Source organism: Kutzneria sp. NPDC052558, from assembly GCF_044547355.1.
Taxonomy (GTDB): domain Bacteria; phylum Actinomycetota; class Actinomycetes; order Mycobacteriales; family Pseudonocardiaceae; genus Kutzneria.
On the sequence record NZ_JBIUAG010000024.1, the window covers coordinates 112,827 to 160,319 of the forward strand.

Genomic DNA, 47,493 nt, shown 5'->3' on the forward strand with positions numbered 1-47,493 from the left:
TGCTCAAGTAACCCCCGCCCCGTCTCTCCCCCCCCCATGCCTTCATCGCTTGGAAGGGGGCCTTCCTCCACTCCGAGTGGTGGAAGGCCCCCTTCCAAGCCTCGACAGGTCGTCAGGCGGCACTGGAGGGGTGGACGGTGACGGCTGGGCGTGGTCGTGCCTTCGCAGCGGCGTATGCGGCACGCAGCTCGGCTATGACGCCCTGTGGATCGTCGCGCAGACGTGAGGGCAGGGTCTGCACCACGACGATGCCCGCACCGGCGTAACGCGTGTTGCGTGCGACGGTTCTGGCGTATCCCTTGGTGCTGAGGTGCCACTCGAATGAGTCGATCTCCCAGGCGAGCGCGACGTCGTCACACCAGGCGTCCGGCACCGCGATGAACTGACCGGAGCTGTCGAACACGGGAAGGTTCCACACTGCCATCGGCAACCCCGAGGCCTTCCAGAGTCGAAGACCGTACGCCTCAGCGACGGATCGCGCGCCGGAGTCGATCTCGCCGAGCACCCGACGCGGGAGGGCGGACCCTCGGCTGCTTCCCGAATCGAGTTCGACCATCAGGTCCTGCGGCCGGCATCGACCACGCTGCACGGCCTCGCTGAGCAATGCTCGTACCGGGTCGATCTTGCGCCAACGACGTGCGGCATCCAGTACGGCTCGGTCCAGTGGAGCCAATGGCACGCCGTTGCGTCGAATCGACTCAGGCATGTGGATCGTTCGTTCGACGCGCACGAAGCCCGCGCTACGGATTTGTCTGCCGTGCGGCACTAGGAGGTGGATCAAGGGATCTGGTGGAAGGTTGGCGAGTCCGTATCGCAGTGCGGCCTCGGTTCCGGTGACGATGGCGTCCGGTCCGCCGTGCAGCAAGGCCGCTTCGACCTGTTGTTGCCTCGTCGGCTCGCCGTTCGACAGTAGGACGATGCCAGGCAGCAACCACCGCCAGGGGCCACCGGGTTGACATCGTTTGTACGAGGTCGACTCAGGTACGCCCAGCCGGTGGAGCCTACGCACCTTGATGACGCCCCGATGGCTCTCTTTGACCAACTTGTCAGCATGGGCTGACCAGCATGTTCTATCCATACGCCCATGCTGCCGCAGCAACCTGGCAATCCCGGCCGATGAGCTTGGAAGGGGGCTTTCCTCCACTTGGAGTGGAGGAAAGCCCCCTTCCAAGCGTCAAGGGGTGGCGGGGGTGGGGGTTAGCGGTTGGAGGAGGTGCGGACGAAGGCGGCGATGTCGGCGGACTGTTGGAGGCGGCTGGGTTCGTGGATGTACATCATGTGGCCGGCCTCGTAGTAGGCGAGGTCGATGTTGGCGCGGAGCTCGTCGGGGATGGCGAGGTGGGCGACGACGTGGTCGCTGCCGGCGAAGGGGGTGGCGCCGTCGTGGTAGCCGGCGGCGATGTGCACGCGGAGGTGGGGGTTGGTGCGCATTGCGGCGGCGAGCTTGTCGGCCACGGTGACGTGGGAGTTCTCGAAGTCCTTGTAGGACCAGGGGCGAACCCGGTCGGAGAGGACCTCGTAGGGCAGCTCGTTGCGGTAGTTGAGTTCCCCGTGCAGGTAGTGGTTCAGCGCGGAGGCGTACGGGCCGGTGATGGCGCTGATGGACGGGTCGTGGCTGAAGCGCTCACGCCCGTAGTCGGCCTCCCAGCCGGTGAAGCGGCCGTCGATGCGGCCGACGGTGAGGCGGCGCGAGCGCAGGAGCTCGGTGAAGAAGCGGATGTGCTCGATGCGCAGGTTGACCCGGTCGACGTAGTCGGGGGACAGGCCGGTGATGGCGGCGAGTCGGTCCACAGTGGACTGACGGTCTTCCGGAGACAGGCGGCTGCCCTGCACGAGAGCCCAGAGGTAGTCCCGGTTGGCGAACTCCACGGCCTCGGCGACCACGTCGGACAGGGCGCGGTCGCCGTGCAGGCCGTGGTAGTGGGCGATGGCGGCGTAGGTCGGCACGAACAGCGCGTACGGGAGTTCGTTGCCCTCGCTGAAGTCCAGGGCGTTGAAGTCCATCGCGGTGGAGATGAGGATCAGTCCGTTGAGGTACATGCCGTACTTGGACTGCAGCCGTTCGGCGATGGCCGCGCCACGGGTGGTGCCGTAGGACTCGCCGGCGATGAACTTGGGCGACATCCAGCGGTCGTGGCGCGAGGTCCACAGCCGGATGACCTCGCTGATGTACTCGATGTCGGCGGCGAAGCCGTGGAACTCCTCGGGCTTGCCGCCCTTGACGGCCCGCGAGTAGCCGGTGGACACCGGGTCGATGAACACGAGGTCGCTGTCGGCCAGCAGCGTCTCGGCGTTGTCGACGAGCGCGTACGGCGGGGGCGTCAGGTCGCCGACATCGCCGCTGACGACCCGGCGGGGCCCGAACAGCCCCAGGTGCAGCCAGACGCTGGCCGAGCCCGGCCCGCCGTTGAACGCGAAGGTCACGGGGCGCTGGCCGGGATCGGCGTCGTCGAGGGTGTACGCGGTGAGGAACACCTCGGCCTTGGCCACGTTGCCGTCGAAGGCCCCGTCGGTGTGCTTCTCCTGCCGCAGCACGATCCGCCCGGCGGTCGCGGTGTAGGCCAGCTCCCGGCCGCCGACGGTGATCGAGTGCTGGCTGGTGACCAGGTCGTCGGTGGGCTCTTCGCTGGGCTTCTGCTCGTCGTTGGCTGCCATGGGTGAAACCCTAACCATCGTGGATCTACAGGATCTGGACAACGCGGTGATCACTTGTCGACGGTGTCCGCGGCTGGTGGCCTGGCGGGAGGCGGCGGCGACGCAGAGCCGGGCCCGAAAAGAGCAGTACTGGGCCAGGCCGGTGCCGGGGTTCGGCCCGGCGGACGCGCGGATCATGGTGGTCGGGCTGGCGCCGGCGGCGCACGGCTCGAACCGGACCGGGCGCATGTTCACCGGCGACCGCAGCGGCGACTTCCTCTTCGAGGCGCTGCACGCGGTGGGGCTGGCCTCGCAGGCGCACGCGGTGTCCCGCGCGGACGGCATGCGGTTGATCGACACGAGGATGGCGGCCCCGGTGCGGTGCGCGCCGCCGGAGAACAAGCCGACGCCGCAGGAGCGGGACACCTGCCGGCCCTGGCTGGCGACGGAGTTGGAGCTGCTGCGGCCCACACTGCGAGCGGTGGTCGTGCTCGGGGCGTTCGGCTGGCAGGCGCTGTTGCCGGTGTTGAGCGCGGCGGGTTGGCAGGTGCCGAAGCCGCGGCCGGTGTTCGGGCACGGTGTGGAGATCACGCTGCCGGCGGCGGACGGCGGCCCGGCGCTCACGCTGCTGGGCTGCTATCACGTGTCGCCGCACAACACCTTCACCGGTCGGTTGACCCAGGCGATGCTGCGCGACGTGTTTCGCCGGGCCCAGGAGTTCGCCGGTGACCGAAAGTGACGGTAAGGTGCGCCGATCCTGCCCCTTTCGGTCGGTGAACCGATTCGGCCAACCGGGATGAACCAGTCAAGTCGGACCGGCTGGCAACGGTCAGTGATCATGGTCACCAGGGATCGCCGTCACATCGGGCCGGTTGTGGGCAGCGGCCCGGGGCGGCGGGTGCGACCATTACGCGTATGGCGGCAGTGAAGTCGGAACCCGCGAGGATCCTGATCGTCGGCGGTGGCTACGTCGGCATGTACACCGCGTTGGGCCTGCAGAAGAAACTGAGGTCCCGGGAGGCGTCGGTCACGGTTGTCGACCCGCAGCCGCACATGACCTACCAGCCCTTCCTGCCCGAGGCCGCGGCCGGCTCGATCGAGCCGCGCCACGTGGTCGTGCCGCTGCGCCGGGTGCTGCGCAAGTGCCACGTGCTCACCGGCCGGGTCACCAAGATCAGCAACGCGAACAAGGTCGCGACCGTCGAGATGACCGACGGCCACGTCGAGGAGATCGGCTACGACGTGCTGGTCGTGGCCCTCGGCTCGGTCGCCCGCACGCTGCCGATCCCCGGCCTTGCCGAGCGCGGCATCGCCTTCAAGACCATCGGCGAGGCCATCTACCTGCGCAACCACGTGCTGTCGCGGCTGGACCTGGCCTCCACCACCGACGACCCGGAGATCCGCAAGAAGCTGCTCACGTTCACCGTGATCGGCGGCGGCTACGCCGGCATCGAGGCGCTGGCCGAGCTGGAGGACATGGCCCGCTACGCGCTGCGCTACTACGAGAACCTGGACCCGGCCGACATGCGCTGGGTGCTGGTCGAGGCCACCGGCCGGATCATGCCCGAGGTCCGCGAGAGCCTGGGCGTCTACACGGTCAAGCAGCTGGAGGCCCGCGGCATCGAGGTCTACCTCGACACCCGGATCAAGACCATGGAGGACGGCCACGTCGTCCTCGACGACGGCACCGAGTACGACGGCGACACCATCATCTGGACCGCCGGCGTGAAGGCCAACCCGGTGCTGGCCGAGACCGACCTGCCGCTGGACCAGCGCGGCCGGGTGATCTGCACGGCCACCATGCAGGTGCAGGGCCTGGACAACGTCTGGTCGGCCGGCGACAACGCCGCCGTGCCGGACCTGTCCAAGACCGACGTCGACCCGGCCGCCACGTGCAGCCCGTCGGCCCAGCACGCGGTGCGGCAGGCCGCGCAGCTGTCCAAGAACATCGTGTCGGTGCTGCGTGGCCGCAAGCCGAAGCCGTACCTGCACAAGTACGTCGGTTCGGTGGCCAGCCTGGGCCTCTACAAGGGCGTGGCCGACGTCTACGGGGTCAAGGCCAAGGGCTTCGTCGCCTGGGGCATGCACCGCGCCTACCACGTGTCCCGGATGCCCACGTTCAACCGCAAGGTGCGGGTGGCCTTCGACTGGCTGGGCTCGTGGCTGCTCAAGCGCGAGGTGGTGTCGCTGGGTCAGATCAACGACCCTAGGGCCGAGTTCGACCGGGTTACGAAGAGCTGAGAATCTCCTCTTCGGCACACGACACGCCGGGCTTGATCCGCCGAATGGGCTATGATCGGTGTCAGTCGTCTTGACATTGCGTTAGGCGGGTCCCGAAACTACCCGGGGCGGATCGCCTGAACGTGTGATGCGCCTTCGGGGAAAGAGGTGACCGCGATGTCGATGGAGGACCTGGCCGCGCAACTGCGCAGCGGCGAGATCGAGGACCAGGCGCTCGCGGAGTTCGCTGCCGAGTACGCACGCGCGGAGCGGATCTCCCGCAGCAAGAAGGACGACTGAGCATGATCGGCGCTGGGCGGGCCCAGTCGGACGGCCCGCCCCAGCCGATGCTCCCCGCCCGTCCGACTCCGCTGCTCCTTCAGGGCCAGGACTACGTCTTCCGCGCGCCCAGCGGCTGTTACGACTTCCAGGAGCAGATCCACCGCCTCGAGATGGTCGAGGACAGCGGCGAGCCCTCGCCCTGCGTGCTGGTGCTGGCCCGATCGGCCGACATGGAGATGAACGAGCTGTCCATCGCCCTGGCCGAGCGGGGCATCCGGATGGCCCGCATCGACGTGGACCGCTGCCTCGACCTGGCGTTGACGATCTACACCGACACCCCGCTGCTGGAGCTCGACCGCTGGCTGCTGCGCCCCCTGCTGGTCTGGCGGCGCCATTTCGAGCTGGCGGCCATGCCGGTGGACCCGCGGACCATCAGCGGCGCCTACGCGCTGGACCAGTGGTCGACCGTGGCCGGCTGGCTCACCGAGCGCACCGAGTGGGCCCACGTGAACCCGGCCAGGGCCACCGGGCACCTCAACCGGCTCACCCAGCTCGCCGATGCCGCCGCTTTCGGGCTGAGGACGCCCAGGACGGCCGTGACGACCCAACCCGGGCGGAGCAGGCCCGGCGGCGGGCAGTGCATCGTCAAGACGTCCGGGCGGCACCTCGTCGAGCCGCGGCCCGGCGTGCAGCACGGGCTGTTCCCCCGGCCGCTGGACACCGCCCGGGCCGGGGACGTGCCCGAGGCCGCGCCGGTGATCGTGCAGCAGTACCTGGCCGCCGACACCGAGCTGCGGATCTTCGTGGTCGGCGAGCGGCTGATCGGCTTCCAGGTGGACAAGTACGACCCGGCCCAGCTGTGGGTCGACCCCGACAACGTCTCGGTCAAGCCCACCGAGGTGCCGTGCGCGCTGGCCGACCGGCTGCGGGCGCTGGCCCGGCACTGGCGGCTCCAGGTCGCCGCCTTCGACCTGCTGGTCGTCGATGGTGAGCACGTCTTCCTTGAGGTCAACGTCAACTGCGACTGGCGCTGGTTCGAGCACCGCGCCGGCAGCACCGACGTGTCCGACGCCGTGCACGAGTGGGTGGCCGTGCGTTTCGGCGAGCTGCTCGCCGCCGATCGGGGCCGTTGAGTGACGTGCTCGTACCCCCACCGGATGCCCGAACGATCCGCCGGCCGGGCGAACAGGGTCTCAATTGGCTGTAAGTACCTGACCTTGGGCAGTCGGACGGCTTAGGCTCCCCAGGCCCCCGTAGCCCAATCAGGCAGAGGCAGGCCCCTTAAAAGGGTCAGAGTGTCGGTTCGAGTCCGATCGGGGGCACTCAGCGTCACCAGGTCGAACCGCCCCTCGACCAGCGTTAACCCGGTCGAGGGACGATCAACCCCAGTCCAGTGATGTCCGGCCCTGTCCGGCCGACTCCGGCTGTTCTTGCCCTATTTCTGCCCCAAGGCAGGGCGCTCACCCGCCCCGCAGGGCCGCCGTGATGCGCTGCCGGGCGATCACCTCCTGACCTTCAAGCTGTGTGGCGTAGATCTCGTTCAGCACGGTGAGGCTGTGTCCGGCCCATGCAGCCACCGTCGTCGGCGGTGTGCCGCTGGTGATCCAGAAACTCACCGCAGCGTGGCGGAGGTCGTATGGCCTGTCCGCCAGCGGCGACTCGTAGACGCTGTCAACGAAGACCGCCCGACGCGTTTGGTCCCAGACGCGGCAGTACGTGCTCTCCGAGAGTTGGCCGCCCCGCCAGCCGTAGAACAGCCGTCCTGTGCCGTCGGTGCCGAACCATGCGATGTGGGCGCACAGCATGAACGCCAGCGGCGGCGGGACCGGAACGGGCCTCACCTCCCCGACTTCCCGCCCCTTGAGCGGACTTGACTCCTCTCGTCTCAGACCGGAGTTGCTCCACGCCTGACCGGGCGACGGCGCGCTTGCGGCCACATGCATCGCTCCCCATGCCTCGTCCGGGGCCTTCCACCATGGAACGTTCGGATCCCACAATTGCCAAGGCAAGGTCAGATCCTGTTCCCGCAAGTTGGCCGCTTCCTCCGGTCGTAGAGCCGAGAAGTACATCGAACCGAAAAACGCTTCAAGCATGGGGCCGCTTGACCCATGATTCGGAACTTCTATGAGGAGTGTGCGTGCCTGCACGGTGCTGACAACACGTCGAGAGTCCAATCGACGGCTCTTGCGCGACGCCTTTCGCTTCGTTCCTTTCGTGGGGTTGGCGTCTAGGATGTGCGGCACTGCCGAGTGGGCAGGCAAAGCGTTGCCGACAAGCCAGCAATGGGAGAAAGTGGCGCGCGGAACCCGTGGGGTGGTCTATCCCTGGGGGGATCAGCCCACTCCGGCAAAGTGCAACGTCAGGGAGAATGGGATCGGCAGCACCACGCCCGGCGACCGCTACCAGAGAGGTATCAGCCCGTACGGCGCATACGACATGTGCGGCAACGTGTGGGAGTGGTGTTCCTCCGAGTCCACGCCGGGTAGGCGCGAACTCAAGGGCGGGACGTGGACAAGCCCGTTCAGCAGGGCAACGCCATCCTCCTTCAACGATGCGGCCGAGTCGATGTGCGATGACGACACGGGCTTCCGCTGTGTCACGCCGGCCGAGAGCTTGGAAAAGCTGCTGGGCCTCTAAAGAGAAGCGTGCTCGTGTATCCGGGCCATGCACGCCGGGCACCGGGGCCAATGTGACCGACGCCGGACCGTCGCTAGCCCGCACAGTCCGAAACGGACAGTGCGGCCGTCCGCGAGTGTCACCGCTGGGATGTCCACTGGAACCGCGTGCCGCCACTCGAACCATTGCCCTGGCAACCAGGAGTAGCGCTCCACTCACCGGGGCTGGGGGACGTTCGCGTCCGGAGTCACCGGCAACCCCACGTCGATGGCCGTCAGAGGGGCGCCCGGTTGCCCCGGACGCGGCACTAGTGCGATGGCCGTCACCACCTCGGCGACCGTGCCCTCCCGCTGCCACGTGACCGGCCCTTCGATCATCGACCGCACCGCGTGCGCATCATTCGGACCGAATATCCACATCACGTCCATCCAAGCCGGCGAGACCTGCCGGTACCCGCACAACCCGACCTCCCCCAAATCGCCCTCGCCGGTGCCGCGCTGCCATCGCCAGCCGTCCAGGTGGCGGAGGTCAGCCAGCTCCGGCCACAGCACGATCGCCAGCTCAAGCGCAGCCATGCGGTCGCCTCCTTCGGGCGTCGGGGAGTCCCGACGCTAGGGCGGGCCGGTGTTCCTCGGGAAGGAAGTTGCGAAATGTTGCGAGCCTTACCCAGGTGGGCCGATCGACGTCGGCAAGCTGGTGACAGCCGTTGACGTGGGGTGATTGGCGGGGAGAGCATGTCACTGCAACACCTCGCAACGTGGGTGACACGGGAGGCACGCAATGCAGCTGACGTTGGTCGTACGAGACCCTGACTCCAACCCAACCGGATCGCCCACCCTTTACCGGACCGATCGTGGGTCATGGGTCGTGCAGGGCTGGGTAGTGGATGATCCGGGTGCCCTGGCGGCAATGGATATCCCTGCCGGGGAGACCTGTGTGGAAATTCCCGACCGGATGATCCCGTTTTTCCAGCAGAACGGCCAGTGAAGGGGTGGCTTCGATCACCGACCGGGAGTTCGATGAGCTGCTGGCTTCGGGATTCGTCAGGGAGGCTGTTCACCTCGAAACCAGGGATGCCTACGGCACCGCGGTTGAGCTGCCACACATGGCGCAGTGGGTCGCAGGCGAGCCGGACGATCTTGCGTGGTTGGACGGTTGGTGCGATCAACTGAAGCTGCATGTTGCGGCTGGGCGGTCGGTGCGGCGGGTTCGCATCGTGTCGGAACCGTTGAGCGACTATCAGCGCTGGTCGTACAGCATTGCAAGCCCAATGGTCAATGCCGGGGAAGACATACGTTGGATACCGCGCAAAGGTGTTTCATCTATTGGACTGCCAGGCAACGACTACTACCTGTTTGACGAGCGCCTAGTCGTGTTTCTTCACTACGCCGGTAATGGGCTTGGAATCGACAAAACTGCGTCAACCGATCCGGCTGATATTCTGCTATGTAGAATGGCATTTGAGACCGTGTGGCCTCTGGCAATTCCTCACTATGAGTACACGCCCATCGTCTGACGCTGCAAAAGCGGCGCAGGCGGCACTCGGGGCGCGGCTGCGGGACCTGCGTAAAGACGCGGGACACACCGGCCGCGCCCTTGCTGTGCTCACTGGGCAGCACTATACTCGCGTCTCCAAAATCGAAAACGGCATCCAACCGCCCACTGATAGCGATATTCGGGCTTGGTGTGTTGCATGCGGAGCTGAAGGGCAAGTTCCGGACCTGATAGCCAGCTTGCGGGCCGTTGAGTCGGCGTACGTCGAGTTTCGTCGACAGGCTCGGTCTGGCATGAAACGTGTGCTTGGGGCGCATACGCTCGCCACTTATAGGCGTACCCGCCTGTTTCGAATCTATGAACACAACGCTGTGCCTGGCTTGTTTCAGACCGCGGACTACTGTGCCGCCATGCTCCGCAGGTGGATCGACTTCCTTGACATCGTTGATGACCTGGATGAAGCGGTCGCTGTGCGAATGGAGCGACAGCGCATTCTTTACCGTGGAGACAAGAGGTTTATTGCGATCATGGAGGAACAGGCGCTGCGGACATGGTTTGGCACAGCTGAAATTCAGGCCGGTCAGCTCGATCGACTCTTGGCGCTATCGACGCTTCCTAACGTTGTTGTGGGCATCGTGCCAATGATGACCCTTCGGGTAGGTCCTGTACCGTCGGGTGGGTTCTGGATTTTCGACGATAAACGAGTCGCGCTCGAAACGCCAACGGCGAGTATTGATGTCACTCAACCCGGCGAACGTCGTCTGTATGAGACCTTGTTTGAGGAGGTGAGGAAATCGGCCGTGTTCGGCGCTGCTGCGCGAAGAATTATTACCCGCACCTTGGCGAAAATTGACGATCTAATGACCGGCGGGGCTGACGTGTAATGGGGCTAGAACCAGCTAGAGTCTCGTTTGATGCCATCTGGGCGAACTTGTTCTGTGTAGCCATTTTCGAATTGAACGATAATTGAATCGGACAGCAGGCCTCGCTCCATGCTGACGATCTCACCGCTAGTGCCAGCGGGTACGGCTCCGCCGAGGATGCCGCCGAGGTTGCGCCGCGCACTGACGGAATCGCCCTCGCTGTAATCCCCAAAGGTGGCAGAGACTCTGTTGTCAACGTCCGAGCCGACGTTAGACGTCGGCCCCTTGTCTGAAGTGCGATCTCCTGGCCGGAACGGCACGAACGCCGCCAGCTCGTCGGGATCCGCCTGAACGTCCTCCCACTGATGATGGCTGCCTGACTCCGGTCGCGACATGTTGCACCACACCCTTCATGCTCAACTGACCTTGCTTCAGTCTCGTCCTTGACCGCCGGCTTCGTCGCCGAAACTGGCAGACGTGTCAGGGTGGGAGCGCCCAGGCCGACGCCTTGGTGTGTCGGCACCCCCGCCGATGCCTGGGCAGACTTCCCTTCGTTGCAGGTCAGGGGGAAATATAGAACGTATGGTCGGTGAGGATCTGTCTGGGCGGACGAAACAGGGGTGGCCGATTGCCTCACCATGGCGTCCTGCGTGGGTCAACCTGCCAGCGTTGTTCCCGATGTCGGAGGGCGTGGTTGCGAGAGTGGCTGACGGGGGTCGCCGTCGACCGGGAGGTCGTCGGCGTCGTTCGGCGATGGCTCTCCGAGCGGATGGCGGTCTGTGGTTCGCTCAGTGCAACTACCGGCACCCGTGCCTCGATGGTCGACCCGACGGCGAGGCGGCTGTTGATCAGTGGGCGCCCGCTACTGCCCTTCGACCTCGAACCGAGCAGTCGACCGCGGTTGGTGACGAGTAGGGCGACGTTTCCTCTCAGGCCCCCAATTCAGTGTTCATGAACAGCAAGCTCAGACCAAGGTGTCGATGGTGGCACCGTCGCCGATCCCCTCGGGACGGATTTCGTAAAGGTCAGGTTCGATCTCGATGGAGTAGATGCGAATTCGCTCAACCCATTGATCTGGCCAGCGTGTTTCGCTTGACCAGCGCAAGCCGTCAAGACGGATTCCGTGTAGATTTGCTTGCCTGAGATCGGCGTTGGTCATGTTGGTGAGCGCATCGCTTAGACGATTGCAACCGAGAGTCAATTCGAGATGAAATTCTTGACGATCATCGAGATTGTTGGCGAGGTCGCGGATGCGATTGCGATCGAACTCGATGGCGCGGGCAAGGGTGTAAGTGAGATTGCGATTGAACGCTCGGTAGGGGCTGAGGGGGTGGTCAAATATATTCACGTACGCGTGGACAAAATCGAGATTGGGGTTGCTAAGGGCGCTGTGTGTGAGATTGAGATTGAGGTCATAAGCGTTTGCGAGGTCGACGATTAGGTCGTTAGTGAGGATGCTTGCGTGAGCAAGGAATCGATTGAGGGTGCTGGCGGATTCGGGGGTTGGGGGATTTCTGTGTCCGATTACGCGGTTGAGGGTGAGGGAATGCGCCAGGACGTCAACGAGAGCGAGGTCAAGGTTGAGGTCGAGAGCGTGGGCGAGGGTGCGGGCGAGGGGACGCACGGGGTTGAAGGGATCGAAGGTGAGGTCGAGGGTGAGGTCGCTAGCTAGATCGATGTCACGGTCGAGGTCGATGTCATGGTCGAGGTTGAGGTCGATGTGGCTGGCAACCTCGCGTGCTCGTGAGAGGACGCGCGTCAGCTCATGTGCGCGGATGCGTGCGAGTTTGGGTCCGAATCTGGAATCGAGGTCGCGGTCACCTGTGAGGTCCCCAAGGAGGTCGTAGGCACGGAAGGTCAACTGCGCTGTAGATCGGAGCGCCGCTAGGTCCTTCATTGAAAACCAAGCCCGCACCACGAGCCGCTCGTAGGGCAGTAGGGTGGCGAAAGTAGCGGCGAACTCATTCAGTGCACTGCCAGTATCTTTCCTGGGTGTATCGCTCAGCGAGTCGTGGATGTGCTGGCGGCCAGTATGCAGGCGGATCCATTGGTCCAACAGGTCGTCGTCGGCCTGGGTGGTTGTGGGGCGTGAATTGTGTTCGTCTGTGTCGGTGCCGGGTGTGAAGGCGGGGGTGGAGCCCGCGAGCGCGGCAATTAGCCGCCTTCCGAACGTGACAGCCTCGGTGATCGTTCGCGTCGTAAAGGCGGGGGTGGAGCCGGACAGCGCCGACAGGAGCCGCCGGCCGATGCTGTCACGAGGCATCGTCTGCACCTCCGTCGAGTTGCGGCCGACCGTCACCGTCGTCGGCCGGAAGGAGCGTCTCCACGTACTTTGCCACCTTCTTGACAACGACCGGCGCGGCAGCGCCCATTCCGAAGGCGATGAAGTCATTGGCGACGATCCCCGTGGTAGACACGGCAGCGGTGGTGGCCGAGGCGATGCTGAGCTGGATGATGATCGACGCTGCGTAGACGCCCCCGCCTGGTCCCTTCGGGCGAGCCCACGGCCACCCCTTGACCCGCCGGGAAGCCTCCAGGAAGACAACGCCGATATTCGACGCGGCGCCGACTAGCCCCCACAAGGCGTACTGCCACATGCGGTGAAGGTACGCGAGTGAGTCTGCACACATACTTGGGCCCGGCGGCTGGGAGCGGTGGTAGACGACCGCGGCCAACTACTCCCTGGAGACGGTGTTGATGCCTCGTGAGGAGTAGAGCGGGAGCGACAGGACGCCGCCTTGCCCTATTCCTGCCTTGCGGGACCGGCCGGTGGTGCGGTGCGGCGGATTCCGCAGGTCACAGGCTTGTACTCGCTGTCTAGGCAGGCCCCTTAAAAGGGTCAGAGTGTCGGTTCGAGTCCGATCGGGGGCACTCAGAGTGATGACAACGCTGACAGAGCGCCGGCCGTCATCCGATGGTGGGTAGTTCACGGTCCGCCGAGTGACCAGGCTCGGCGGCTGCCGCGGGCCAGCGCGCGGGCCCGGCGGACCAGGTCGTCGATGACCGCGGCGTCGGCCGAGGGCGGGGTGCCGGTGGTCGGGTCGCAGCAGCTGGGCTTGGTGCGGCGGGTGTTGTCGGTGGGCCAGGTGCCGGCCAGCTGGTAGAGGGCGTCGTAGACGTTGCGGCCGGGATCGGTCTGCTCGTGCGGGCCGACCAGCACGACCCAGGCCCGGCCGGCGCCCTCGAAGGCGACCACGACGCGGTCGTTGTCCCGCAGGTGGCGCACGCACAGCCGGGGCAGCGGGGAGGGTCCGGTGACGCGGTAGCCCAGGGCGGCGCAGCCGCGGTGGGCGAGCTCGTCCAGGAAGGACTCGTAGGCCTTGCGGGCCGGTCCGCGCAGCAGCGCGGCCTGCGCCGAGGCGACGCGGGTCTCGACTACTTCGATCACTCAGGGATCGTCGTCCCCGGGCGCACGACCGTTCCCTCGCCCAGCACCACCTGGTCCAGGCTCTCGGCCAGGTCCTCGCGTTCCAGCAGGGCCTGGTCGGACAGCCGGCGGTGCACCTCGTCGAGCAGCCCGCGGTTGCGGCCGATGCGGCGGATCTCGCGGACCAGGTGCATCACCTCGTGCACCCGGCGCGGCTCCAGCCGCATGGTCGGCTCCTGCTCGCTGACCAGCAGCACGCCCTCGCTGGCCCAGGCGCGTACCGTCTTCTCGGTCAGTTCCAGCAGGTCGGCGGCGACCACCGGGCGGATCGGCAGGGCGCTGTCGAGCAGGTTGTCGGCCACGTCGTACAGCTTGCTGCGGGCGGGGGCGCCGCTGGGCAGCGTGCCGGCGACCTCCTCGATCGCCTCGACGTTGGCCAGCAGCCGCTCGGTCTGCTCTTTCTCGGCGGCCACCGACATGACTACCTCCCCGGGTCTACTACCGATTATGGGCGCTGTTTTCGGTAGTCGCAAGTGTGATTCACGTGAAACGTCAAGCGGACGCGCCGGTGAGCGCCAGGTTTCGCTCGGGACGGTGACGGGCGTCACGGAGTTGGGACCGGTCTGATGTAGGTTCGTCTCCCTGCTCCCGTAGAGATGACGCGATGCCCAGTCCCGAGTTCGAGGCGCTGCTCACGGCCATCCGCGCCAGCCCCCGGCCGGAGCCGGCGGCCGGCGCCGACGGCGTGCGCCAGGCCCGCGAGTCGATGGACCTCGCGCTGGGCGCCATTCCGCTGGCCGACGGCGTGCTGAGCGGCGAGACCGACGCCGGCGGCTGTCCGGCGGTGTGGGTGCGGCCGCAGGGCGGCGCGATGGACCGGGTGCTGCTCTACCTGCACGGCGGCGGCTACCGGGCCGGCTCGGCCCGGGCGTTCCGCGGCTTCGCCTCGCAGTTCGCGGCGGTGATGGGCATGCCGGCGCTGCTGCCGGACTACCGGCTGGCCCCGGAGCACCGGTTCCCGGCGGCGGTGGAGGACGTGCTGACCGCGTACCGGTGGCTACTGGACGAGGTCGGCTACTCGCCGGGGCGGGTGGTGCTGCTCGGCGACACCGCCGGCGGCGGCCTGGTGGTCGCGACCATGCTGGCCGCCCGTGGCCTGGGCTTACCGCAGCCGGCCGCCGGGGCCTGCCTGAGCCCGCTGTTCGACCTGACCGCGAGCGGCGAGTCCTACGACAAGTTCGCCGAGGACGACCCGATCTACAGCCGTGCGCAAGCGCTTGCGGCGGCGGCCGACTACCTGGGCGAGGCCAACCCCCGCGAGCCGCTGGCCTCACCCCTGTTCGCCGACCTGTCCGGCCTGGCCCCGCTCATGGTGCACGCCGCCGACCGAGAGGTCCTGGTGGACGACGCCCGTGCCCTGGTCGCCGGCGTGCTGGCCGCGGGCGGCCGCGCCAACCTGGAGGTCTGGCCCGACCTGATGCACTTCTGGCACCTGTTCGTGCCCGACGTCCCCGAATCCACCGCCGCCGTCCTCGGCGTCGCCGAGTTCCTCCTGACCTACATCGGCGCCTGACCGCCCCTGTCTTTTCGCCACATGTGGCCCTGGGGTGCGAATGTGGTCCACATGTGGCGTTCGCTGGGGGCTAGGGGTCGTCGTTGAGGCGGGCGTCCTCGAGGTCGAGGGTGCGTTGCAGGCGGCGGCGGGTGCTGTCGTCGATGTCGCCGTCGTCGAAGAGCCTGGTCAGCTCGGCCATCTCGACCGCCAGCACCTCGCGGCGCACCTTCTTGTAGACGGCGGCGGAGGACGAGCCGGGGGGCTCCTCCTCGGCGTCGCCGTGGTCGATCCGGGCCAGCAGGGCCTGGCGGAGGCGGTCGAGCACGGCGCGCGGCGCGGCGTCGAGGTCGTAGAGCTGTTCCAGGTGGGCCAAGCCGGCCTCGGCCAGGCGGACGTTGGCCAGGTCCTGCTCGCGGCGGGCATCGGCCGGCGTGCGGGCGATGCCGGCCCGTTTGACCAGCGGCGCGAGCGTGAAACCCTGGGCCACCAGGGTGATCACGATGACCGTGGTGGCCAGCGCCAGCACGAGGTCACGCTGCGGCACCGGTTCGCCGGTGTCGGTGAACAGGGGAATGGACAGCACGGCGGCCAGCGGCACCACGCCCCGGGCCCCGGCCCAGGAGACCACTGTGGATGTTCGCCAGTTGAGTCGACGGTTGCCCCGCCGCAACTGCATGATCCAGCCCAGCGGGAACACCCACAGGAACCGGATCACGATCAGCGCCGCGGTGATCACCAGCGCCTGCCACGGCCACCCCGGATCGGAGCCGGCCAGCCCACGCACCAGGTAGGGCAACTGGAGGCCGATCAGCCCGAACACCGCGCTCTCCAGGATGAAGATCACCGTGCCGTACACCGCGTCGATCTGGAGCCGGATATGCGCGGTGGTGATCTTCGGCGTCTGCGCGCCGAGCACCACGCTGCACACCACCACCGCCGTCACGCCCGAGCCGCCCAACGTCTCCGCCAGCACGTAGGCGGAATACGGGCTGACCAGCGCGATCACCGTCTCCAGCACCGGATCCACGGTCCGCCGCCGGATCAGCCAGATGCCGCCGGCCACCACCAGCCCGACGATCAGGCCGCCGCCGGCCAGCAGCAGGAACTCACCGCCCACCGACGTCAGCGACAGCGCCCCGCCGGCCAGCGCCGCCGACACGGCCAGCCGGAACAGCACCAGGCTCGTCGCGTCGTTGAACAGGCTTTCCGCCTGCACCAGCACCTGGATCCGCGGCGGCAGCGAGAGTCTTCGCCCCAGCGCGCTGACCGCCACCGGGTCCGTGCTCGCCAGCACCGCCCCCAAGACGAACGCCATGCTCGCCGGCAACGGCGCGACCAGCGCCGCCACCAGGCCCACCGCCGCCGCCGAGGCCAGCACCAGACCCACCGCCAGCACCGTCACCGGCCGCCACACCGCGCGCAGGTCCCGCCAGGGCATCTCCTCGCCCGCCGCGTAGATCAGCGGCGGCAGCACCACCAGGCTCACCAGCTCCGGCGTCGCCCGGATCTCCGGCACCCCCGGGAACAGGCCCACCACCACGCCCGCCACCACCAGCAGCGAGGGCGCGGGAATGCTCAGCCGCCGGGCGAAGGTAGCGACCACCGTCGCCAGCACCACCAGCAGCAGCACCGTTTCCACGCTCTGCATCGCTGGCACCTTTCGCCGGGGGTCCACGAAACTCGCCGACCAGACTTCCCGGCACACCGGTCCAGACCCTACCTGCCACGCCACCCGAACGAGTGGATCAGGCGGTCACCCGTTCAAATACGTCAGCACCGCCAGCACCCGGCGGTTGTCGTCCTCGTGCTGGTGCAGGTTCAGCTTGGTGAAGATGTTGTTGGTGTGCTTGCCCACGGCCTTCTCGGTGACGAACAGACGGGCGGCGATGGCGGCGTTGGACCGGCCCTCGGCCATCAGACCGAGCACCTCCTTCTCCCGCGGCGTGAGCGTGGCCAGCGGGGCGTCGCGCTCACGGCTGGACAGCAGCTGGGCCACCACCTCGGGGTCCATCGCCGTGCCGCCGTCGGCCACCCGGCGCACGGCGTCCACGAACTGCTTCACGTCGGAGATGCGGTCCTTGAGCAGGTAGCCGACGCCGCCGCTGCGATCGGACAGCAGCTCGCGGGCGTACAGCTGCTCGACGTACTGGGACAGCACCAGCACCGGCAGCCCCGGGATGTCCCGCCGGGCCTGGATCGCCGCCCGCACCCCCTCGTCGGTGAACGTCGGCGGCAGCCGCACGTCGACCACGGCCACGTCCGGCTTGTGCTCGGTGAGCGCGGCCGACAGCTCCGGCCCCGATTCCACGGCCGCGACCACCTCGAAGCCATGAGCCTGCAACAACCGGATCATGCCGTCCCGGAGCAGCAGCAGGTCTTCCGCGATGACTACACGCACACGGAAAGCTAACCACACCACACTGTCGGCAGCGGGTGGATTGCCGCTGGGACAATGGGACAACCCTCAGAGAGTGATCACGGCGCCGTCCGGCACGACCTCGACGCCGGCGGCGGCGATCTCGGCCGACTCGGGGGAGGCCGGGTCGAGCAGGGGATTGGTGTTGTTGAGGTGGGTGTAGATCCGGCGCACGGCCGGGAATCGGCGCAGCTCAGGCAGGCTGCCGCCGTCGCCGAGGACGGGGAGGTGGCCCATGGCGGACTGGCCCTTGGAGTGGCCGGTGCGCTCGCCCATCTCGTCGGGGGAGGCGAAGGTGCCGTCGAGCAGGAGACAGTCGACACCGGCCAGCAGGGCCTCGAACTCCGGGGTCCACGCGGCCAGGCACGGGGCGTAGAGCAGGGTGCCGCCGGTGACGGGGTCGTGGACGCGGTAGGCGACGACCCAGGGTCCGGGCCGCTCGTCGGTGTACTTGGGGCGTTTGACGCCGAGGGCGTGGGCGGTGGCGACGAGCCCGCCGGTGAGCGGGAACGGCTGCTCGGGAACGGCCTCGTGCCAGGACCAGCCGGCGTACTTGTCGAGCACGGGCCCGAGGCCGAGGTCGGCGCGCAGGGCGGCGAGGGCGTTGGCCGGGGCGTGCAGGGCCTGGCCGCCGCCCTCACGAAGGGAGAAGACGCCGAGGGAGTGGTCGAGCTCGGCGGAGGTGAGCAGGACGCCGCGAAGCGGGGTGTCACGCCGGCCGGGGCCGGGAGTGAACTCGGGGGCGTCGACCAGCTGCGTCCGGATGTCGGGGGAGGCGTTGAGCAGCCACCAGTCCACGCCGTTGCCGCTGACGGCCAGGCAGTCCTGGGTTCTGGACGGCAGCAAACCCTTGCGGGCCAAGGAACACGGCGGGCAGGCGCAGTTCCACTGAGGGAAGCCGCCGCCGGCGGCGGTGCCGAGCACGACAACCTTCACACGGACCGCCGCATGGCGAAGGCCGGCCGCTGCACCGTGATCTCGGTGGCCAGGATGTCCTGCACCAGGCCATGATCCGGCGAGAGCGTGCACACGGGGTCGGTGGCGGCGGCGTCGCCGGTGAGCTGGAAGGCCTGGCACCGGCAGCCGCCGAAGTCGAGCTCCTTGCGCGGGCAGCTCCGGCACGGCTCGCGCATCCACTCCGTGCCACGGAAGGCGTTGAACGTCTCGGACCCGTACCAGATCTCGGAAAGGGAGGACCGTAGGACGTTCTGCACCGGCAGCGAGGTGATCACGCTGGCGGCCGGGCAGGGCAGCACATCGCCGTTGGGGGCGACGGTCAGCTGCACCGCGCCCCAGCCGTACATGCAGGGCTTGGGGTTGGCCTCGTGGTAGTCGGCGATGACGTAGACGATCTCCATCCGGTCGCCCAGCCGCTGCTTCGCCTGCTGCACAACGGGTCCGGCGGCGGCAAGCTGCTCCCGGGTGGGCAGCAGGGCGGCCCGGTTGCGCAGCGCCCAGCCGTAGTACTGGGTGTTGGCCAGCTCCAGCCGGTCCGCGCCCATCTGCTCGGCCAGCTCGATGATGCCGCCGATATGGTCGAGATTGGCCTTGTGCAGCACGGCGTTCACGGTCAGCGGCAGCTCGGCGTCCTTGATCAGCGCGGCGGCGGCCAGCTTGCGGTCGAAGCCCTTGACGCCGGCGATCAGGTTGGCGTTGCGGGGATCCGCGTCCTGCACGGACAGCTGGACGTGATCCAGGCCCAGCGACACCAGCTCGTCCAGGCGTTCCCTGGTCAACCCCAGGCCGCTGGTGACCAGATTGGTGTAGCAGCCCAGGCCGCTGGCGTGGGCCAGCAGCACGGGCAGATCGGGCCGGGCCAGCGGCTCGCCGCCGGACAGGTGTATCTGCAACACGCCGAGCTCTCGACCCTCGTCGAAAACCCGTTGCCACGTCGAGGTTTCCAGCTCGTCGGCCCGCTGGACCAGCTCGACCGGGTTGGAGCAGTACGGGCAGTGCAGCGGGCACCGGTGCGTCAGTTCGGCCAGCAGTCCCATCGGCGCGTCAGTCAACGTCCACCACCCGTCGGGCCACGAGCCGGTCCACCAGCTCGATCACGTCGTCGGCCTGCACGCCGTCGAACTCGTCGGCCAGGGCCAGGGCGATGTCGCCGACGCTGGCAGTGCCGTCGCAGCGGGACACCACGGCGGCGGCGGTCTCGTTCAACAGCAGCACACCCTCGGGGAACAGCACGACATCGCTGTCCCGGGTCCTGTCGTAGGTGTACCGCACGCCGCGGCGCACCCGGGGCACGGACTCCAGCGAGGTCATGAGTGGTAGTCCACGGCGTCCAGGATCGCTTGCAGCACATCGCATTTGAACGCCAGGGCGGCCACGCAGGCCTCCTGCTGCTCGCGGGTGCGCGCGTGCTCCACAACGATGTCCAAAGTGGACTTTCCCTCGCCGGCGATCACGGTCAGCCGGGACACGAAGTAGGCGAAGCCCTCCTCGCCGATCCACGGGTAGCGCTCCCGCATGTCGGCCAGCCGCCGCTTCATCAGCCCGGGCGAGAACATCTCGGTCAGCCCGGAGGCGATCGACTCCACCCACGGCCTGGTGCGGGCGAAGTTGACGTAGGCGTCGACCGCGAACCGCACGCCCGGCAGCACATGCCGCTCGTCGAGCACCTCGGCCCGGTCCAGGCCGACGGCCTCGGCCATGCGCAGCCAGTTCTCCGCGCCGCCCTCGCCGTCCCGGGCGCCGTCGTGGTAGACGATGCGCTCCATCCACTGCCGCCGGACCTGCGGCAGTGGACAGTTGGCCAGGATGGCGGCGTCCTTCTGGGGCAGGCAACGCTGGTAGTACCAGCGGTTGGCCGCCCACCGCTGGAGCTCATCGCGGCTCAGCTCGCCGGCGTGCAGCCGCAGGTGGAACGGGTGGTCGTGCCAGTAGCGCGGGGACAGCGCCCGCAGCTCGGCGATGAAGTCCTCGGCCGCCAGCATGATCGACTCCTCGATGGGCGTGTTGGAAGGCGGCATTCCTGCACTCGGAGTGGAGGAATGCCGCCTTCCAAACAGGACTGCTTGACAGGTCAGGCCCGCGCGGAGTAGGCCGTGACCTCCAGCGGCGTGTCGTACTGGTTGAAGTCCGGCTTCACCCAGGTGCGGCGGGCGGACTTGCGGACGGCCTTCTCGGCGCGCTTGACGGTCTTCGGTGCGGACATCGCTCACTCCTTCAACGACATCTGGTGGGCAAGGCCGCGGCGGAACTCCACAGTAAGCCCTTTCTACGGCCCGCGGCTAGACACCTTCCGACCGCCGGCGCACCTCCTTCGTGGGATTGACGGCCTAGTTGTGGGCCGCCGGCAGCGTGCGCAGCGCGTCCAGAGTGGCCGGATCCTGCAGCTGCATCCACTGGATCACCTGCGTGTAGGTGGCGCACACCGTCTCCGGCTTGCCGCAGGTCTCGCCCATGAACTGCTCCACCGCGCCGGAGAAGGCGTTGCCGGCCCACTCGTTGAAGTGGTTGGCGATCACCAGCGGCGCCCGGTTGCCGTTGAACACGCTCTGGTACACCGACCGATAGGTGTCCAGCACGATCGGCTGGAACTCCGGCCCGCGCGCGTCGTCGCCCTCCTTGGCCCCGTCCAGCAGGTACCAGAAGTTGAAGTCCATCATCACCACGTTCTTGTCCAGCGCCGGCACCCGCACCTCCGGCAGCGGGAACTCCCACAGCCCGCGGTCCACCGTCGGCCAGGTCACGCCGAAGGAGACATGGCTGGTGTCATAGACAAAACCGTGCGCCCTGATCGACGGGAACAGTTGGTCCCAGTTGCCCTCCAGGCACGGCGTGCGGCCACCCTTGATCATGTCGGGGGTGATCTTCAGGCCCTTGCCGTCGATGTCCTTGAGAAACGAGAAGAACTGGTCCAGCTCGGAGTTCCAGGCGGCGGTCGACCAGAAGCCGACGCTCGGCTCGGCCCCCTGGCAGAAGTGCCCGTTGTAGTGGGTGCCGAACTCCATGCCGTCGACCAGCGCCCGGTTCAGGTAGTCGACGCGGAGCTTGATGTCGGCGTCGGTGCCGCCGAAGCCGATCTCGCTGGCCCCCTTCGGGTGGCCCGGACCGGTGTAGGAGTTCTTCTCGCTGTCCGGGATCAGGTACGGCCCGGACAGCATCGCCGTGACCTTGGCCCCGGTCCGCTCGGCGATCGGCAGCACCCGGTCCCAGTGCTCCTTGGACACGCCGCCGTCGAAGGAGAACAGAATGAACTGCGGCGGCTTCTCGCCGGCCTTGAGCTTGTGCATCCACGCCGGCTGCGCGCCGGTGGGCGCGGGCACCGTCGGCGTCGGGCCGGCGGCCGGGGTGGCCTGGCCCGCGGGCGTGATCGGCCCGGGGTTGGTGGTGGTCGTGGGTCCCGCCTGTGGTGTCGTCCCGCCCGTTCCCCGCCCCATCACGATCACGACCACCACGGCCAGCGTCAACGCCACCGCGGTGGTCAGCCAACCCCACCTCTGCCTGAGCCCCATGGTGGTTGAGACGACGCAGGGCCCGGTCGGGTTGTCAGGACACGGGGTGCGCGATCACCACCCGGTTCTGGTCGTAGCCCAGGGCCCCGCCGACCCACTTGCCGCCGCAAGTGACCAGCACCAGCCGGTGCGGGCCGGTCTGCCCGAACAGTTCGTCCGCGTGCTGCGGCAGATTGTCCTTGTCCACGGTCAGGACCTGGTCGACGACGAACTTCAGCTGCTGGCCGTGCTCGTCGACGACGGTGACGGTCTGCCCGGCCTGCGCGCCCCAGAGCTCGGCGAACGGGCCGGCGACGCCCTCCCAGTTGATGTGCCCGGCGATCAGCGTCGCCCCGGCGTTGCCGTTCAGGGCCGCGCCCCACAGCGCGGCCTTGGTCACACCGTTGGGAATCTGCAGCGTCCCGTCGCCGGCCACGCCGCTGCGTACCAGCGACGACCGGCCGCCCTTGGGTAACAGGACGGTGTTCGGGGCGGGCGGCTGCGGCGCCTGCTGGCTCGACGGCGGCGGTGGCGGGACCGCGGTCGTCGAGGTGGCGCCGGTGTCCGGCACGGCGACCGGGGCCGGGCCGGCCTGCGGGTCGACCGTCTGGCTGTGGCCGACCGCCAGCGGCGAGCCCGACACCGACTGGGGCTGGCCCAGCAGCGTCGCCCCGGCAGCCACCACGATCATCGTCAGCCCGACCGCGCCGCTGACGGCGGTGCCGGCAGCGGCGGTCGGGTTCCGGTAGCGGGACCGGCCGGCGGCCGGAAACCCGCCGGCCGAGACCGGCCAGCGGGCTTTCGGCGCCCGGTGCTTAGCCACGCGTGGCGTGCCGACGCCGGCGCAGCATCAGGCCGACGCCGCCCAGTGCGATCACCACGAGGCCGCCGACCGCGCCCAGCGCGGCCGGGTCGAGCGTGGTGACGGTGGCCGCGTCCGCGACCATCGGCGAGCCACCGGCCGGGATCTTGACCGGCACGGTCGGCGTGTTCGGCGTGTTGGCCACCTTCAAGGCCAGCGTCTGACCGGCCTGCACGGTGCCGCAGACGTTCGGCGGCGACGAGGCGTTGAAGTTCTGGTCATAGCCGGCCGGGGCGGCCACCTCGATCAGGCAGATGTCCTGAGGCGTCTTCAGGTTGTCCACAGTGGCCGTTCCGTCGGCCCCGGTGGTGACCACCACCGGCTTGCCGTCGGCGCCGTTGAGCGGGCTGCCGTCCTGCTTGATCGCCGAGGCGGTCTTGTCGCCGGCGGTGATCCGCAGCTGCGCATTCGCGATGCCGGCGCCGGTCTTGCTGTCCACCTTGGTCACCTTGACCGTGCCCGGCGCGGTGACGGCCGTGGTCTTCGCGGTGCCGCTCAACGCCTTCTCGCCGCCGGTGGAGACGATCCACTGGAGGTTGCCGCCGGTGTTCACCGGGGCCTGCACGACCGGCTGATCGGCCGGGGCGCTGAGGTCGACCTTGATCGTCGGGTTGGGACCGGTCGGCGTGACGTCGACCACCAGCGGGCTGCCGTCGGCCGGCGTGGTCACGGTGTCCTTCTCGACCGTGCCGTCGGAGACGGTCAGCTTCACCGGCACACCGGTGACCAGCTTGTCGGTGCCGGCGTGCGTGACCTTGACCGTCCACTTGTCCGCGGTGCCGATGATCTGGGCCGCGGTCGGCGCGACGACGGAGACATCCCAGGGACCCTGGTTGGCCGTGGCGTCAGCCTCTTCCTTGGCCACGGCGGCGTATGCGCCGGGGAACTGCGCCTGGAGCTTCGCCAGGTGGCCCGCGGTGTCGTAGCCGATGTGGTTGAAGTCGTTGGCCGGGTCGAGCCTCGGGTCCTTCGCGGGCACGCCCGAGGTGTAGCTGTGCAACAGGTGCGCCAGCGCCGCCGCCTGATCCGGGTCGGTGGTGTCCGCGTAACGCAGCAGCAGGTACGAGATCTTCGCGGCGACATCGGGGGCCAGTGCGTTGCCCCACTTGTCCTTGAGCACGTCGCCGGGCTTGTACGGGGTGTCGCTGTCGGGCGCGTTGAGCGCGAAGCGGACGCAGTAGACCTGCTTGCCGCCCACGACGTACGAGCCCAGCCAGTCGGACGTGTCCGGGTTGTGCAGATACGGCTGGGCCGGAGTGACGGCGTGGCCGTAGCCGGTGGTCGGTGCGGCTGATGCGACGACCGGCGCGGCGAGCATCGCCGCTCCCGCCAACATCGTGATCCCGGTCACCCCAGCGACCAGTTTGCTCAGTCCCATAACGGTCCTGCGCTCCCTCATGGGCGCCGTGCCGCTTCCCCGCGGCGCGGCGCCCCTCGTTTAGGTCGGACGTGTGCATGGCGACGGTCCGGGGCTCGTTCCCCCGACGGAACGAGAAGGCCGTGGTAGCCGCCCTGCGAGCCTGGCTGGCGCGCGGGCGGCGGGCAAGCCGCCAGCGGGAGGATGTCCGAGCGCACTCTGAGTGTCAATACAGTGTGAAGTAGTTGATCGCTACGCCGAACGGATCAGTGCACGTTCGTCCCTCTTGGTAAAGTGACCTTTGCCTCGTGGGGAACTGATCGACCACGGTTACCGTTGTACGAGCTGTAGGCGCCACACGTTCCAGGAGGACCAGGTGCGCACATCGAGCAACCCGGCGTTCCGCGCGCTGTCCGGCAGGGGTCAGGGCCAGGGCGGCTACGCGAACTTCGGGTACCAGGGGCAGCAGCCGACCGGGTACGGCTACCCGGCCGCGCCGCCCACCGCCGCCGACCGGCCGATGACCATCGACGACGTGGTCACCAAGACCGCGATCACGCTCGGCACCACCGTCGTCGTCGGCGGCCTGACCGCCGCCGTCGGCCTGCCGCCCGCCTTCGCGTTCGTCGGCATGATCGTCGGCTTGGTGCTGGCGCTGATCATCACCTTCCGGCAGTCGACCAACCCGGCGCTCGTCATCGGCTACGCCGTGGCCGAGGGTGTGTTCCTCGGCACCGTCACCAAGCTCATCGACTACCTGGTGCCGGGCGTGGCTGTGCAGGCCATCATCAGCACCATGGTCGTGTTCGCCACCATGCTGGTGGTGTACAAGACCGGCGCGGTCAAGGTGACGCCGCGCGTGACCAAGTGGATCATCGGCGCCACCATGGGCGCGGCCGCCCTGATGGTGCTCAACCTGCTGATGTCGTTCTTCGGCCTCAACCTCGGGGTCCGCGGCAACGGCACGCTGGCGATCGTGGTCAGCCTGGTGTTCATCGGCATCGCCGCGTTCAACCTGCTGCTGGACTTCGACCAGGCCGACCGGGCCATCCGCGCCGGCGCCCCGGCCAGGTTCGCCTGGTACATCGCCTTCGGCCTGATGGTCACCCTGGTCTGGCTGTACATCGAGATCCTGAACCTGCTGGCCCAGTTGCAACGCAATTAGTCAACGACGCTTGTCAGGAGCGCCGGCATCCGTGAGGATGTCGGCGCTTTCTGTTGTAACGGGTCGATTTCTCGTCCTGCTGAACCCGAACCGCCGAGGCGGCGTAGTCGCTACCGGTGGAGTGGGCTCTCGTGGAGGAGTGGACCCGTGACCGACAGACCGATGCGCTGGAAGACGATCAGACCGACCTTTACGCTGCCGCAGCTGAAGAAGCTGACCGTGCGCAGCCGGCTCGCCCTCGGCGTGCCGGTGTTGGGGGTGTTCGCGGCCGCCGTGGCCGTGGTGGCATCAGTTGCCGTGCAAGGTGATCCGCAGCTGGCCGCCAACCAGGCCGACATCGCCAACCCGGACTGCGTCCTGCAGGTGCCGGCCAACCCGTTGTCGGCCAAGGGCTTGGCCACGCCCTACCAGCTGAGCGCGACCAAGGGACACTGCCATGAGACCAACGCCGACCAGTCGGCGTTCGTGCAGGCGACGATCCTGGACCCGGCCACCGGCGCGCTGTCGGTGTACGACCCGTTGGTGATCGACAAGGGCAGCCGGCCGGCGATCGCGCCGACCCCGCCCACGCTGCCCCGCGGCGCGGTCGTCGGCATCTGGTTCGGCTTCAACGGCGACAACCTCACGCTGCGCGGCGACACCGGCACGTGCGTGAACGGCGACCACAACTCCGTGTTCGGGCAGTACGCCTACTGCAACGCCCAACCGTTCTTCGCCGCCGCCGACAACGCGATCGCCGGCAAGAAGCTGGTCATCCCGCCGCTGGGCACCGGCAAGGACGGCCGGCCGTGCATGACCACCCGTGACTTCGGCCTGGTCGACCAGGACCAGAGCGACAACGTCACCACGACCTACCTCCAGGCCCGGGACGGCCGCGTCGCCCAGGACACGCCGGCCAACGAGACCCGGCTGGGCACCGGGAACCGGCTCACCAACGGCAGCGACAACGTGCTGCTGGACGCCTTCGTCGACCCGGCGCTGGGCTGCACGCCGTTCACCGCGCGGGATCTGGCCAGCGGCAAGCAGGTCACGTCGCTGGCCCTGGACGAGCTCCATGCCGCCGCGCGGCAGAAGCCGCCGATCGCCCTCGTGCCGACCAACGACCCGATGGCCATGGACGGCGCCCGGACCTCCGTCGCCAAGACCAATCTCTACCGCGTCGGCGTGAACATGCCGCAGATCAACACCCGGACCGAGACCCCGCAGGCCTACTGCCGTTCCCTGTTCACCACCGGCCTCCAGCGCACCAGGCTGGATGCCCGCTTCACCAAGGCCGCCCCGTCGCCGGAGCCGGCCGCCGCGAGCAACCTGTTCGCGTTCCTGGCCCAACGGCTGGCCGGCTCGTTCGACAACCTCGGATGCGGCAAGCTGTTGCACACCGCCGATCCCGTGCACCTGAAGACGAACAAGGCCGGCGTCGTGGTCGACGCCGGCCTGTGAACGTCAGATCTGGGGGATCAGCTCAGGCGCTCCAGCACCATCGCCATGCCCTGGCCGCCGCCGACGCACATCGTCTCCAGGCCGAACTGCTTGTCGTGGAACTGGAGCGAGTTGATCAGCGTGGTGGCGATGCGGGCGCCGGTCATGCCGAACGGGTGGCCGACGGCGATCGCGCCGCCGTTGACGTTCAGCTTCTCCAGCGGGATGCCCAGGTCCTTGTAGGACGGGATGACCTGGGCCGCGAAGGCCTCGTTGATCTCGACCAGGTCGATGTCCGAAATGGACAGTCCGGCCTTGGCCAGCGCCTTCTTCGACGCCTCGACCGGGCCGAGGCCCATGATCTCCGGGGACAGGCCGGACACGCCGGTGGACACGATCCGGGCCAGCGGGGTGAGGCCGAGCTCCTTGGCCTTGGTGTCACTCATGACCACCAGCGCCGCCGCGCCGTCGTTGAGGGGGCAGCAGTTGCCGGCGGTGACCCGGCCGTCCGGGCGGAAGACCGGCTTGAGCGTGGCCGTCTTCTCCAGCGTGATGCCTGGCCGGGGGCCGTCGTCGGCCGAGACCACCGTGCCGTCCGGCAGGGTCACCGGGGTGATCTCCCGCTGCCAGAAGCCGTCGGCGATGGCCTTCTCGGCCAGGTTCTGCGAGCGGACGCCGAACTCGTCCATCTCCTCGCGGCTGACGTCCTTGGCCAGCGCCAGGTTCTCCGCGGTCTGGCCCATCGCGATGTAGACGTCGGGGATGTTGCCGTCGCCCCGCGGGTCGTGCCACTCGCCGCCGCTGTGCTCCGCCGTGGCCACCGTCCGCGCCTCGGCGTCGCCGAAGATCGGGTTCTTGGTGTCGGGCAGGCCGTCCGAGCTGCCCTTGGCGAACCGGGAGACCGTCTCCACGCCGGCGGAGATGAAGACATCACCCTCGCCCGCCTTGATCGCGTGGAAGGCCATCCGGGTGGACTGGAGGCTGGAGGCGCAGTAGCGGGTCACCGTGCAGCCGGGCAGGTGGTCGAAGCCCAGCAGCACCGACACCACCCGGCCGATGTTGTACCCCTGCTCGCCGCCGGGCAGGCCGCACCCCATGATCAGATCGTCGATCTGCGTCGGGTCCAGGGCCGGCACCTTGTCCAGCGCCGCCCGCACCATCTGCACCGCCAGGTCGTCCGGGCGGATGGACACCAGCGATCCCTTGCCGGCCCGGCCGATCGGCGAGCGGGCTGCGGAGACGATCACGGCCTCGGGCATCGCGAAACTCCTTCGGTTCGCTACTCATTGGTAACCAGCGGAGTCTAGCGACCGGACCCACCCCGTGACTGTGGTGGAGCTCTCCTCGATCGATGGAGCACGGACGTTCGGGGTCCGGCATGCCGCTGGTCCGTGGGTGTGGTTCGGGTGCCCGCGCCGCACGGTTGCCGGGGGTTTGCTTTGTGGGTGGGGGTTTTGTTCGGTTGGAGATGGGGTGGGGCGGTTGGTTGGTGACTCCGGGTGGATTTTGTGTGGAGTCCTCTGGGCGATGGCGTATCAAGGCGCTATCGGGCAGGCTCCGCCTGCCTCGATACGCAAGAAGCTTATGCCATCGCCCCCCTCCACACAAAATCCACCCTCCGATTGTCGAAGCGGAAAGTCTGCGTGGCCGACTGCTTTCCCGGGTTGCCGGCTTTGTGTTGCCGGAGGGGGTGTTTCGGTTCGCTGTGGAATTGTCAAAGAACAGGTGCGGTAGGCGGTATTCGAGGCGGGTTGTGGTCAGTACTGGTGGGGCTGGGTGATGTAATGCCGACCCTGCGGAGTGACCCAATGCAAGGTCCCGTCGTCGTCGAGGGTGACGGTGTGGTCGCCGTGCTTGATGTGGTGGTGGTGTTGACAGTAGCCCTTGAGCTGGTCCGGATTCGTCTTGCCTTTCGGCCACGGGACGGTGTGGTCGATTTCCTGGATCGGGTTGACACAGCCGGGGGCGCAGCAGGTGCCGCCGTCACGGAGCTTGGTGAACTCCCGACACCGGGCTGGGGGCTTGTAGAGGTGGGTGGCCATCGCAGCGGCCCGCTGGTACTCATCGAGCAGGACCCCGCGCCACGGGCCGAGCATCGCGAGCTCGCGGGCGGAGTCGGCGCTGATCGGGCCGTAGCCATCGAGCAGGCCCGGGTCCTCGGTCAAGCCCATCAACGTCTCCATCGAGAGGGTGACGTGGACCTGGACCTTGCGGTCGATGCCGTACCCGAGGAACCGGTCCAGGAAGGCGTCCACCCGCTTCTGGTCGGTGGTGCGGCAGTCCTTGCACAACGCACGGGCGTCGGCGGTGGCGATGTCGTAGCACTGCCGGGCGTCGATCGCCGACATCCGGATCCGCAGTTCGGCCATGCCGTTGGGCAGCGGGTAGAACTCGATCCGCCGCTCCTTGTCACGGGCCTTCTGACGGCGCTGCTCGTAGCCCAGCGGATCGGCCTCGGCGACCAGCTTGGTGGTCCGGCGGGCCAACTGGGTCCGGGTCAGCTCGGCGGCCACTCCGACCAGCTGGTCTTCGATCTGGGGGATCGTGGCCGGGTCAAGGTGGACCACCCGCTCGTCGACGGTCTCCAGCCGGCGCAGGTCGATCTCCCCGCGTCGCAGCTGCTCACACAGCCGAGGCAGGCGGTCCAGGACCTCGGCGCGCTCCTGCTGGCGGAACAGCGACTGTTCGGACTCGTGGGTGGCCATGGACATCTCAGCCAGGTCGTCGAAACTGCGAAGAATGCACAGCCGAGCGTGGTCGGCAACCGCCGTGATCTTGCGGGCCATAACGAATGCGGTGACTTGTTGCTCGGGTGTGAGGGTGGAGAGATCCGCGCCGAGGAGCAGGTCCAGCATCGCTCCCGAAGGCTCGGCGGACTCTAGCTCTCGGGTGATTTCTTCCATACCCCAACGATACCCCTATTGAAGATCCAAATCGAACCACTAACGGGTGAACCTGTGTTTCATGCATAATCGAGACGACCCCACCCGCAGCACCACGGCGACAATCATCTACACCTTCAGGCTCCGGAGGGTGGATTTTGCGCGGAGGGGGGCGATGGCATAAGCTTCTTGCGTATCGAGGCAGGCGGAGCCTGCCCGATAGCGCCTTGATACGCCATCGCCCAGAGGTCTCCGCGCAAAATCCACCCGGAGTCACTAACCAAACTGGCCCCGGAGTCAGCTGGATAACGATCCCCCGCCCCGGAAAGCGGTGTCCCGCCGGACATCCCCGATCACGTCGACATGCGTCTCGCCGCGCCGGCGGATCACGCTCACCAGGCCCGGACACTCGCCGTTGTCGACATGCCGGGTGAGGGTGTCCCGCAGACGCGATAAACCCTTGCTGGACAGGCTCATCGGGTGAATTCCGCGACCCAGCGGTCATCCCGCCGCTCGACGGACACGGCGGTCACGCCCTTGACCGCGAAGCCGTCCACCTGGCTGCGGGTCAGCGGCCACGGCGGCCCGTCGGGGATGGTGCCCTCCTCGCGTGCGCTGGCGACGACAAAAAGCGTGCCCTCGGGCGCGACGAGACTGGAGACGGCGGCGCTGGCCTCGGCCCGCACCGATTCGGGCAGCGCCTGCACGGTGAAGATCTCGACCACGAAGTCGAAGGCCCACAACCACTGCTCGGGTAGGCGGAACAGATCGGCCACGTGGAAGTCGACGCCGGGATGCCGCTCACGGGCGACCTCGATGGCCGTCTCCGAGACGTCGAAAGCGGTGGTGTCAAAGCCCAAACCGGCCAGGAATCCGGCGTCCACCCCGAGCCCGCAGCCAACGACCAATCCCCGCTTGCCCTGACCGGACACGCCCTGAAGACGCTCCTCCAGAGCCAGGCTCGGCTTCTGACGGTTCCACGGCATGGCGACGTCGCCGCGCACGCCCTCGACGTAGATGCGGTCGAACCATTCGGTGGGCCGGCCGACGGCGATCGCTTGCGCGGCAAGGCGACTGGCGCGGTGATCCCAGTCCGTGGTGGCCTGCTGGGCGATCACGCCGATCACCGTGTCCCACGCGCGGGCCGGCAGCTCGTGGCCCACCTGCGGCAGGGTCACCAGCTCCGCACCGGGGATCACGGCGGCGAGCGAACGGCCGTGCTCGATCGGGAACAGCGGGTCCTCGTCACCGTGGATGACGGTGGTGGGCGCCGTGATCTGCGACAGCCGGTCGAACCAGGAGTCGATGCGCTCGGTCGCGTGCACGTTGCTGTTGGCGGCCTCGATGTTCCTGGTCCGCGCGTGCTCCTCGGCGATCACCTCACGGGCCGCCGCCTCGTCGAACTCCACCGAGTGCGCCGCGAACGCCCGCCAGGCCGCCACCTGCTGCTCGATGAGGTCTCCCACCGGCTTCGCGGCGGAGTACGCCCGCATACGCTCCGTCGGCCCGGGCAGGCCCTCCGCGCCGGAGCTGGTGGCGATCAGGGTCAGCGAGGCGACGCGGTCCCCGTGGTCGATGCCGATGAGCTGCGCGACCGCGCCGCCCATGGAGATGCCGACCAGGTGCGCCCGCGCCACGCCGAAGTGGTCCAGCAGCGCCACCGCGTCCTCGGCCAGGTCGAGCAGGGTGTACCCCGGTTCGCCCACTGGATAGCTCACCGACTGGCCGGTGTCCCGCATGTCGTAGCGGATGACCAGCCCGGTCTGCTCGGCCAGCCGCCGGCAGAACTCCGGTCGCCAGAAGTCCTTCGAGCTGCCCGCCCCGGCCAGCAGCAGCACCGTCGCCCGGCCCGGCTCCCCGAAGGTGTCCGCCTCGATCTCGACGCCGTTGACATGAATGATCATGAATTCCCCTCCCGGACCGACCCTACCGCGTGATCCGGACCACCACAGGTCGAACACACGTTCGAGCGAGTGCTACACTGCCAATGGGCGGTGTGCCGTGAGGGGAAGTCACGGCACACCGCCTTCTTCCCTCCGCGAAGAGCGCGACCCACGCCACTCCGCGCGCCTTGCGGGGACCCGCACTCCCACGCTCAGGCAGGATGGCCACCGTGGACATCGACACCGGCAACCTTCGCGAGCTGGCCCGCGTGATCTCGGAACACCTGCGCGCCAACGGTTTTTCGGCCGAGGGCGCGGCCAACCGGCAGGTGCTGGCGCTGGCCGAGGAGTGCGGGGAGTTCGTCGGGGCCTATCGGCGCTGGTCCGGGCAGGCCCGGCGGACCGGCACGGCCGAGGAGATGCGGGCCGAGCTGGCCGACGTGGTGATCACGGCCTTCGGCGCGGCCGAGGAGCTGGGCATCGACCTGGACGAGGCGATCACCGAGAAGGCCGGGGTGGTCTTCACCCGCGGCTGGCGCGAGCAAGCATCGACTCCGTGACCTCCCACAGCCGGTCGGCGTTGCCCTCGTCGAGCGCCCACGGCGCGACGCCGATCATCCAGCCGCTGCTGTCGTGCACGACCGACGCCTCGCCGCAGTCCTCGAAGTAGCGGCCGCCGACACCCTTCAGCAGGGGTGAGGTGGCCACCAGCACCGAGGTCGCGGCCCCCTGTTCCACGGTCTTGGGGCTGCCGGGCAGGGCGAACCGGGTCATGCCGACCATCGCGTCCTCGGTCACGTGCTGTTGCAGGTTGGTCTGGATGTAGCCGGGCATCACGGCGTTGACGGTGATGCCGTCGGCGGCCCAGCGCTTGCTGGCCCCGACCGCGAACAGCACGTCGGCGGTCTTGGACTGGGCGTACGCCACGAACGGGTGATACGGCCGGAACAGGAAGTGGATGTCGTCGAACACGATCGGCGACGCCAGGTGCAGCGCGGAGCTCACCGACACCACGCGGGCGTCGTCGGCGGCCGCGAGCGCGCCGTGCAGGGCGTTGGCCAGGGCGAAGTGGCCCAGGTAGTTGGTGGCGAAGTGCAGTTCCCAGCCCTCGGGCGTGTACTGCTCCGGCACCGCCATGATGCCGGCGTTGTTGATCAGGATGTGCAGCGGCCCCGACCACTGCCGGGCGAACGCCGCGACCGACGCCGGGTCGGCGGTGTCCAGCCGGCCCACGTGGATCTTGCCGTTGCCGGTGGTCTTCGCCAGCTCGGCGGCGATCGCCGCGCCGAGCTCGACGTTGCGCACCGCGAAGGTCACCTCGGCCCCCGCCGCGGCGAGCGCTCGGGCCGTCTCCGTGCCGAGGCCGGAGGTCGCGCCGGTGACGATCGCGCGCCGGCCGGTGAGGTCGATGCCGTCCAGAACCTGAGCCGTCGTCGACTCATGGTCGAACGGCGTGAGGATTTGTGCCATGCCCCGACGGTACGAGCGCCTGTCAGTCACTGTCAAGTTCGACAGCAGCTGTCAGAAGCGGCAGGATATGCTGGGTCGGTGGATCTTCAACGCGGCGCGGGCCTGCGCGAGACGACCCGCCGGGCGGTCCGGAGCCAGATCGCCGCCGCGGCCGTGGACCTGTTCGTCGAGCACGGCTTCGAGCAGACCACCGTCGACCAGATCGCCACGGCCGTCGGCATGTCCCAGCGCAGCGTCTTCCGCTACTTCGCCACCAAGGAGGACATGGCCGTCGACGGCCTGGTCGAACGCGGTCCCGAGGTCCTCGCCGCCCTGCGCGCCCGCCCCGACACCGAGCCGCCGCACGTGGCGCTGCGCCAGGCCCTGAACCTCTGCCTCGGCCTGCGCGCCGACACCGACCTGCGCCGGGCCCGTCTGTTCGCCGAGACGCCGGCCCTGCGGCTGGCCATCATGCGCAAGCACCTGCAATGGACCGAACTCCTGCTGCCCGAGATGACCCGCCGCCTGGCCGGCGCCGCTCGCCCGGAGCTCACCGCCGACGCGATCATCGCCGCCACGTTGTCGTGCCTGGACGTCGCCACCGCCGAGTGGGTGCGCAGGGAGGGCGTGGAGTCCTTCGCCGACCTGTTCGACGCCGCGCTGGCGTCCCTGCGGGCCTGAGCCGACCCGCCATTTCGTCACAGCTCGGGACGCGCGGAAGAGGAATGGGAGACAAGCCGCACGGGGAGGGTGACTCACCCCCAGCGGGCCACCCTCCCCCGTATCGCCTATCCAGCGTGAAACGCTTTTCTGCGATTCGCGGGCCAGTGTAACCCAGCGATCGGGAGGCGACCAGCAAATTCCGTTACAACGTCGGCGACCTGCGACAACGGCCGAACGAGGGCGGGTTCGAAACGCCGTCGCGAATCGGTCGGCCGGTTTTGTGTCTGACGATGGTTTTGCTGGTCGAAGGGCATTTACCGGGAGTACGAGCGAGTGGTGGCCGACGGTCCGCCACCCCGGACCGGATGGCCATTTCCGTCACTGAACACAATGTCGACAGTCGACAGATTGTCAGAAAGAATCGAAGCCGCTTCGGCTCTTACCGGCCGGCGGCCTTGGCCCGAGCCCGGTGCGCCCGCAGGTTCTCCAGGTTGCCGCAGATCTTGGTGGCGTGCCAGACGCCGCTGTTGTTGCGGGACCGGTCGTAGAACGCGACCTGGCAGCGGGCATTGCGGCAGACCTTGAGCCGCCGCCAGGTGTCGGCCTGCTGGGCAGCCAGCATCTCGATCAGCACCAGCGACGACACCAGCCGCGCGCCGCCGCCCCGGGGCTCGATGGCCACCCGACCGGAGGCGTCCAGGCGCAGCGTGGCCGACGAGAGCTCCCGCGCCGTCGCCTCGGCGCCGGTGAGCAGGCCCTTGAGCTCGTCCCGCAAGGTACGAACCTGGTCGAGGTCCCGTTCGGTCAAGGCCACCTCGGGCCGCGGGCGGCCGGTCTGCTCGGCCCAGACCGCCAGGGCCTCGTCCAGCCACGGCTGGGCGTCGGCCACCTCGGCCAACAGGTCGGGCTTGCGCGGCCGCCCGGCCGGGATGGTGTTCAGCAGGTCGTGCACGAAGCCGAGGCCCGCCGGGGCGGCGTCCATCCGGTACCGCCCGCTCGCCGGCCACGACATCGCCGCCACCTCCTCGATACGAAACAGGTATCGAGCTTACAGTCATTTCAGACGCATGGGGGAGGCCGGTCCCTCCCCCACGCGGCCGGGTCACGGATAGTCGGTGACAAAAACCGGCTGGCCGATCTTGGTGGTGTCGGCCGGCCCGCCGACGCCGTCGACGACGTGGTCGATGGTGCCGGCGGCGAGGTTGACCGTCATGAGGTGGTGCAGCTTCACCCCGGGCGTGGTCGGGACCTCGAAGCCGTTGGCGGTGTGGATGGCCGGGTTGTTCTGGTTGAACACGTACACGCCGGCGCCGTAGAGGCGGTGGGTCTTGACCTTGTCGCCGACCTTGTAGCCGCCGTAGCCCTGCACCGACCCGTTCATCCAGTCGGCCTGCGTCGGCGGGTCGTAGGGCAGCTCGTTCTGGTACATGATCGTGGTGCCGTCATTGCCGTTCCAGACCGTGTTGTACGTCTGGAAGTGCTCGACGAACATGCCGGTCGCGGTGACGTGGTCGCCGTTGATCACCGCGCCCAGCCGGCCGATGTTGGTGTTCCAGCGCTGGGTGTTGGTCAGGTTCTCCACGCCGTGGTCGGCCCGCCACACCCAGGTGTTGTCGATGATCACGTTGTCGCTGTTGACCTGGAGCGCGGTGTCGGCGCTGCCCACGTGCGGCCCGCCGACCCGGAAGTACACATCGGACAGTGTGGTCGGGTCGTCGGCGGAGCTGAAGCCGAGGCCGTGCTGGGAGCCGACGCGCAGCAGCACCGGGGACTTCTGGGCCCCGGCGTCGAAGGTGACGCCGGCGACGATCACGCCGGGCACGCCGGCGATGTCGAGCGGGATGGCCCCGCGGTCGGCGGTGAGGGTGGCGTGCCCGAGGCCGAGGATCACGGTGTCGGGCCGGTAGACGTGGATGCTCCGGGCGATGTCGTACACGCCCGGCGTGAGCAGAAGGTTCTTGCCCAGCGCCAAGTTCGCGTTGATCAGCCACACCGGGTCGGACGGCTTGGCCACGAAGAAGTCCGACAGCGGCACGGTGCGGCCGGGCGTGATGCCGTCAGCCCAGGTGATGCCGCGGCTGTTGTGCTGCACGGAGGGCACGCGCACGTTCCACTTCCCGTGCGAGTCGACAAAAAGGTAGGACTTCTCGCGGCTGGCCGGGGTGGTGTCGAGCGTGGTGTACGGCGGGTTGGGGAACGCCGTCTCGGCCGGCGCGCCGACCACCCCGGAGAAGACCTGGTTCCACACGCCGTTGGACCAGCCGGCGATCTCGCTGTTGCGGATCAGCCACTGCTGCTGCGAGCCGTTGGTCACCGAGGGCAGCTTGGAGTCGGCGATGAAGCCGCCGCTGGCGTACTGCGGGCCGGCGGTGCAGTAGTCCATCAGCGACAGTCCGCCGCCGGTGATGTCGACCCGGCGGATCGAGGCGGCCTGGGACACGGCCCAGAAGTCGGCGGAGGCGCGGCAGCCGTCCTGCCCGGCCGCGTTGATGTTGAGCGACAGGTTGGACACCGTGCGCCAGAAGTTCACCAGCGCCAGGCAGTTGCTGGTGCCGCCGCCCTCAAGGCAGCGGTTGTACGAGTCGATCTTGCCGTTGATCACGACGTCGTCGGGGGACGCGCCGAGGCCGGCGATCTCGGTGTAGTAGCCGACCTTGATCTGCAACGGCTGGGTCGCGGTGCCGTAGGCGCCGGGCTTGAACAGGAAGGCGTAGCGCTGGCTGCCCATCTCGTTGTCGACCTGCTGGGCGTACGCCTTGTCCAGCGCCGCCTGGATCTGGCCGACCGGCATCGACGGGTCGAACACGGTGACGTTGCCGCCCAGGTCGGGCGTGCCCCCGCCGGGATGGGGCGGCGGCGCCGCGACCGCCGCCGCAGGCAGTGTCGTCGCCGCCGCGGGCAGGGTTGCGGCTAGGGCGATGCCGAGCGCCAGCGCCCGGCCGAGTCTTCGGGCCATGATCATGCGAACCGTCCTGTCGTCGATGACAGGCCCGCGTGAGAGCGCTCTCTCAGGCGGGCCGGAGGGGTCCTTGGTCAGGGTTTGTCATGGGGTTGGCTAGTTCTACCCTGTGGCCGGCCGCGACGCCATGGCCCGCACCGATTCCGGGACGGGCGGCCCCCTGTCTCGGCATGATCATCTCGATAGGCTGGACGGATGCCTGTGACCGTCCGTGTCGGTGAGGTCGACATCGCGTATCGGGAGACCGGCAATCCCGACGGACGGCCGGTGGTGCTGCTGCACGCGATGGCCGGCGACGGCGGCACGTGGCGGCGGCTGGCGGCGGCCCTGGCCGGCCGGCGGGTGATCATCCCGGATCTGCGCGGGCACGGCCGCAGCTCGCGCGCGGCGGGCTACTCGCTGCCGGGGTTCCGGGACGACATCGTCGGCCTGCTGGACGAGCTGGGGCTGGGCCAGGTGGACCTGGTCGGGCATTCGCTCGGCGGCCGGGTCGCCTGCCTGATCGCCCAGCACACACCGGGCCGCGTGCGAAGGCTGGTCCTGGAGGAGACCCCGCCGCCGCCCCACGAGCCGGGCCCGCCGCCGAAGCGGTCCCTGGCCGGGCTGGCGTTCTGGCCCACCTTCGACCGGAAGATGGCCGGTCCGCTGATCGCCGAGTGCCGCACGCCGGATCCCCAGTGGTGGTCCCGACTGGCGGCGATCACCGCCCAGACGCTGCTCGTGCACGGCGGCCCGGCCAGCCCGGTTCGGCTGGACCACCTGCACGAGATGATCCGTCGCCTGCCGCACGGCCGGCTGGTCGCCATCGCGGCCGGGCACCGCGTGCACAGCAAGCGGCCGGCCGAGTTCCGCGATGTGGTGACGCCGTTCCTGCAGAGCCGCGACACCTGGTAGTGCCGGATCTTCTCACCCTCGACCAGCAGGCTGAGCTGCCCGGGCGGGGGCTTGCGCCGGCACCTACATTGCTCAGGCATGGCTGACTTCACCCGGCAAGACCTCAGCGGCGCCCGGTTCGAACGCGTGGACCTGATCGGGGCCGAGTTCCGTTCCGTCGACCTGACCGGCGTGCGGTTCCGCGGCGTCCTGCTGCGCGACGCCACGCTGCGCGGCATGGAGATGCGCGATGTGGAGATCGACGCCGAGCTGGTCAACGTGACCGTGAACGGCGTCGACATCGGCCCGCTGGTGGAGGCCGAACTCGACCGCAGACACCCCGATCGGGCGAAGATGCGGCCCACCGATCCGGCCGGCTTCCGTGAGGCGTGGGATGTGGTGGAACGCCTGTGGGACGGCACAGTTCGGCGGGCCCGCGCCTTCGATCCCGCGCTGCTGCACGAATCCGTCAACGGCGAGTGGTCCTTCACCGAGACGCTGCGGCATCTCGTGTTCGCCACGGAGTCCTGGATCCTGCGCGGCATCCTGGGCGATCCGTCGCCGTGGCACGAGCTTTCCCTGCCGTGGGACGGAATGCCGGACACGCCGGGCGTGCCCCGCGACCGGGCGGCGCGGCCGTCCCTGGACGAGGTGCTGGAGCTGCGGCGGGACCGGATGGCCTCGATGCGCGAGGTCGTCGACGACCTGACCGAGGAGCAGCTGGCCGGCGACACCAAGCCGGTCGACGGTCCCGGCTGGCCGCCGGCCGGGCGCAGCTTCCCGGTGCGGGAGTGCCTGCTGACCGTGCTGAACGAGGAATGGGAGCACCGGCTCTACGCCGAACGCGATCTCACCGCGTTGGAGAGTTCCGGTCGTGAATCGTCCGGAACTGGTCGTAGCGTGGCCCCATGACCGAAGTGCTCACCGAACCGCCGATGGCCGGCGACGAGGTCACCACGCTGCTGGCCACCCTGGAGCGCAACCGCCGGACGCTGGCCTGGAAGTGCGCCGACCTGGACGCCGCCGCGATGGGGACCAGGATCGGCAGGTCGGCGATCACCCTCGGCGGCCTGCTGCGGCACCTGACCCGGTGCGAGGCCTCGTCGTTCGTGTGGAAACTCAACGGCGGCCCCGGATTCAGCGGGGCCGAGTGGGAGTCCGACTGGGAGTGGTCGGCCGACAGCGATGTCGAGAAGACGTGGCGGGAGTGGCGGGCGGCGGTCGAGCGGTCCCGGCGGCTGGTCGACGAGGCGCTGGCCGACGGCGGGCTGGACCGGGCCAAGGGGCACGAGTTCCCCGACGGCTGGGGCACGCCGAGCCTGCGCCGGATCGTCACCGACATGATCGAGGAGTACGCCCGGCACCTCGGCCACGCCGACCTGATCCGCGAGGCCATCGACGGCCGGGTCGGCGAGGACGCGCCGTGATGCGGCTCAGCTTCAGCGGCGAGATCTGGTACTGGCGCGGGCCTTCGCCGTTCTACTTCGTCACCGTGCCCGAGGAGCAGTGCCGGGACCTGCGCGAGGTGTCGGCCGCGTTGAGCTACGGCTGGGGCTGCCTGCCGTGCACCGTCACCCTCGGCGGCAGCACGTGGCGGACGTCCATGTTTCCCAAGGACGGCGGCTACATCGTGCCGCTGAAGGCCAAGGTGCGGCGGGCCGAGGAGGTCGACGACGGCATGGTCGTCGACCTCCGGCTGGAGATGGACGTGGCGCCGGCGTGATCAGCGGGCGGCGGCCGCCGGCTTGAGCACGTCCTCGCACCACTGGCGGAAACTGGTGGGGCTGCTGGATTCCGGGGTGCGCGGCTCGCCCTGGTCCAGGCCGCTGTTCTTGGCGGTCATCATGTCGTAGAAGCCATGGACGACCGCCTCAGACATGCCGGAAGCCTTGAGCCCGGCCAGAAACGCCTCGGGCGGGGTGTGCTCGCAGCGGACGGGGCGGCCGAGCACGTCACCCATGATCGCCGCCATGTCGTTGCTGGACACGTCTTCCGGCCCGAGCACGGCGACATGGTCCTGGCCGGTCCAGGTGTCGTCGAGCAGCAGCCGGGTCGCCACGCCGGCGATGTCCCCGGTGCAGCAGTGCGGGAGTTTGAGGTCGGGGCGCAGCGGGGTGCGGTAGACGCCGTGGTCGACGATCTCGTCGAGATCCCGCAGCACGTTGTCCATGAAGCCGGGCAGCGCCAGGGAACGGAAGTTGACGCCGGACGCGGCGATCACGTCGTCCATCCCCAGGGCCGCGGTGACGAAGCCGGCCCGGTCGGCCACCGGCGTGCCGCGACCGAGGGCGGAGACGCCGACCACGCGGCCGACGCCGTGGCGGGCGAAGGCCGCGGCGGCCGGGCGGGCGAAGTCGGCGTAGAAGGACGCGAGGCTGTCGGCGTGGAGGTTCGGCGGCGCGAGCCAGAACACGGCCTCGGCGCCGGCGAAAGCGGTGTTGACGACGTCGGCGTCGCCGTGCGAGCCGGGCACGACCTCGACCCGGTCGCGGACGGATTCGGCCAGCTTGGCCGGGTCGCGCACGATCACGCGGACCTTGGCGTCGCGCTCCAGCAGGTTCCGCACGACCTTGCTGCCGATGGCCCCGGTGGGTGTGGTCACAACGATCATGGCACTCAGTGAAGCCGGATCTCCGGTCAACCGGAATGACCAATCCGGTTAAGATTGATACCCTGACGATATGAGTGACCTGGAGGTGCGGCAGCTCCGGTACTTCGTCGCCGTCGCTGAGGAACTGCACTTCGGGCGGGCGGCCGAGCGGCTCGGCATGGCTCAGCCGCCGCTGTCCCGGGCGATCCGCGACCTCGAACGGCAGCTGGGCGTGCAACTGCTGGTGCGCACCACCCGGCAGGTCACGCTCACCGATGCCGGCGAGGTGCTGCTGCGCGACGGCCGGGCCGTGCTGGAGGCCGTGGCGGCGGCCGGGCGGCGGGCCCAACACGCCGGCAACCCCGAGCCCACGCTGCGGCTCACGTTGAAGGCCGACTACGACGCCGGGCTGCTGCCGCAGATCTTGGCTCTGTACGAGCAAGATGACGCCGCCATCCCGGTGTCGGTGCACCACGGCGGCCGTGACGAGCAGGCCCCGGCGCTGCGCGAGGGGCGGGCCGACGTCGCCCTGATCACGCTGCCGTTCGACGACCGGGACATCGACTACGAGGTGCTCGTGACCGAGCCCAAGGTGGTCGCGCTGGCGGCGACGGATCCGCTGGCGGCCCGGGACACCCTGCGCATGGCCGACCTCTCGGGCCGGCCGGGCCCGGACGATCTCCAGCCGCAGCGGCGGATGGACCTGTCGCAGATCTTCAGCCTCGTCGAGCTGGGCCAGATCGTCTGGTTCCCGCCGGAATCGGTGGCCCTGCGGCACATGCGGCCGGACATCGCGTACCGGCTGGTCACCGATCTGGAGCCGACTACCGTCACCGTAGCCTGGCCGCGGGAGGCGCGGTCGAGGGCCGTCGCCGCGTTCGTGCGGGCCGCGACGACTGTGGCCGACCGCGCGCTGACGCGGCCGCGCTAGGCTCGCGTCCATGGTCGTCCGCCCCGACGAGCTGGCCGCCGCGTTGCAGGACAGCATCAGCCTGCTCGCGCGCCGGCTGCGCCAGACCCCGACGCCCGGCGAGCTGACGCTGCCCGAGCGGTCGGCACTGTCCCGTTTGGACCGTGGCGGCCCGGCGACCTCGGCCGAACTGGCCCGGACCGAGCAGATTTCGCCGCAGGCCATGGCCGCCACCCTCGGCGGGCTGGAGCAGCGGGGGCTGGTCGAGCGGCGCAACGACCCGCACGACGGGCGGCGGATCATCATGTCCCTGAGCGACTCCGGGCGCGAAGTGTTGCGGCGCAAGCGAGCCGCGCACGCCCAGCAGCTGGCCGCCGCACTGGGCACGTTCTCGGCCGATGAGCTCGCCGTGCTGGCCGCCGCCGCGCCGCTGATCGAACGAATCGCCGAGGGCATCTAAGCTCGCGCCGCACCCGGCCCTTGAGCCTGCGCATCGCCGAGCGAGCCTAGGGCGTCAGCACGATTTTCCCTTGGCTGGCCCGGGATTCCATGATCCGGTGCGCCTCGGCCGCCTGATCCAACGGCAAGGTGGCGTGGATGGCCGGCTTGAGCACGCCCTGGGCATTCAGGTCCCACAACTCCTGACGGTGGCGGGCGTAGACCTCCGGGCGACGGGAGGCCAGGTGCGCCATGGCGAATCCGATAACGGCACGAGCGTTATACCGCAGGTCGTTGACGTCCACCGGCTGCCCGACAGCGTTGAACGAGACCAGCCGACCGAACGGCGCAAGTTGTTGCAGGGCGGCGTTTTGCGCCTCGCCGCCGGCTCCGTCGAGCACCACGTCGACCGGGTCGCCGATCTGGCCGTAGCGGATGACCTCGTGCGCGCCCACGCTTCGTACGAAGGCGGCCTTGCTGTCATCGCCGATCGCCCCGACCACCCGACTCGCACCGAAGATGGTGGCCAGCTGGATCGCGAGGTTGCCGACACTGCCGGCCGCCGCGGTGACCAGCACGCTCTCGCCGGCCTGGAACCCACCGACCCGCAAGGCTCCGAGGGCAACCTGGCCGCTGCGGACCAGGGCGACCGCCGCCGCGTCGTCGACGTTGTCCGGGATCGGGGACAGGAACGGCGCGGCCACGGTGGCGTACTCGGCGTAGGCGCCCGTGAAGGCCAACCCCGCCGCCCGCTGCCCCAGCTTCCAGCCCGTGACGCCCTGGCCGATCGCCACGATCCGCCCGACCACCTCGCCGCCCGGCACGTGCGGCAACGCTGTGCTGTCCGCCCTGCTCAGGCGCACCACCGGCAGGCTGACGCCGATGGCGTGCACCGCCACCAGCAGTTCGCCCTCCCCCGGCTCCGGGCGCGGCGCCTCGTCGACCTCCAGCACCTCCGGGCCGCCGTGTCGACGGTAGACAACTCGACGCATTCCCCCACCTTCTTCAACACCGTTGAACTTCAACGCCGTTGAAGTCTGCGGCATACTGGCGACCGTCGTCAACCGGAGGTCCCGTGCGAATCAACCGCTCCCAGGTGCTGGCCGCCGCTCTCGACCTGCTCGACGAGGCCGGTCTCGACCAGCTGTCCATGCGCCGGCTGGCCGTCGCCCTCGGCGTGCAGAACGGGGCCACCTACTGGCATTTCCGCAGCAAGCAGGCCCTGCTGGAGGCCATGGCCGACGAGCTCATCGCCGGCGTCGCCGAGGTCGAGGACCTCCCTTGGGACGAGCGCGTCACCGCCCTCGCCTCTCGCCTCCGCCTCGCCCTGCTCTCCCGCCGCGACGGCGCGCGGGTGTTCTCCAGCGCCTTCTTCCCCCTGCCCAACGCTCTCGCCTACGGCGACGCCCTCATCGGCGCGCTGCTTGCCGCCGGCCTCTCCCCCCGCGCCGCCGCCTGGTCCGCCGACACCGTCACCTACCACGTCGTCGCCCACACCCTTGAAGAGCAACTGGCCGGCGAGGACCCCTCCCGCCTCCAGTCCGCCGTCGATCCGGTCCGGCACCCCCATCTCCACACCGCCCTGGCCCACGTGCCCGCACCCCACCCCGAGGAGCATTTCCGGCACGGGCTAAGGCTTGTCGTCGCCGGCATCCGCGCCGAGGTCGGCGATCCAGCGCAGGAACACTGACGGCCGCCGGACGACGACTGCCGGCCGGGTCGCAGAGACCCGACCGACCCGCTGATCGTCAGCGCGACTGACGGTCAGGCCTACTGAAAATCCTCGAACTCGACGACCTGACGGACCTCGACCTCGATCTCGGTGAACAGGGCGGCGTACTCCTGGGCGTAGGCGACGGCCTGGGCCCGGTCGGCCGCGTTGATCAGAGCGAAGCCGCCGATGACCTCCTTGGCCTCGGTGAACGGCCCGTCGGTGGCGCTGGTGGCGCCGCCGCTGGACTTGCGGACCAGCGCGCCCTTCACCGACGGGTGCACGCCCTCGGCGGTGATCAGGATGCCCCGCTCGGTCCAGTCCTGGATCTTCGCGCCCATCCGCTCGATGAACTCCGGGCTGGGGTTCCAGGCCTCGGGCAGGCTCTCGTCCATCCGGTGCACCATGAGAAACCGCATGTCGTGCTCCTCGCGTCAGGGGTCGGGACCGCCCCTACCCTCACCTGCGCGTCGAGCGGCCGCACCCGGAATCGACAACGTTTCCGCAAGCAAATTCAGACCAGCAACCGCGCCAGCTCGGCCGGCCTGGTCACCATGGGCCAGTGCCCGGAGTCGATGTCCACCAGCTCCACGTGCTTGGCCGTGGCCAGCTCGGGGATCTCGCCGGCGTCGATCCACTTGCGGGCCTGGGCCGGGCTGAACTCGGGGCAGACCAGCGTGACCGGCACGTCGAAGCGGCGTTCGTCGGCGTACCGCACGATCCCGTTGGCCACGCCCGCCGGCACCGGGATCGCGGTGGCGGCCAAATGGTCACGGGTCGGCTGGTCCAGGTCGGCGGTGTCCGGCCCCTCGAACGGGGTCCAGCCGGGGAAGGCCATGGCGCCGTCCCGGATCTCGAAGAAGTCGGCGTAGGCCCGGCCGCCGGTGGTCGGGAAGCCGCCGATCAACACCACCCGGGCGATCCGGTCCGGCCGCGCGTCGGCGGCCAGCCAGGCCAGCGTGCAGGCGGCGGAATGGCCTACCACAACGGGTTTCTCGGCGGCACTGTCCACAGCGGACAGCACGGCGGCCAGCTGGTCGTCCAAGGTGGCGGCGGCGTTGCCGTCGCCCTGGCCGGGCAGCGTGAGCGGCACGGCCCGGTGGCCGAGCGGCTCCAGCGCGGACACGACGTCGTTCCAGACCACGGACCCGTCCAGCCACAGGCCGGCGGCGAGCACAAGTTCCATGACCGGCACCGTAGGGGCAATTCCGGACGTTCCGCTTCCTGTTCGCCTAGCCTGCCGGAGTGAGCACGGACATCAGCCCCACCGCGCGAGCGCTGCGGACCCTGGAGATCCTCCAGACCCGCCCCGGCACCACGGCCGAGGAACTGGCCCGGCGGCTGGGCGTCACCGAGCGCGCCGCCCGCCGGTACGTCGGCATCCTGCGCGAGGCCGGCATCCCAGTCGAGTCGGTGCGCGGCCCGCACGGCGGGTACACGCTGGGGCGCGGCCTGAAGCTGCCGCCCATCGTCTTCACCCAGGCCGAGGCGCTGGTGCTGGTCATGGCCGTGCTCGACGGCCAGCCGGCCGGCGACGACCTGCTCGGCGGCGCGCTGGGCAAGGTCATCCGGGCCCTGCCGGAGAGCGTCGGCCGGCAGGCGGCCGCCCTGCGCGAGCACGCCGCCGCCGCGCCCGACCGCAACGCCGCCCGGCCCGATCCGGCCACCACCAGCGCCTTGGTCGCCGCGGTCGCGGCCGGCCGCAGTGTGGTCGTCACGTATCGCAGCGAGGGCGGCAACGAATGGACCACCGAGGTCGATCCGTGGGCGGTGGTCGTGCGACATGGGCGCTGGTACCTGTTGTGCCTGTCCCACCGGGCTCAGGCCGTCCGCACCTACCGCATCGACCGGGTCCGGTCGGTCGAGCAGACCTCGCATCCCTTCGAACCGCCGGCCGACCTCGACCCGGTCACGTCGTTGGAGGAGAACCTGGGCGCGGGCTGGGAGTTCCCCACCCGGGTGGTCTTCGACGCCCCGGTCGAGCAGGTCGCGCCGTGGATCCGGGGGCCGATGGGCCGGCTGGAGCCGTGCGGCGACGGCTGCGTCCTGGTCGGCAGCACCAACAATCCCACCATGTACGCCCAGGAGTGGCTGGCGACCGTGTCGCTGCCGTTCCGCGTCGAAGGCGGCCCGGAGCTGCGCGCCGCCATGGCGACCTTGGTGGCGAGACTGACCGCGTCGCTGAAGGTCATGGAGTGATACAGTCAAGATAAATTACTATTGAGCTCTCAACCTCAACCGAGGAGCAGGACGCGATGAAGATCGGCATCGGACTCCCCAACCAGGTGCGCGACGTCAACCCGACGATCATCCCGGCCTGGGCGCAGCGCGCGGAGCGGGCGGGCTTCTCGACCGTGGGCACGATCGGCCGCATCGCCTACCCCGGCGTGATGGACACCGTCGCGCTGGCCGCCGCGGCCGGCGCCACCAGCACCATCGGCCTGACCACCAACATCCTGCTGGCCACCGTGTGGCCGGGCAGGCTGCTGGCCAAGGAGCTGGCCGGCATCGACGGCGTGTCCGGCGGGCGGCTCACCGTCGGCATCGGCCTCGGCGGCCGGCCGGACGACTTCGTCGTCGACGGGCTCGGGCCCCAGGGCCTGGGCAAGCGCATCGACGCCGACCTGGAGCACTACCGGGAGCTGTGGACCGGCCAGCCGGTCGGCGGCGGCGGCAACCCCGGCGTGCCGGCCGGCGCCCGCGAGGTGCCGCTGCTGGTCGGCGGCACCGCCCCGGTCTCCTTCGCCCGCATGGCCAAGTGGGGCGTCGGCTACATCGCCGGCGGCGGCTCGCCCTCGGACGTCGCCGGCTTCTTCGAGCAGGCCCGCGCCGCCTGGAAGGACGCCGGCCGCCCCGGTGAGCCGCGCCTGGTCGCCCTCTCCTACTTCGCCCTGGGCCGCCCCGACGAGGGCCGGGCCAAGCTGCACGACTACTACTCCGTCATGGGCGACTACGCCGACCACGTCGCCGCCGGCATGAGCGGCGACGCCGACGCCGTGCGGGCCACCATCGCCGCCTTCGCCGAGATCGGCACCGACGAGCTCATCCTCTCCCCCGGCACCGCCGACATCGACGACGTCGAGCGTCTGGCCGAAATCGCCCTTTAGGGTCGTCGGACAGGCCGTCGAGCAGACGCAGCAGGTCGGTCCGCTGTCCGCGTGTGTCGGTCCGCGGTTGATCCTATCGTGGTGGCGTGACGGGATTCGCGATCGTGGGAACGGGCTGGCGGGCCGAGTTCTTCTGGCGGCTGGCGGTGGAGCTGGACGACCTGGACTGCGTCGGGGTGGTGTCGCGGGGCAAGGACGGCCTGCCGGTGCCGGTGTTCCGGACGTTGGACGAGTGCTTGACCGCGAAGCCCTCCTTCGTGGTGACGGCGACCCCGTGGTCGGTGACGCCGGGGCTGGTGGCGGAGCTGGTCGAGCGCGGGGTGCCGGTGTTGGCGGAGACGCCGCCGGCCCCGGACCTGGCCGGGCTGCGGGAACTGTGGGCCCGCGTCGGGGCCAGCGGCCTGGTGCAGGTGGCCGAGCAGTACACCCGGATGCCCGCGCACGCGGCCCGGTTGGCCTTGGTGCGCAAGGGAATCATCGGCGAGCCGACCCGTGTGGACGTCTCGTCGACGCACCAGTACCACGCCGTGTCGCTGATCCGGACGCTGCTGGGCATCGGGCGGGGTCAGGCCGACGTGCGGGCGGTGCGGACCATCGCCCGGCTGGCCGATCCCCTCAGCCGGGCCGGCTGGGCCGAGCCGATGGAGGTCAAGGACGCGGCCACGGTCATCGCCACCATCGAGTTCGACGGCGGCGGCCTCGGGCTCTACGACTTCACCGACAACCAGTGGCACAACCAGCTGCTGATGCGGCGTCTGCTCGTCCGCGGCACGCTGGGTGAGTTGCGGGACAACGAGGTCGTGCGCCTGGCCGCGCCGAAGACCATAGCCCGCACCGAGATCGTGCGCCGGCAGACCGGTTACGACCTGGACCTGGACGGCTTCGACACCGACCACATCACCTTCGGCGACGAGGTCCTCTACCGCAATCCCTTCCAGGGCAAGCGATGGAACGACGAGGAGATCGCCATCGCCACCCTGCTGCTGGACATGGCGGCCTGGGTCCGTGACGACGGGCCCGAGCCCTACCCCCTCGCCGAGGGCATCCAGGACCACCGCATCGCCCTGGCCATCGAGGAGGCGGCCAACACCGGCCTGGTCTCCCGCGTGAACCCGGAACCCTGGCACGACTGACCTCCCGCGGGGTTCGGCGGGAACCCGCTCACGCCGGGTACGGCCCGATAGCAGTGAAGGGACCCTTCCTCTCACTGAACGTCAGGAAGGGCCCCTTCATGGCGTTTGACAGTACTTTGTCACTTTGTCAGGGAGTGTGGTTTGATCTTGTGCTGTGGATCTTGGTCAGGTGGAGTCGCTCAATGACGAGTTGACCCGGTTTG

At 69.1% G+C, this 47,493-nt stretch carries 53 protein-coding genes, 1 tRNA gene and 1 pseudogene (1 of these 55 cut by a window edge); 26 read left to right on the top strand and 29 right to left on the bottom strand.

Features of this window, described 5'->3' with window-relative positions; translation table 11 throughout:
- On the top strand, positions 1-11 hold the final stretch of the coding sequence (locus ACIG5F_RS34530; RefSeq protein ID WP_396524132.1) for an exopolyphosphatase. 940 nt of this gene lie to the left of the window's left edge; only the last 11 of its 951 coding nucleotides appear in the window; its start codon lies beyond the left edge, outside the window; the stop codon is at positions 9-11.
- Positions 12-112: 101 nt separating this feature from the next.
- Here the strand turns inward: ACIG5F_RS34530 and ACIG5F_RS34535 are convergent, their stop codons facing one another.
- Positions 113-931, bottom strand: coding sequence for a hypothetical protein (locus ACIG5F_RS34535; RefSeq protein ID WP_396524133.1), 819 nt, complete (start codon positions 929-931; stop codon positions 113-115).
- 266 nt (positions 932-1,197) lie between these two features.
- On the bottom strand, positions 1,198-2,655 hold the full coding sequence (locus ACIG5F_RS34540) for a S10 family peptidase (RefSeq protein ID WP_396524134.1): 1,458 nt from the start codon (positions 2,653-2,655) through the stop codon (positions 1,198-1,200).
- Between ACIG5F_RS34540 and ACIG5F_RS34545 the strand changes: the two genes are divergently transcribed.
- From ACIG5F_RS34545 to ACIG5F_RS34565, 5 genes are all read left to right on the top strand, one after another.
- The gene (locus tag ACIG5F_RS34545; RefSeq protein WP_396524135.1) at positions 2,654-3,373 is read left to right on the top strand and encodes a uracil-DNA glycosylase; all 720 of its coding nucleotides are present in this window, start codon (positions 2,654-2,656) and stop codon (positions 3,371-3,373) included. The two genes, ACIG5F_RS34540 and ACIG5F_RS34545, sit on opposite strands and share 2 nt — an antisense overlap.
- Positions 3,374-3,549: 176 nt before the next feature.
- Positions 3,550-4,875: an NAD(P)/FAD-dependent oxidoreductase gene (locus ACIG5F_RS34550; protein ID WP_396524136.1), complete on the top strand. Its 1,326-nt coding sequence runs from the start codon at positions 3,550-3,552 to the stop codon at positions 4,873-4,875.
- A gap of 156 nt (positions 4,876-5,031) precedes the next feature.
- Positions 5,032-5,154, top strand: coding sequence for a hypothetical protein (locus ACIG5F_RS34555; RefSeq protein WP_255360895.1), 123 nt, complete (start codon positions 5,032-5,034; stop codon positions 5,152-5,154).
- A gap of 2 nt (positions 5,155-5,156) precedes the next feature.
- On the top strand, positions 5,157-6,269 hold the full coding sequence (locus ACIG5F_RS34560; protein WP_396524137.1) for a RimK family alpha-L-glutamate ligase: 1,113 nt from the start codon (positions 5,157-5,159) through the stop codon (positions 6,267-6,269).
- Between the two features lie 114 nt (positions 6,270-6,383).
- Positions 6,384-6,458: transfer RNA gene (locus ACIG5F_RS34565), tRNA-Leu, on the top strand.
- Positions 6,459-6,596: 138 nt separating this feature from the next.
- Here the strand turns inward: ACIG5F_RS34565 and ACIG5F_RS34570 are convergent.
- The gene (locus ACIG5F_RS34570; protein WP_396524138.1) at positions 6,597-7,229 is read right to left on the bottom strand and encodes a hypothetical protein; all 633 of its coding nucleotides are present in this window, start codon (positions 7,227-7,229) and stop codon (positions 6,597-6,599) included.
- Positions 7,230-7,368: 139 nt separating this feature from the next.
- On the opposite strand from ACIG5F_RS34570, the gene ACIG5F_RS34575 reads away from it, so the two are divergent.
- The gene (locus tag ACIG5F_RS34575) at positions 7,369-7,773 is read left to right on the top strand and encodes a formylglycine-generating enzyme family protein (protein WP_396524139.1); all 405 of its coding nucleotides are present in this window, start codon (positions 7,369-7,371) and stop codon (positions 7,771-7,773) included.
- A 194-nt stretch (positions 7,774-7,967) separates the two neighbouring features.
- On the opposite strand, the gene ACIG5F_RS34580 is transcribed toward ACIG5F_RS34575, so the two are convergent.
- A complete protein-coding gene (locus ACIG5F_RS34580) occupies positions 7,968-8,327 on the bottom strand; it encodes a hypothetical protein (protein WP_396524140.1) in 360 nt (119 codons plus the stop codon).
- 205 nt (positions 8,328-8,532) lie between these two features.
- Here ACIG5F_RS34580 and ACIG5F_RS34585 point away from each other — a divergent pair, with 205 nt between their 5' ends.
- The 4 genes and pseudogenes from ACIG5F_RS34585 (at position 8,533) to ACIG5F_RS34600 (ending at position 10,130) form a co-directional block, all read left to right on the top strand.
- Positions 8,533-8,739, top strand: coding sequence for a hypothetical protein (locus tag ACIG5F_RS34585; protein WP_396524141.1), 207 nt, complete (start codon positions 8,533-8,535; stop codon positions 8,737-8,739).
- Between the two features lie 4 nt (positions 8,740-8,743).
- Positions 8,744-9,268 (top strand): DUF6879 family protein, encoded by a 525-nt coding sequence (locus ACIG5F_RS34590; RefSeq protein ID WP_396524143.1) that lies wholly within the window; start codon positions 8,744-8,746, stop codon positions 9,266-9,268.
- Positions 9,246-9,452, top strand: a pseudogene (locus tag ACIG5F_RS34595) (helix-turn-helix domain-containing protein); the annotation flags it as partial. The gene ACIG5F_RS34590 and the pseudogene ACIG5F_RS34595, both read left to right, overlap by 23 nt.
- A gap of 87 nt (positions 9,453-9,539) precedes the next feature.
- Positions 9,540-10,130 (top strand): DUF5753 domain-containing protein, encoded by a 591-nt coding sequence (locus ACIG5F_RS34600; protein WP_396524194.1) that lies wholly within the window; start codon positions 9,540-9,542, stop codon positions 10,128-10,130.
- Between the two features lie 5 nt (positions 10,131-10,135).
- Here ACIG5F_RS34600 and ACIG5F_RS34605 read toward each other — a convergent pair whose 3' ends face one another.
- From ACIG5F_RS34605 to ACIG5F_RS34625, 5 genes are all read right to left on the bottom strand, one after another.
- Positions 10,136-10,504: a hypothetical protein gene (locus ACIG5F_RS34605; protein WP_396524144.1), complete on the bottom strand. Its 369-nt coding sequence runs from the start codon at positions 10,502-10,504 to the stop codon at positions 10,136-10,138.
- A 569-nt stretch (positions 10,505-11,073) separates the two neighbouring features.
- On the bottom strand, positions 11,074-12,372 hold the full coding sequence (locus ACIG5F_RS34610; RefSeq protein ID WP_396524146.1) for a hypothetical protein: 1,299 nt from the start codon (positions 12,370-12,372) through the stop codon (positions 11,074-11,076).
- Positions 12,362-12,706, bottom strand: a complete 345-nt coding sequence (locus tag ACIG5F_RS34615) for a hypothetical protein (protein ID WP_396524147.1) — start codon at positions 12,704-12,706, stop codon at positions 12,362-12,364. The genes ACIG5F_RS34610 and ACIG5F_RS34615 overlap by 11 nt, the downstream gene beginning before the upstream one ends.
- Before the next feature lie 329 nt (positions 12,707-13,035).
- Positions 13,036-13,497, bottom strand: a complete 462-nt coding sequence (locus ACIG5F_RS34620; RefSeq protein WP_396524148.1) for a hypothetical protein — start codon at positions 13,495-13,497, stop codon at positions 13,036-13,038.
- A complete protein-coding gene (locus ACIG5F_RS34625) occupies positions 13,494-13,955 on the bottom strand; it encodes a hypothetical protein (RefSeq protein ID WP_396524149.1) in 462 nt (153 codons plus the stop codon). Before ACIG5F_RS34625 ends, ACIG5F_RS34620 begins: the two co-directional genes overlap by 4 nt.
- A gap of 185 nt (positions 13,956-14,140) precedes the next feature.
- Between ACIG5F_RS34625 and ACIG5F_RS34630 the strand changes: the two genes are divergently transcribed.
- A complete protein-coding gene (locus ACIG5F_RS34630) occupies positions 14,141-15,049 on the top strand; it encodes an alpha/beta hydrolase (protein WP_396524150.1) in 909 nt (302 codons plus the stop codon).
- Positions 15,050-15,119: 70 nt separating this feature from the next.
- On the opposite strand, the gene ACIG5F_RS34635 is transcribed toward ACIG5F_RS34630, so the two are convergent.
- The 10 genes from ACIG5F_RS34635 to ACIG5F_RS34680 form a co-directional block, all read right to left on the bottom strand.
- The gene (locus ACIG5F_RS34635) at positions 15,120-16,679 is read right to left on the bottom strand and encodes a Na+/H+ antiporter (protein ID WP_396524152.1); all 1,560 of its coding nucleotides are present in this window, start codon (positions 16,677-16,679) and stop codon (positions 15,120-15,122) included.
- Between the two features lie 105 nt (positions 16,680-16,784).
- Complete coding sequence (locus ACIG5F_RS34640; RefSeq protein WP_396524153.1) at positions 16,785-17,429, bottom strand: LuxR C-terminal-related transcriptional regulator; 645 nt, start codon at positions 17,427-17,429, stop codon at positions 16,785-16,787.
- Between the two features lie 66 nt (positions 17,430-17,495).
- Positions 17,496-18,371: a pyrroloquinoline quinone biosynthesis protein PqqB gene (pqqB, locus tag ACIG5F_RS34645; protein WP_396524154.1), complete on the bottom strand. Its 876-nt coding sequence runs from the start codon at positions 18,369-18,371 to the stop codon at positions 17,496-17,498.
- A gap of 8 nt (positions 18,372-18,379) precedes the next feature.
- Positions 18,380-19,441, bottom strand: coding sequence for a pyrroloquinoline quinone biosynthesis protein PqqE (gene pqqE, locus ACIG5F_RS34650; RefSeq protein WP_396524195.1), 1,062 nt, complete (start codon positions 19,439-19,441; stop codon positions 18,380-18,382).
- Positions 19,442-19,448: 7 nt separating this feature from the next.
- Positions 19,449-19,715 carry a pyrroloquinoline quinone biosynthesis peptide chaperone PqqD gene (gene pqqD, locus ACIG5F_RS34655; protein WP_396524155.1) on the bottom strand — a complete coding sequence of 89 codons (267 nt, stop codon included), beginning with the start codon at positions 19,713-19,715 and terminating at the stop codon, positions 19,449-19,451.
- Positions 19,712-20,422, bottom strand: a complete 711-nt coding sequence (gene pqqC, locus ACIG5F_RS34660) for a pyrroloquinoline-quinone synthase PqqC (protein WP_396524156.1) — start codon at positions 20,420-20,422, stop codon at positions 19,712-19,714. The genes pqqD and pqqC overlap by 4 nt, the downstream gene beginning before the upstream one ends.
- A gap of 53 nt (positions 20,423-20,475) precedes the next feature.
- Positions 20,476-20,607, bottom strand: a complete 132-nt coding sequence (gene pqqA, locus ACIG5F_RS34665) for a pyrroloquinoline quinone precursor peptide PqqA (RefSeq protein WP_396524157.1) — start codon at positions 20,605-20,607, stop codon at positions 20,476-20,478.
- Between the two features lie 124 nt (positions 20,608-20,731).
- Complete coding sequence (locus tag ACIG5F_RS34670; protein WP_396524158.1) at positions 20,732-21,910, bottom strand: polysaccharide deacetylase; 1,179 nt, start codon at positions 21,908-21,910, stop codon at positions 20,732-20,734.
- Positions 21,911-21,944: 34 nt separating this feature from the next.
- A complete protein-coding gene (locus ACIG5F_RS34675; RefSeq protein ID WP_396524159.1) occupies positions 21,945-22,712 on the bottom strand; it encodes a class F sortase in 768 nt (255 codons plus the stop codon).
- Positions 22,705-24,129 (bottom strand): SpaA isopeptide-forming pilin-related protein, encoded by a 1,425-nt coding sequence (locus ACIG5F_RS34680; RefSeq protein WP_396524160.1) that lies wholly within the window; start codon positions 24,127-24,129, stop codon positions 22,705-22,707. The genes ACIG5F_RS34675 and ACIG5F_RS34680 overlap by 8 nt, the downstream gene beginning before the upstream one ends.
- 355 nt (positions 24,130-24,484) lie before the next feature.
- Between ACIG5F_RS34680 and ACIG5F_RS34685 the strand changes: the two genes are divergently transcribed.
- Together ACIG5F_RS34685 and ACIG5F_RS34690 are read left to right on the top strand one after the other, a co-directional pair.
- The gene (locus ACIG5F_RS34685; RefSeq protein ID WP_396524161.1) at positions 24,485-25,273 is read left to right on the top strand and encodes a Bax inhibitor-1/YccA family protein; all 789 of its coding nucleotides are present in this window, start codon (positions 24,485-24,487) and stop codon (positions 25,271-25,273) included.
- 147 nt (positions 25,274-25,420) lie between these two features.
- Positions 25,421-26,713 (top strand): hypothetical protein, encoded by a 1,293-nt coding sequence (locus ACIG5F_RS34690; RefSeq protein WP_396524162.1) that lies wholly within the window; start codon positions 25,421-25,423, stop codon positions 26,711-26,713.
- A gap of 17 nt (positions 26,714-26,730) precedes the next feature.
- Here the strand turns inward: ACIG5F_RS34690 and ACIG5F_RS34695 are convergent, their stop codons facing one another.
- The 3 genes from ACIG5F_RS34695 to ACIG5F_RS34705 all read right to left on the bottom strand — a co-directional run bounded on the left by ACIG5F_RS34695 (position 26,731) and on the right by ACIG5F_RS34705 (position 31,478).
- Entirely contained in the window at positions 26,731-27,951 is a 1,221-nt protein-coding gene (locus ACIG5F_RS34695; protein ID WP_396524163.1) for an acetyl-CoA C-acetyltransferase, read from the bottom strand.
- Positions 27,952-28,449: 498 nt separating this feature from the next.
- Entirely contained in the window at positions 28,450-29,595 is a 1,146-nt protein-coding gene (locus ACIG5F_RS34700) for a DUF222 domain-containing protein (protein ID WP_396524164.1), read from the bottom strand.
- A 452-nt stretch (positions 29,596-30,047) separates the two neighbouring features.
- Entirely contained in the window at positions 30,048-31,478 is a 1,431-nt protein-coding gene (locus ACIG5F_RS34705) for an alpha/beta fold hydrolase (RefSeq protein ID WP_396524166.1), read from the bottom strand.
- A 200-nt stretch (positions 31,479-31,678) separates the two neighbouring features.
- On the opposite strand from ACIG5F_RS34705, the gene ACIG5F_RS34710 reads away from it, so the two are divergent.
- Positions 31,679-32,017, top strand: a complete 339-nt coding sequence (locus ACIG5F_RS34710; RefSeq protein WP_396524167.1) for a MazG nucleotide pyrophosphohydrolase domain-containing protein — start codon at positions 31,679-31,681, stop codon at positions 32,015-32,017.
- Here ACIG5F_RS34710 and ACIG5F_RS34715 read toward each other — a convergent pair.
- Positions 31,980-32,927 (bottom strand): SDR family NAD(P)-dependent oxidoreductase, encoded by a 948-nt coding sequence (locus tag ACIG5F_RS34715; protein ID WP_396524168.1) that lies wholly within the window; start codon positions 32,925-32,927, stop codon positions 31,980-31,982. The genes ACIG5F_RS34710 and ACIG5F_RS34715 overlap by 38 nt on opposite strands.
- Before the next feature lie 78 nt (positions 32,928-33,005).
- On the opposite strand from ACIG5F_RS34715, the gene ACIG5F_RS34720 reads away from it, so the two are divergent.
- A complete protein-coding gene (locus ACIG5F_RS34720) occupies positions 33,006-33,587 on the top strand; it encodes a TetR/AcrR family transcriptional regulator (RefSeq protein WP_396524169.1) in 582 nt (193 codons plus the stop codon).
- Positions 33,588-34,008: 421 nt separating this feature from the next.
- On the opposite strand, the gene ACIG5F_RS34725 is transcribed toward ACIG5F_RS34720, so the two are convergent.
- Entirely contained in the window at positions 34,009-34,581 is a 573-nt protein-coding gene (locus tag ACIG5F_RS34725) for a CGNR zinc finger domain-containing protein (protein WP_396524170.1), read from the bottom strand.
- Positions 34,582-34,671: 90 nt separating this feature from the next.
- Positions 34,672-36,525 carry a hypothetical protein gene (locus ACIG5F_RS34730; RefSeq protein WP_396524171.1) on the bottom strand — a complete coding sequence of 618 codons (1,854 nt, stop codon included), beginning with the start codon at positions 36,523-36,525 and terminating at the stop codon, positions 34,672-34,674.
- 198 nt (positions 36,526-36,723) lie between these two features.
- Between ACIG5F_RS34730 and ACIG5F_RS34735 the strand changes: the two genes are divergently transcribed.
- The 4 genes from ACIG5F_RS34735 to ACIG5F_RS34750 all read left to right on the top strand — a co-directional run bounded on the left by ACIG5F_RS34735 (position 36,724) and on the right by ACIG5F_RS34750 (position 39,124).
- A complete protein-coding gene (locus tag ACIG5F_RS34735) occupies positions 36,724-37,422 on the top strand; it encodes an alpha/beta fold hydrolase (protein WP_396524172.1) in 699 nt (232 codons plus the stop codon).
- A gap of 78 nt (positions 37,423-37,500) precedes the next feature.
- Positions 37,501-38,313 carry a DinB family protein gene (locus ACIG5F_RS34740; RefSeq protein ID WP_396524173.1) on the top strand — a complete coding sequence of 271 codons (813 nt, stop codon included), beginning with the start codon at positions 37,501-37,503 and terminating at the stop codon, positions 38,311-38,313.
- Positions 38,310-38,828, top strand: a complete 519-nt coding sequence (locus tag ACIG5F_RS34745) for a DUF664 domain-containing protein (RefSeq protein ID WP_396524174.1) — start codon at positions 38,310-38,312, stop codon at positions 38,826-38,828. Before ACIG5F_RS34740 ends, ACIG5F_RS34745 begins: the two co-directional genes overlap by 4 nt.
- Entirely contained in the window at positions 38,828-39,124 is a 297-nt protein-coding gene (locus ACIG5F_RS34750) for a DUF1905 domain-containing protein (RefSeq protein ID WP_396524175.1), read from the top strand. The genes ACIG5F_RS34745 and ACIG5F_RS34750 overlap by 1 nt, the downstream gene beginning before the upstream one ends.
- On the opposite strand, the gene ACIG5F_RS34755 is transcribed toward ACIG5F_RS34750, so the two are convergent.
- Positions 39,125-40,012, bottom strand: coding sequence for an NAD(P)H-binding protein (locus ACIG5F_RS34755; RefSeq protein WP_396524176.1), 888 nt, complete (start codon positions 40,010-40,012; stop codon positions 39,125-39,127).
- A 70-nt stretch (positions 40,013-40,082) separates the two neighbouring features.
- On the opposite strand from ACIG5F_RS34755, the gene ACIG5F_RS34760 reads away from it, so the two are divergent.
- Positions 40,083-40,922: a LysR family transcriptional regulator gene (locus tag ACIG5F_RS34760; protein WP_396524177.1), complete on the top strand. Its 840-nt coding sequence runs from the start codon at positions 40,083-40,085 to the stop codon at positions 40,920-40,922.
- A 10-nt stretch (positions 40,923-40,932) separates the two neighbouring features.
- A complete protein-coding gene (locus ACIG5F_RS34765; RefSeq protein WP_396524178.1) occupies positions 40,933-41,361 on the top strand; it encodes a MarR family winged helix-turn-helix transcriptional regulator in 429 nt (142 codons plus the stop codon).
- 46 nt (positions 41,362-41,407) lie between these two features.
- On the opposite strand, the gene ACIG5F_RS34770 is transcribed toward ACIG5F_RS34765, so the two are convergent.
- Complete coding sequence (locus ACIG5F_RS34770) at positions 41,408-42,331, bottom strand: zinc-binding alcohol dehydrogenase family protein (RefSeq protein WP_396524179.1); 924 nt, start codon at positions 42,329-42,331, stop codon at positions 41,408-41,410.
- An 83-nt stretch (positions 42,332-42,414) separates the two neighbouring features.
- Here ACIG5F_RS34770 and ACIG5F_RS34775 point away from each other — a divergent pair, with 83 nt between their 5' ends.
- Positions 42,415-43,029, top strand: coding sequence for a TetR/AcrR family transcriptional regulator C-terminal domain-containing protein (locus tag ACIG5F_RS34775; protein ID WP_396524180.1), 615 nt, complete (start codon positions 42,415-42,417; stop codon positions 43,027-43,029).
- An 80-nt stretch (positions 43,030-43,109) separates the two neighbouring features.
- Here the strand turns inward: ACIG5F_RS34775 and ACIG5F_RS34780 are convergent, their stop codons facing one another.
- Positions 43,110-43,469 (bottom strand): YciI family protein, encoded by a 360-nt coding sequence (locus ACIG5F_RS34780; protein ID WP_396524181.1) that lies wholly within the window; start codon positions 43,467-43,469, stop codon positions 43,110-43,112.
- A gap of 95 nt (positions 43,470-43,564) precedes the next feature.
- Positions 43,565-44,236: an alpha/beta fold hydrolase gene (locus ACIG5F_RS34785; RefSeq protein WP_396524182.1), complete on the bottom strand. Its 672-nt coding sequence runs from the start codon at positions 44,234-44,236 to the stop codon at positions 43,565-43,567.
- A 59-nt stretch (positions 44,237-44,295) separates the two neighbouring features.
- Between ACIG5F_RS34785 and ACIG5F_RS34790 the strand changes: the two genes are divergently transcribed.
- From ACIG5F_RS34790 to ACIG5F_RS34800, 3 genes are all read left to right on the top strand, one after another.
- Complete coding sequence (locus ACIG5F_RS34790) at positions 44,296-45,249, top strand: helix-turn-helix transcriptional regulator (protein WP_396524183.1); 954 nt, start codon at positions 44,296-44,298, stop codon at positions 45,247-45,249.
- Positions 45,250-45,305: 56 nt separating this feature from the next.
- A complete protein-coding gene (locus ACIG5F_RS34795; protein ID WP_396524184.1) occupies positions 45,306-46,157 on the top strand; it encodes an LLM class flavin-dependent oxidoreductase in 852 nt (283 codons plus the stop codon).
- A gap of 86 nt (positions 46,158-46,243) precedes the next feature.
- A complete protein-coding gene (locus tag ACIG5F_RS34800; protein ID WP_396524185.1) occupies positions 46,244-47,290 on the top strand; it encodes a Gfo/Idh/MocA family protein in 1,047 nt (348 codons plus the stop codon).
- The last annotated feature ends 203 nt before the right edge of the window (positions 47,291-47,493 follow it).

Bases quoted from the DNA above. Each gene is read 5' to 3' on its own strand.
- pqqD (WP_396524155.1), bottom strand. From the start codon at position 19,715: ATGACCTCGCTGGAGTCCGTGCCCCGGGTGCGCCGCGGCGTGCGGTAC.
- ACIG5F_RS34570 (WP_396524138.1), bottom strand. From the start codon at position 7,229: ATGCTTGAAGCGTTTTTCGGTTCGATGTACTTCTCGGCTCTACGACCG.
- ACIG5F_RS34580 (WP_396524140.1), bottom strand. From the start codon at position 8,327: ATGGCTGCGCTTGAGCTGGCGATCGTGCTGTGGCCGGAGCTGGCTGAC.
- pqqE (WP_396524195.1), bottom strand. From the start codon at position 19,441: ATGGGACTGCTGGCCGAACTGACGCACCGGTGCCCGCTGCACTGCCCG.
- ACIG5F_RS34605 (WP_396524144.1), bottom strand. From the start codon at position 10,504: ATGTCGCGACCGGAGTCAGGCAGCCATCATCAGTGGGAGGACGTTCAG.
- ACIG5F_RS34715 (WP_396524168.1), bottom strand. From the start codon at position 32,927: ATGGCACAAATCCTCACGCCGTTCGACCATGAGTCGACGACGGCTCAG.
- ACIG5F_RS34585 (WP_396524141.1), top strand. From the start codon at position 8,533: ATGCAGCTGACGTTGGTCGTACGAGACCCTGACTCCAACCCAACCGGA.
- ACIG5F_RS34555 (WP_255360895.1), top strand. From the start codon at position 5,032: ATGTCGATGGAGGACCTGGCCGCGCAACTGCGCAGCGGCGAGATCGAG.
- ACIG5F_RS34795 (WP_396524184.1), top strand. From the start codon at position 45,306: ATGAAGATCGGCATCGGACTCCCCAACCAGGTGCGCGACGTCAACCCG.
- ACIG5F_RS34695 (WP_396524163.1), bottom strand. From the start codon at position 27,951: ATGCCCGAGGCCGTGATCGTCTCCGCAGCCCGCTCGCCGATCGGCCGG.
- ACIG5F_RS34745 (WP_396524174.1), top strand. From the start codon at position 38,310: ATGACCGAAGTGCTCACCGAACCGCCGATGGCCGGCGACGAGGTCACC.
- ACIG5F_RS34740 (WP_396524173.1), top strand. From the start codon at position 37,501: ATGGCTGACTTCACCCGGCAAGACCTCAGCGGCGCCCGGTTCGAACGC.
- ACIG5F_RS34560 (WP_396524137.1), top strand. From the start codon at position 5,157: ATGATCGGCGCTGGGCGGGCCCAGTCGGACGGCCCGCCCCAGCCGATG.
- ACIG5F_RS34755 (WP_396524176.1), bottom strand. From the start codon at position 40,012: ATGATCGTTGTGACCACACCCACCGGGGCCATCGGCAGCAAGGTCGTG.
- ACIG5F_RS34730 (WP_396524171.1), bottom strand. From the start codon at position 36,525: ATGGCCCGAAGACTCGGCCGGGCGCTGGCGCTCGGCATCGCCCTAGCC.
- ACIG5F_RS34575 (WP_396524139.1), top strand. From the start codon at position 7,369: ATGTGCGGCACTGCCGAGTGGGCAGGCAAAGCGTTGCCGACAAGCCAG.
- ACIG5F_RS34635 (WP_396524152.1), bottom strand. From the start codon at position 16,679: ATGCAGAGCGTGGAAACGGTGCTGCTGCTGGTGGTGCTGGCGACGGTG.
- ACIG5F_RS34780 (WP_396524181.1), bottom strand. From the start codon at position 43,469: ATGCGGTTTCTCATGGTGCACCGGATGGACGAGAGCCTGCCCGAGGCC.
- ACIG5F_RS34670 (WP_396524158.1), bottom strand. From the start codon at position 21,910: ATGGGGCTCAGGCAGAGGTGGGGTTGGCTGACCACCGCGGTGGCGTTG.
- ACIG5F_RS34680 (WP_396524160.1), bottom strand. From the start codon at position 24,129: ATGGGACTGAGCAAACTGGTCGCTGGGGTGACCGGGATCACGATGTTG.
- ACIG5F_RS34600 (WP_396524194.1), top strand. From the start codon at position 9,540: ATGAAACGTGTGCTTGGGGCGCATACGCTCGCCACTTATAGGCGTACC.
- ACIG5F_RS34545 (WP_396524135.1), top strand. From the start codon at position 2,654: ATGGGTGAAACCCTAACCATCGTGGATCTACAGGATCTGGACAACGCG.
- ACIG5F_RS34610 (WP_396524146.1), bottom strand. From the start codon at position 12,372: ATGCCTCGTGACAGCATCGGCCGGCGGCTCCTGTCGGCGCTGTCCGGC.
- ACIG5F_RS34550 (WP_396524136.1), top strand. From the start codon at position 3,550: ATGGCGGCAGTGAAGTCGGAACCCGCGAGGATCCTGATCGTCGGCGGT.
- ACIG5F_RS34785 (WP_396524182.1), bottom strand. From the start codon at position 44,236: ATGGAACTTGTGCTCGCCGCCGGCCTGTGGCTGGACGGGTCCGTGGTC.
- pqqA (WP_396524157.1), bottom strand. From the start codon at position 20,607: ATGTCCGCACCGAAGACCGTCAAGCGCGCCGAGAAGGCCGTCCGCAAG.
- ACIG5F_RS34625 (WP_396524149.1), bottom strand. From the start codon at position 13,955: ATGTCGGTGGCCGCCGAGAAAGAGCAGACCGAGCGGCTGCTGGCCAAC.
- ACIG5F_RS34760 (WP_396524177.1), top strand. From the start codon at position 40,083: ATGAGTGACCTGGAGGTGCGGCAGCTCCGGTACTTCGTCGCCGTCGCT.
- ACIG5F_RS34630 (WP_396524150.1), top strand. From the start codon at position 14,141: ATGCCCAGTCCCGAGTTCGAGGCGCTGCTCACGGCCATCCGCGCCAGC.
- ACIG5F_RS34750 (WP_396524175.1), top strand. From the start codon at position 38,828: ATGCGGCTCAGCTTCAGCGGCGAGATCTGGTACTGGCGCGGGCCTTCG.
- ACIG5F_RS34770 (WP_396524179.1), bottom strand. From the start codon at position 42,331: ATGCGTCGAGTTGTCTACCGTCGACACGGCGGCCCGGAGGTGCTGGAG.
- ACIG5F_RS34725 (WP_396524170.1), bottom strand. From the start codon at position 34,581: ATGTCGTGGCCGGCGAGCGGGCGGTACCGGATGGACGCCGCCCCGGCG.
- ACIG5F_RS34540 (WP_396524134.1), bottom strand. From the start codon at position 2,655: ATGGCAGCCAACGACGAGCAGAAGCCCAGCGAAGAGCCCACCGACGAC.
- pqqC (WP_396524156.1), bottom strand. From the start codon at position 20,422: ATGCCGCCTTCCAACACGCCCATCGAGGAGTCGATCATGCTGGCGGCC.
- ACIG5F_RS34765 (WP_396524178.1), top strand. From the start codon at position 40,933: ATGGTCGTCCGCCCCGACGAGCTGGCCGCCGCGTTGCAGGACAGCATC.
- ACIG5F_RS34710 (WP_396524167.1), top strand. From the start codon at position 31,679: ATGGCCACCGTGGACATCGACACCGGCAACCTTCGCGAGCTGGCCCGC.
- ACIG5F_RS34700 (WP_396524164.1), bottom strand. From the start codon at position 29,595: ATGGAAGAAATCACCCGAGAGCTAGAGTCCGCCGAGCCTTCGGGAGCG.
- ACIG5F_RS34705 (WP_396524166.1), bottom strand. From the start codon at position 31,478: ATGATCATTCATGTCAACGGCGTCGAGATCGAGGCGGACACCTTCGGG.
- ACIG5F_RS34735 (WP_396524172.1), top strand. From the start codon at position 36,724: ATGCCTGTGACCGTCCGTGTCGGTGAGGTCGACATCGCGTATCGGGAG.
- ACIG5F_RS34615 (WP_396524147.1), bottom strand. From the start codon at position 12,706: ATGTGGCAGTACGCCTTGTGGGGGCTAGTCGGCGCCGCGTCGAATATC.